The organism is Candidatus Chloroploca mongolica, from assembly GCF_004762035.2.
GTDB lineage: Bacteria > Chloroflexota > Chloroflexia > Chloroflexales > Chloroflexaceae > Chloroploca > Chloroploca mongolica.
In genome coordinates, this window is record NZ_SIJK02000011.1 from 84,248 (window position 1) to 138,218 (window position 53,971).

A 53,971-nucleotide genomic window follows, 5' to 3' on the forward strand; every position below is an offset into this window, starting at 1 on the left:
GGGGCGCGTGCCCTTCCGTGTTGGGGCACGGCGGCGCCGTGCCCGTACGGCGGCGCCCGTGCCCCTTATGGCATCCGATCGTACCGAATAAATTGTTCCCGCCCGAGCAAGCCAAATTGCATTTCGTACGGTGTTCCTGCATTGGCCGGGTGGTGTTCGATACGGGCGCGCTCGAAGTATTGAACTCGGTAGGTTCCCCCGGTCGCGCCGGTCGCAAAGAAGGCGTCGGTCAGCGGTAGCCCCGCCAGATCAAGCCCGCCTGCCTGTTGCCACGCTTCGAGGAACGGCGGGCAGAGCTGTTTGCCCGTTTCGGGAAACCATTGGCAGCCCGGGTCGGGGTTCTCAGTGATTGGTAGGCTGCGCCAGTCGAGACCCTGGCGTTGCAGCGCGGTGTCGCCGAGGCGCGCCAGTTGCACTTCGTAGGCGCTGCCCCGTAGCTCGGGGAAGTATTCGAAGCGCGCCCGCTCGAAATACTGAACGGTCCGCGGTCGTCCGGTGCCTGGCTCTGGTTCGATCACTTCTTCGGTCAGCGGGTAGCCGAAACTCGCCAACCCGCCCCGCCGCTCCCAGAAGGTGCGGAAGGCTCCCCCAAGGCTGTGTCCTGTTGCCTCGAAGATGGCAGGATGCCGCGGTGGCTGGTCGTACTCGACATAAAGGGGCGCGCCCAGAGCGTCAGGATGCAGGGTGAGCCTCCCCGCACTGCTGGTGAGAATGTGTTGCACCTGGCCGTTCCAACTTCGTACCAGGGCCTGCCGACATTCACACGCGACCTCGAGCGCCGGGATGCTATTGCCGGTTCGCCAGATCACATCCACCCGTCGCCCGTTGCCGCCGTAGCGGTGCCAGTAAATCCCCTCGTCGCCATGCCGGATCACCTCCCGCAGACTCAGCCCGCCCAGCATTTCGGTCATCGTGCGGTATGCGACAAAGGCTGGTTTACGTAGATCAGCTCGATTCGGATCGAGTGGATAGCTGCGTCGCAACAGGCCGTAGTGAAATTCTACTTCGTTTTCGTTGTAAACTGGCTGATCATACGGTGCCTCAGGCCATGTGTCGTTGCGGAAATCGTACCAGAAGACCTTTTCAATGCTTGGATGGGCAATGGCATGCAGGTACGAGCGTACTAAAAAAAACGCCTGCGTATCCTCATCAACACCTTGCCAACTGCGCGTCGTTGACCAACCCCATTCGGTTAGCCAAACCGGCTTGGCCCCGTAGGTGCGCAGAATGTCGTCGAGCCGCTGCATCTCCTGGCCGAAAGTCAGCGATTGATCGCGCCGCCATGCGTCGCCCTCTGGCGCATCGGGTCGATACGGGTGGATCGCGATAATGTCGACATGCTTCCACCCACCAAGCTGACCTACGCGGTCGAGATAGTCAAAATAGTCGTAGTAATGCTCAGAGGGCGGCACACTCCAGATGCTCGACAGGCCGCCCATCACGATCTTTGCGCGTGGATCCGCTGCTAGCGCCGCCGCTCGCCCGACCTCCAGAATGCGCACAAAATCGGCGACCGTATAAAGCCCGCTCTCGTAGCCGGAGGCGGCGAGATTCGGTTCGTTCCAGAGTTCCCAGTAGGTGATCTGGTTGCGTTCCCGGCCATAACGGGCGACGGTCTGGTAGACATAATCGCCCCAGTCGCTGATCCACTCCTCGGGGGTGGGATTCTTCCCTTTGAACCAGGCGGGATTGTAGGTGAGCAACCCGAGAATGTTGATGCCGGCCCGTCGCTGCGCGCTGATGGCCAGATCGTAATTGTACATCCCCTGTTCATTGCCGTCCCAGCGATAGGGGCCGCCAGGCTCTTTCTGCACCTCGTGCCAGAAGATCTCCTCGCGTTGCCACTGGATCCCTGCCTCGCGCATAAGCGCAACGGCAGCAGGGATCTCATCGCTACGCACGCGATTGCCAAGTGCTGCGACGACGCCAAAGGGCGTGCTCTTATCTTGCCAGGGCAAGCCCTGGGCGGTGGTAGGTCGAGGGAGGGAAAGCAGTGGTGCAATGAGGATCAGAACGAGGAGGAGCAGGAGATAGAATTTACGCATACATTACTTTACACTCTCAGAGATGGATGTGCATGCCAACGCAGTTGGCACGCACATCCATCCCTCAATTTACGCTTCGCCGATCAAGCGTTCCGCAATGATCGCCGACGAAAGCACCCCGGGCAGGCCGGCCCCGGGATGGGTGCCGGCACCAACAAAGTAGAGGTTCGGGATGTCCTCCGAGCGGTTGTGCGGGCGGAACCAGGCCGACTGGGTGAGCAGCGGCTGCATCGAGAAGCCTGAGCCAAGGTGGGTGTTGAGTGCGTCGCGATAATAACGCGGGTCAACCATATGCTCGACGACGATATGCTTGCTGAGTTCGGGCATATAGTTCTCTTCGAGGAAATTGATGATCGCGTTCCGGTAGCCTTTGGCCGCCTTCGACCAATCGGTGCGTGCCCCGAGGTGCGGCACCGGCGACAGCACATAGACCGCCTCGCCGCCTGCCGGGGCCATGCTCGGGTCGGCGTGCGAAGAGCGGTGGAGATAGAGCGAGAAGTCGCGGCTGAGGTGCCTGCGGTTGAAGATATCGTTGAGCAGGCCCTTGTAGCGCTTGCCAAAGATAATGTTATGTTGCACCAGACCGTGATCGTCGTAACGACGATTCAGCCCCAGATAGATCACCACCAGCGACATACTATACTTCTTGCTGAGCAAGCGGCGATCCGTGTTGAACTTCCGGTGCTCGGGGGCGATCAGCTTCTGATAGGTGTACGGCACATCGGCATTCGAGACCACTGTATCGGCCTTGAAGATCCGCCCATCCACCAGCCGCACCCCAACAGTGCGCCCATTCTCTACCATGATCTCGCTTGCCTCGGCATTGAGTTCGAGCTTGCCCCCGATCTCCTTGAACAACTTTGCCATCGCCGCGACAATCGTTCCGGTGCCGCCCATCGCATGGTGAACCCCCCACTCGCGTTCGAGATAGTGAACCATCGCATAGATCGACGATGAATCGAACGGATTGCCCCCGATAAAGAGCGGGTGGAACGAGAAACAGCGGCGGAGGAAGTCGTGCTTGATAAAGCGCGAGACATAGCGATAGGTACTGAGGTACGACTGCATCCGAATAAGATCGGGCGCCACGCGCACCATATCGGTAAAGTGGAGGAAGGGCTGATCGGCGAGTTCGACAAAACCCTTCTGGAAGATCGCCCGGGTCGAAGCCATAAACTTCTTGTAGCCCTCGACATCACCAGGGTTCCAGCGCTTGATCTCCTCCAGGATTGCCGCCGGATCATCGCCATACTCAAAATGGCGACCCTTGGCATCAAAGAGGCGATAGTAGGGCTTGCAGGGCTCGAGTTCGAAATAATCCTCGCGACGCTTGCCCGCCGCCTGCCAGATATCATCGAACATAAACGGGGCCGTAATTACCGTTGGCCCGCTGTCAAAGGTAAAGCCCTGGGTCTTGTAAACATAGGCCCGTCCGCCGGGCTTATCACGCTTTTCAAGAAGGGTTACCTGATGGCCTTTAGCGGCAAGCCTGATTGCTGCGCTCAAACCGCCAAAACCACTACCAATCACCACAATCTGTTGTTGCATAGGGACGTATCCATCCAAACTAGGGTTCACCCCGGCTCAGTGCGCATTGCACCGCAAGATGAGGCTGCCAGAAGGGGTGCCAAGATCCATGATAGCCTGAGGTCGTTGCTGGTATAGATGAGAGAGTTGTACCTATAGTGAAGGGTTTGTTACTGTTGGTCGGGGCACGGCGGTGCCGTGCCCCAACTTCCATCAAGCCGTCGGGGCACGGCAGCGCCGTGCCCCAACCCATCAGAAGGAATCTGGGCCATCAGAGGTCAGCATATAGCCCGCACCACGAACGGAGATGAGCAGACAGGGGAGTTGCGGATCGGGTTCGACCTTACGCCGGACGCGATAGACCAGCGCTTTGACGAGTTGACGCGCCTCGTCGGTGGTACAGCCATGGTAAGCCAGGACTTCGCGAGCGATCTTCTCAACCGGTACTACGCAGTTGCTGTGGCGAGCAAGGTAGAGTATCAGATCGAATTCACCATGCGAAAGACGTATAGGATGCTGATCCACTGCAACGCGGCGACGCATAGGATCAATTTCGAGGCGACCAACACGTAAACGCTGTTCAGGGGGCGTAGCTGCATAGGATGTGTCAGCAGGATCGGCCAGATGCAATAACTGAGTACCAAGGTGACGCAGGGCCTTTAGGTGATCGAGCCGTAGGCGGCGCTTCCCCATAACCACTTTCACCTGCGCAACCAGGTCATTCATGCTGGCTGGTTTGCGCAGATAGCCAGCCGCTCCCAGGTTGATGGCAGCGATCGCCGACTCAAGGCTGGCTGCCCCGGTCAACACGATCACTTCGAGATCCGGATCCAAGGCTTTTGCCTCACGCAGAAGGGTTAAACCGTCCATTTGGAGCAACAGAAGATCGGTGATCATCAGGGGGAAGCGCTCGTGATGCAGTAACCCGAGCGCTGCTTCCGCACTCTCAACCGTCGTAACCAGAAAGCCAGCCGTGCGCAACTGTGCATCCAGCATCATGCGCGTGACTGGCTCATCCTCTACCACTAGTAGCCTGTGATCTTCCATACACCCACTCCTTGTTCTTGTACGTATGACTTACATGCTGATACTCCTCTGTATGCTTCCCCCTCGTTGTGAGCCTTGAAAGATCCTGATGCACGCATAACAACACGCTGCCGCGATGCATGTTTGTGCCTTCACTCGTGCGCCAGGCTTACCATATAATTCGACATTGATATAGTCGTAAAGATACCCACTCATGTTAAAAAAGGTTAGTGAAAAAAGTACTATTTCGAATTAGCCCTTTAGTACTAAGCTAGTACTGTTACCAAAGTACTAGCTTTGTTGGTACGCTTGTTACCTTCCCGTCACAGGCTTGGCGATGGTGATGAGGCGGTGGGTCATGTCCACCACTTCGTTTTGGACGATCACCTGGTCGCCAATGCACGAGACGAGGGTCAGCAGTTCTTGTTGTTGCGGTAGGATGTAGTGTACTTCATCGGGTTTGACCCAGATCTGCTGGCTGACAACGTAGTCGAAGCGCTGGCCGGTGCTGGTGTGCAGGGTGATGATGTCCCCCGGGACGAGGTCTTTGATGCGGGCGAAGGGGGCCGGAATTGATGGTGCGTCGCGGAAGCGCAGCACATGTCCCCAGAGTACGATGTTTTCGCCTTCGCCGGGGGTGGCGCTCAGGTTGTACCAGCCGACGTCGTGCCTGGGCACAATGGGTACGCCCTGGGGATCAAGGCCAACCGAGACGATGGGGCTATCAATGTTTTGCGCTGGGGCGACGATCCGCTGCGGTACGGCGCGGATGGCCTGCGGTGCAGCTTGTGCCTGCGGTTTTAGTTCGGCCCCCAGGAGCCCGCCCAGCACCCGAAACGGTGCCGGTTGCTCGGGGTGGATTTCGAGCCGCGCTCGTTCGAACCATTGCACGATGTATTCGCGTCCGTCGGCCAGGGTCTCCGGGCGGGCTTCCGTAATTGGCAACCCCCAGAGCGCCAGGCTTTCGGCGACGCTGTACCCGGCGCGTCCGTCGTTTTCGATGCCGTTCGCTGCCCAGGCGCGCAGGATGTCGCCGCATACGTTGAGCCCTGTGTCGCCAAAGAAGCGGCACCCCGCCGCTGCTTGCCCCGCTGCCGGTAGCACCGGGCTGCGCCCGTCACGGGCGAGCCGTTCGATGCCAAGGCGTCCCAGTTGCACGGTGTAGGGCCAGGCAAGCTCGGGGTGCAGTTCGAGCCGGTGCCGCTCGAACCATTGCACTTGCACGCGCCGCCCCTCGATCACCTCGGTTTGCAATGGCGTCAGCGGGTACCCAAAGACCGCCAGGCCACCATGCTGTTCCCAGAAGCGCTGAATCGGCCCGGCAATGCAATAGCCCGTCGCAGCGAAACAGCGTTCCCGTTGCTGCGCCTGCGCCGGCATTGCCCCAAACAGCGCGAGCAGTGTGAACAATGCTATGACGCTTATGTACGTATGTTTCATCATAGATCCCCTCGAACTCCCGGATTGCTTAACTTTTACTTAATATATGGAAAAGCTGCGGAGAAAACGTATGAGTTTGTTCACACTTTGTGAAGCATGGTACGATTTTCTGGTATAATGCTTTGCGTCTATTGTAGCATAGTGAGCTTTTGGCGAGGGGCTTGGGTGGTCGCAGACCATAAACGAGTTGTTCATGGCGACGATGGGGGTGTATAGGGCGTTCTGATACGCTCACCCTATTTCCTGTTTCCTACTTCCTCCTTCTTCTATGCATAATACGTTGCGTCTGTGGATGTTTGGACAGTGGCGGGTCGAACTCGATGGTGAGTTGGTTCAGGTGCCGACCCGTATGGCGAAGGTTCTGCTGGCGCGTCTTGTCTGTGCGTTCCCTTCGCCGATCCCTCTGACGTTGCTTGGTGACGATCTCTTTCCGACGCTGGAACCGACACAGGTTCAGCGTCGCCTGCGTTCGGCACGGCATTACCTTCGGCAGGCGCTTGGCCCGATCCTGGTCACTTCCGAGTACCACCTTGGCCTTGATCCCCACCTGGTGGTGCTCAGCGATTACCATGCCTTTTTGCAACATAGTCGCCCCGATGCGACCCAGGCCGAGCTTGAGCACGCTATGACGCTCTATACCGGGCCGTTCCTTGGTTCGCTCGCTGATGCCTGGGCCGCCCACGAGGCGAGTGTGACGCAAGTCCGTTACCTCGAGGTGCTCCATCGTCTGGTGACGCTCGCTCGTGCCAGTGGTTCGGCGATGCTTTTGCTGCGCACCGCTCGCCGCTGGGTGATTGAGGAGCCATGGGAGGAGCAGGCCCACGTCGCGGCGGTGCAGGCGTTGCTTGATCTCGGTGAGCACGAGGCTGCCCTGGATCAGGTGAGTCAGGCCCGCTCGATGCTGCGTGCCGAGTGGCAACAGCATACCTGGCCTGCGCTGGATGAATTGGCTCGTTTGCTGGCGCGGACGCCGCCCCCGGTGGCTTCTGCCCCGATAGCTCCCCTTGCTGAACTGCCGACGTTGCCGCTGGCGTTGCCTGTTGAGGTCGAGAGTGGTCTCGCGGCGGCGTTGCCTTTGATCGGTCGGGTGCGCGAGCTTGAGGGGTTGGCTGAGGTCTGGCAGCAGGCGCTGGCCCGTCGCCCCGCAGCGGTGTTGATCGAGGGGGCGAGCGGGCTGGGCAAGACGCGTCTGGTGCAGGAGTTTGCCGCCCAGGTGCGCCTGCGTGCCTCGTGGACCGTCCTTTGGTTGACGCCTCGTACGGGAGCGCACGATATCTGGGAACTCTTTGAGGATGGGGTGATCGGCGCTGGCCGTACGGCGCGTGTCTATCTGCGGGCCGCCTGCGCGAGCCTTGATGACCAGCAGTGGCATCTGCTCTGTCGCCAGATGCCCCGTCTGCGTGAGGTGCTGCCCGAGCGCGCACCGCAGCCGCTGCGTCGTGCGCAACGCCTTCGCTTTGATCCGCTGCAGGCCCTGGTCGCGTTGCTGGATCACGTGGCTGCGCAGGGTGCCTTGCTGCTCGTGATCGATGATTTTCCTGGCGATCATCAGGCGCTGCGGCAACTCGTGATCCGCTTGCTCGCCGGCCCACGCGCCCTCTGTGTGGTCTTGACGGCGCCCCCCGGTGAGGCGAGTTTTCCTGTGGCAACGCTGCACCGACCGATCCTTTTGCCCCTGCGCCTGCTGGCCCTTGAGCCGCTTGACCCCCAGGCGACGCTACACCTGGCCCAGGCTGCCGTAGGTGGTCGCATTGCCCCTGCATTGCGCGACCGCTTACTCACGATCAGTGGTGGTCATCCCGGCTTGCTCCTTGGCCTGATCCACGTTCTCTATGAACATCAGGTGCTCTGGTATGACCCACCGACGGGATGGGGCCTCATCAGGCCGGATGTTTCCCTCCCCACAACGATGCCCGCGTTGATGCGCTGGCAAGTCGCACGGCTTGCGCCTGCGGCATGGATGATGGCGTGTACCTTTGCGCTGCTTGGGCGACCTGCCGATGAGGATCTGATCGAGGCGCTCTGGCCTGAGCCGGGGCAGCGGGTTGCCCTGCTGTCTGACCTGCTGATCGCCGGGGTGCTGATCGAACGGGGCCAGTATCTGCGCCTGGCCCACCCTGACCTGGGGGTGTACCTGCTTGAGCGACTTGACCCTGAAGCGCGGCGTACCTTGCACGCCCAACTCGCCACGGCGCTTGGCCGTGCGCTAGATTGTCCTGTGACGCTGCGGTTCGAACGACTTGCGCATGGGGCCCTGGGCCACCTGTGGGATGCCGTGCTCGACGAGGCGCTCGACGCAACGTATGAGGCCCTTGCCGCTGGCACGTTGCCCCTGGCCCAACGCAGCCTTGGCTTTGCTAGCGCCGCCGTGCAAGCGCTGAACCTCCCCGTCGGCCATGCATTGCGTTGGGAAGCGGCGCGCTTGATGGCGTATATGGCTGACGGCAGCCCCCCATTTGACCTGCTAGGTGGGCGCCGCAAATCGTCTTTGCTACCCTCTGGATCCTCACGGCGCTCACCTGGCAGGTCTAGCAACCCCTCACCCCCCCTGCCCCCCCTCTCCCACGAGGGGAGAGGGGGGGAGCCACGCCCCTCCCCCCTGGTGGGGGAGGGGTTGGGGGTGGGGGGCGCTCGGCCTGCCCCCCTGGTGGGGGAGGGGTTGGGGGTGGGGGGCGCTCGGCCTGCCCCCTCACCCCCCCTGCCCCCCCTCTCCCACGAGGGGAGAGGGGGGGGGGCGCCGCCGCGTGCGGCGGCGGGGCAACGCCCCTCCCCCCTGGTGGGGGAGGGGTTGGGGGTGGGGGGGCAAGGATGGCACCAGCCCAAAACGCTATCGTTGAGAGCGGTGGGGGCGGGTGGGGCCAGGCCTGCCTCGGCACCAGACCTGCTCCTCGAAGAGGCACAGGCTGCTGGGCGGGAGGATTGGCAGATCGAGGCGTTGATCTGCGTCGGGTTGGCCCGCGGGACGCTGGTTGATCCTGCGGAGGGCGAGCGGGTGCTCCGTGAGGCGTTGGCCCAGGCGCGCTGCACCGGGTTGACGCGGCTTGAGGCGCAGGCGTCGCTGGCGCTGGCGGAGGTGCTGGCGATCAGTGAGGCGTATGATGAGGGCGTGCTCTATGCGCAGCGGGCTGTTGAGCTTGCGGCGATGGAGGTTGGATGCGGGGCCAAGGTGCGTTCCCACAGCGGCAAACATGCCCAATCCACTGTCTTGACCGAAGCACGCTTGAACCTTGTTGCCGCTTTGCTTGCTGCACACCGGCGTGAAGCGGCGGCTGCGGTGATGGCGCACCTGGTTGATGATGCTGCGCTGGCGACGATGCCACTGCTGGCGGCGCGGGCGTTGCTGGCGGAGGCATTGGTTTGTCTGAGTCAGCGTCGCTATGGCGAGGCGCTGGCGCTGTTGCGTGCGGCGCTCTTCCAGGCGCAACTGGCCGACGATCAGCGCGTTGAGTTGGAGGTGCGGGCGCGACTGGTGCATACGCTTGCCCTGGTTGGGGCGTTTGAAGAGAGCCGTTTGCTTGGTGCGACGACGTTGCCGTTGCTACGCGAGGCCGGCTTGCTTGCCCCGCTCAAGCTGTTGCTTGCCAGTATGACCCTGACGCTCCTGGCGTTGCACGAGTACGAAGAGGCGCTCGCGCTGGCCCGTGAAGGCACCGAACTGGCTCGGCGTTTGGCAAGCCAGCCTGCCGTGGCGCTGCATACTGCCCTTGTCGCAGCAGCACAACTGGGGCTGGGCCAGACCCGTGAGGCCTATGCGACGTTGCTGCAGCTTGAGCCAGCTGGTGTCCCGGCGCTGCCAGTCGAGGGCATAGTGCTGGCTGCCGAAGTCTATGCCGCAGCATGTGATCCTGACCGTGCCCTTGCGCATGCCCGTGCTGCGGCCATCCTGCCTGAGCCAGGCCTGCCGCACTGGTCCCCGGCAATGACCCGCTGGCGGATCGCCGGGGTACTGGCGGCATGCGAGCAACCCATCGAGGCGGCAACAGCACGGATCGACGCCCTTGACACATTGCTCGCTGAATTGGGGTATAATAAAGAGCCTGAGGTACGTCGTACATTGCTTGCCTTGCAACCATTTGACCTGGAGCTAGCTTGCCAGCCGGTTCTACAGCGCCCGCGTTGTCTCGCCTGGCTCCCCTTGCGACATGCACCAACCGGACGACCCCTGCAACCCGATGAGTTGCACCCGGTCGTCTGGACAATTGAGGCCCCGGATGATCCTGTTGACCGCATTGCCCGCCGCCATATCTGCCTGCTCCGCCTCTCTGGTGAGGCCATCGCTCAAGGATGTTTTGCGACCCTTGAGGAGCTTGCGCGTGTCCTGGAGGTCAATGTGCGCACGATCAAACGTGACCTCGCCATGTTGCGTGAACAGGGCATTGTGGTTGTGACGCGGGGCGGTGACCTCAAAGCGAACGCACGGGTCAGCGGACGGTAGCTGTTCAGACGGTGGCTATGTCCCCACGGTTGTCAGGGGATTGCCAGGTAACGTGACGGTCTCTTGCTAGGATAGCGCTTGTCTCGGCATCGCAGGGCGATGTCGAAATGGCGGAGCGTGCCCAGTATATGGATCGGGTCGCGCGGCGCGTGCGCGGCAACGTACCTATGCATAGGGCCACTCGTCGCACGCGCCGCAAGGTACCTACGCATAGGGTCGCGCGGCGCGCGCGCCGCAAGGTACCTATGCATAGGGTTGCGGCGCGCTTGCGCGCCGCAACCCTATAAACCAAAACCACGCAAGGGATAACTCATGGCACAGTTGCGCTGGCTGTTGCTCATGCAGAGGTCGGAAGATGAGGAGACCGGGGGGCCACAGTTTGTATTGTGGCTGGTTGATCCCGAAGGGAAAGCCCCCCCAGTCCGGTGTACGACGGTGGACGATTTGATGGCGACGCTGATCCAGTCGTGGAATCAGCGGGTCAACCACGCGCTACCCGAAGACGGTCATCCGAACGATGACACCGAGTTGGCGTGTGGCGGGGTGTAGGTGGCAAGAGGTCTATGGCAGCACACTGGTATGCATTGCAGACAAAGGCCCGGAAAGAGGCGCTGATCACCGAGCAGCTTGAGCAGCGGGGCGTGCCGGTCTTTTACCCGCACCTGGTGGTAAAGCCGGTGAATCCGCGTTCGCGCACGATCCGCCCCTTCTTTCCCTCGTATGTCTTTGTCAAGGCTGATCTTGGCAAGTTTGGCCCTTCGGCCTTTCGCTATCTGCCCTTTGCCGTTGGCCTCGTCAGCTTTGGCGGCGAGCCGGCGGTCGTTGATGATGCGTTGCTCCAACTGATTGATCAACGCCTCACTGAAATCAACGCCGCCGGCGGCGAGACCTTTTTTCAGCTGCGCCCCGGCGATCGCGTTGTCATTGAACACGGCCCGTTTGCTCAGTACGAGGCGATCTTTGACGCCCGTCTCCGCGATAGCGACCGCGTCCGCGTCTTAATTGATCTGCTTGGCGATCGCCAGATCCGCGTTGAGCTCAAAGTGAATCAGATCAGGCTGTTGTAGGATTTTCATTGTATGACTTCACAACCCGTGCTTCTTCAAGCCTTTCTCGAACGTGTTCACCGTCGCGACGTCAGCGTCGCCATTATCGGCCTCGGATATGTTGGTTTGCCCCTCGCCGTGGTGTTTGCCGAAGCGGGCTTGACCGTCGTCGGGATCGATCTTGATCCGCGCAAGGTAGAGTTGTTGAATGCTGGTGAGTCCTATATTGAGGATGTGCCTACATCAAGATTGGCCCCGCTGGTGCAGGCTGGCCGCCTGCGGGCGACTACCGATGTGGCAGTGCTGGCCGAGTGCGATGCGGTGAGCATCTGTGTGCCGACGCCGCTGCGCAAGACGGGTGATCCCGATATTTCGTATATTGTTGATGCGACCGAGCAGATTGCCCGCTATCTGCACCGCGGGATGCTGGTGGTGCTTGAGAGTACGACCTACCCTGGGACAACAAGTGAGGTGATTCTGCCCCGTTTGAGTGACCATCAGGATGGCCTGCGCGTCGGCGAGGATTTCTTCCTCTGCTTTTCGCCCGAGCGCGTCGATCCGGGTCGTACCGACTGGACAACCAGGAATACGCCGAAGGTGATGGGCGGCCAGACGCCCGCCTGTCTTGAGGCAGGCCAGGCGCTCTATGGCGTTGCGATTGAGACGGTGGTGCTGGTCTCGTCGCCCGCCGCCGCCGAGATGACCAAGTTGCTCGAAAATACCTTCCGCTCGGTCAATATCGGTCTGGTCAACGAAGTGCTCTTGATGTGCGAAAAGCTTGGCCTTGATGCGTGGGAAGTGATCGAAGCCGCGGCAAGCAAGCCCTTCGGCTTTATGAAATTCACCCCCGGCCCTGGCCTCGGGGGGCACTGCATTCCCATTGACCCCCTCTACCTTTCGTGGAAGCTGCGTACGCTTGATTACACTGCACGCTTTATTGAATTGGCAAGCGAAATCAATACCGGCATGCCGCGCTATTGGGTGCAAAAAGTGCAGGACGCGCTCAACGATGTCGGCAAAGCGCTCAAGGGGAGCAAGGTGCTGGTGGTTGGCATTGCCTACAAAAAAGATGTCAGCGACATGCGCGAATCGCCCGCGCTCGACATCATCCACCTGCTGCAAGACAAAGGGGCCAGCGTCACCTACCACGACCCCTATGTGCCCGACGTTGACCACGACGGCATTACGATGACCAGCGTGCCCAACCTGCACGCAGCCCTCGCCGACGCCGACTGCGCCATCATCGTCACCGACCACAGCACCTACGACTGGCCAACGATCCACGCCACCGCCCGTGTCATCGTTGACACCCGCCGGACGCTGCGGTAAGGCATGGTAGCGCGGGCTTCCAGCCCGCGTGGGGTTTGCGGGCTGGAAGCCCGCACCACTATGTCCCGCCCGTTTCGGGAGCAACAGCGGGCGTCCCGCCCTCGCTCCCAGGACTCGCAACCGTGTCATGCTGCGTATCACATGGCCCACGGGCCAGTGGTGTGGAGCGAAACCAGTGCCGGTGCGTAGCCTGCCCTGTCACCCCGAACGGAGTGAGGGGTCTTCCATGCGGATCCGTTCGGAATGACCGTGGAGCCGTTGCGCTCCGAGCATGAGGTTTTGTTGCTTAGACAAGGTTTCAGGAAGAGCTTTTGAGCATAACAGTGGTAGTGCCGACTTTAGTCGGCTGAGGCCGACTAAAGTCGGCACTACCACATGCGCCTCTGCTCCTTTGCGTCAAATCATCAGCCATTGCTATAGCACAGCCCTCAACACATAATATGCATACATATTTGATCACCGGCGGGGCCGGCTTCATTGGCTCACATCTGGCTGAGTATTTGCTGGCGCAGGGGCAGCGCGTGCTGGCAATTGATAATCTCTCGACGGGGGCGATGGCGAATATTGCGCATCTGTTGCCCAACGAGCATTTTCGTTTCGCCAGGGCTGATGTCAATGATCTGGTCGTGCTCGATCGACTGGCGTCAGAGGCACAGGTGATTATTCACCTGGCCGCCGCCGTCGGGGTACAACTGGTCGTTGAGCGCCCGGTGCATACGATTGAGACCAATGTGCGTGGTACCGAGACGGTGCTGCGGGCGGCGCTCAGGTATGGCTCGCGGGTGCTGGTGGCGAGCACGTCGGAGGTCTATGGCAAGGCGACGCGGGTGCCTTTTGCCGAGGAAGACGATATTCTGCTGGGGGCAACAAGCAAGAGCCGCTGGAGCTATGCGGCCAGCAAGATGCTCGATGAGTTCCTGGCCCTCGCCTATCACCGTGAGTTCGGGTTGGACGCGCTGGTGATGCGCTTCTTCAATACGATTGGCCCCCGCCAGAGTGGCCGGTATGGCATGGTCGTGCCCCGTTTTGTCCGCCAGGCGCTCTCGAACGAGCCATTGACCATCTATGGCGACGGGCAGCAGGCGCGCTGCTTTTGCGATGTGCGCGACATTGTGCGTGCCGTTGTTGCGCTGGCCGATCACCACCTGGTTGGCCCCGAGCGCGTCTTTAACCTGGGCAATACCCGCGAAATCACGATCACAGCCCTCGCCGAACTTGTCAAAACCCTGACCGGCAGCAGCGCCGAGCTTGCCTATGTCCCCTACGCCGAAGCCTACGCCCCCGGCTTTGAAGACATGCACCGGCGCGTCCCTGATATCACCCGGATTCAACACCTGATCGGCTGGACACCCACCATCACCCTCGAAAAGACGATCGATGACATCGCAGCGGCGCTGCGATAAAAAACCTGGCAGGTGTGCGCCGGGACATAGTTCTGTTACCCCCAGTATCTCTGCGGCGCACACCTGCCAGGTTTGATGGCGCAGGCAAGCCTGGGAGCGAGGGCGGGACGCCCTCGAAGGTATTCCGAGGGCGGGACAGGCAAGCCTGGGAGCGAGGGCGTCCCGCCCTCGAAGGTATTCCGAGGGCGGGACGCCCTCGCTCTCAGGAGAGTTGCCCGTCCAGGGCGATTGCACCATACGAAACCGGATACAACGGGGCACCCGCAAGGGGCGCCCATACCGGGGCGGGGGCGGGCCCGGTGTACCCGTACCGGGGTGGGGCACCCGTACCGGGGTGGGGCACCCGCAAGGGGTACCCGTACCGGGGCGGGGGCGGGCCCGGTGTACCCGTACCGGGGTGGGGCACCCGCAAGGGGCGCCCGTACCGGGGCGGGGGCGGGCCCGGTGTAGGGGCACCCCTTGCGGGTGCCCTTGCGGGTGCCCTTGCGGGTGCCCTGGTTGCCCGTCCCGCAATAGTTGCTAAAACGCAATTATCAGGTACAATGAAGAGCCTACCTGACATTCCGTGCATTCTGTCACATTCATTGCATTTCAACTAACCAGAGGCTGGAGGTCGTGCGCAGGTGGTGATGAGCCTGCTCTTCCATAGTTAAGGTGTTTCTGCATGGAAAACGACTCGGTCGAGATCGACCTGCTCCGTTATTTCTTTATCCTCCGTCGCTGGGCCTGGTTGCTGATCCTTGGCGCGCTGCTTGCTGGTGGTGCTGCCTTTCTGATTAGTCGCCAGATTACGCCGATCTACCAGACGTCAACTACGCTGCTGATCAACCAGGCGTCGAGTGGCGGCAGTTCTTCCGCTGAGTATCAATCGATCCTGACCAGTGAGCGGCTTGCGCAGACGTATGCCACCGTGATGGTGAGTCGACCGATTCTCGAGCAGGCCATTGACTCGCTCGGGTTGTCAATGTCGCCTGGTCAACTCGCGGGGCGTGTGACGGCAACCCCCGTCCGTAATACGCAGTTGTTGCGTTTGACCGTGACCGGCGAAGATCCGGCCCAGATTGCGGCGCTTGCTAACGAGATTGTGACAATCTTTGTGCGGCAGAATGCCGCGTTGCAGAGTAGCCGCTTTGATGCGACCCGCCAGAGCCTTGAGACAGAGTTGGCAAAGATCCAGGGGGAGATTGACGCAACGCAGGCGTTGCTTGACCAGGCGACCGGTGCGGCGAATGCCGGTGAACGGGCACGCCTCCAGGAGTTGCTGGCGCTCTATCGTACGAGCTATGCGTCGCTGTTGCGCAGCATCGAAGAGATCCGGCTGACCGAGGTGCGCCAGAGCGATAGCGTGATCATGATCGAACCTGCCCTTGCGCCAGTCAACCCGATCAGCCCCCGCGTGATGCAGAATGCCCTCATTGCCGCAGTGGTTGGCCTGATGCTGATGTTTGGTCTGGTCTTGCTGCTTGAATTCTTCAATGACCGCGTTGGTTCGAGCGATAAAGCCGGCGAGATGCTTGGCACGACAGTGCTGGCAACGGTCGGTGACATTGAGGGCGAGCGGGCACCCGAGAAGTTGGTGACGCTGACAACGCCCTATGCCAATATCTCTGAGGCTTATCAGATGCTGCGGGTGCGGCTTGATGTGGCCGCCTACGGGCAGGGCCTGCGCACCGTGCTGGTGACCAGTAGCAACCAGAGCGAGGGCAAGAGTACGACGGCGGCCAACCTTGCCGTCGTGCTGGCGCGCTCGGGCAAGCGCGTGATCCTGGTTGATGCCGACCTGCGCCGTCCGACGATGCACACCTATTTCAGCCACCACAACCTGCGTGGCGTAACGACGGCCATGGTACGTGACCCTGGCTCGAGCATTGATTTTCACTTTCAGTCAACCAAACTCGAAAACCTGCTGCTGCTCCCCAGTGGCCCGCTGCCCTCTGACCCGATGGCAATGTTGAGCTCGCAGCGTTTTGCCGACCTTGTCGAGACGCTGAAAGAGATGGCTGACATCGTGATCTTTGACAGCCCACCAATCTTGCAGGTCGCCGACTCGACCGTGCTGCTCAACTTCTGTGATGCGGTCGTGCTAGTCGCCATGGCAGGCAAAACCCGCACCAGCGCGCTGCGCCAGGCCAAAGCCCTGCTTGACCAGTCGGGCGCAAAACTCGCCGGACTTGTGCTCAACCGGGTCTCGAAGCGTAGTTATGGCTATGGGTACGGGTACGGCTATGGGTACGGCTACGGCTACGGCTATGCCCCCGACGATCCCAACAAGACCAAACAATCGTGGCTCAAAACCCAATGGCAGCGCCTGACTGGTGGCAAACGCAAGCACAAGCACGCAAGCAGCGAAGCCACACCGACAAGCACCACTGACAGCACAGCCACACCACCACAAGAACCAGCGACAACCCCGGTTGCCATCAATGGCTCCTATGCTGCTACCGACCTCGACGACGCAGCCGAGCCAGCGATTGTCGCCGCTGGCAGCGGCAGTCCTGAACGAAGCAAACGCCGACGCAGGTAAAGAAACGAACCTGACAATACGGTGGGTTATTTGACGCAAAGGCGCAGAGGCGCAAAGGTTTGATGGTAGAGTATGCGCGCCTTGGTGGCAAAACGGGTCAACCCTGCACATACAGTGGGTGATGTGACGCAAAGGCGCAGAGGCGCAAAGGTTTGATGGATCAGTATGCGCAGTTTTTTTGAGTGAAAGCAGAAACATGCCGCCCGCCATGGCTATCGCCACGAGGCATGCGCCACCACCTAAACAACCTAGCACCGCGCCAACCTTGGGGTTTCGAAAGGGGCAACGCCCCTTCGCGGGGGTCCAGGGGGCAGCGCCCCCTGGGCGGGGTGCGGGGCGCAGCGCCCGCAAGCAGTCTGTTGTCGCAACAAACCCCTGCGGAGCATCAAGGCGGGGCGCAGCGCCCGCAAGCAGTCTGTTGTCGCAACAAACCCCTGCGGAGCATCAAGGCGGGGCGCAGCGCCCGCAAGCCGTCTGTTAGTCGCAACAAACCCCCGCAGAGCTGAGATACATAGCAGCACTATGAATGAGCCGCAGCCTCCGTTGATTATCTTTAGCCGCCATGCCCAAACACAGATGCAAGAACGAGGCGCGGACGAAGCCGAAGTCATTGCAGCAATTCGTAGTGGTACAATAGAACCAGCGCGCAATAACCGCATGTTGTATCGGAAGAACTTCCAATTTGATGGCCTCTGGCGTGGACGTAGTTACCGCATAAAGCAGGTAGCGCCAGTTGTTGTTGCAGAAGCAGATCGACTGGTCGTTGTCACGGTCTACGTATTTTACTATTGAGGTTAAAATGGAGAGCCGACAATGAAGATCAGCTATGATCCAGATGTGGACGCGCTGTATATCCGACTAGTTGAGGGCCAGATCGAGTGTCAGGTCATTCAACTGAACGATCGCATTGCCATCAACGTTGGTCCGGATGAACAGATTGTGGGCATTGAGGTACTCGACGCCAGCGACCTCTTACCGGCTGCGGGTGAACCCAGAGTGAAGCTTGAGAATCTGGTGGCGGCATAATGGATTGGCGTCGTTCATAACTATCGCCACGAGGCATGCGCCACCACCTAACCAACCTAGCACCGCGCCAACCTTGGGGTTTCGAAAGGGGCGAAGCCGGGGGGGAAGGCAAAAGGTAAAAGGCAAAACATGTCGCCCGCCATGGCTATCGCCACGAGGCATGCGCCAACACGCATACGGACTGGCAGCGCGCCAACCTTGGGGTTTCGAAAGGGGCAACGCCCCTTCGCGGGGGTCCAGGGGGCAGCGCCCCCTGGGCGGGGTGCGGGGCGCAGCGCCCGCAAGCCGTCTGTTTGCAAGACCCCCTGCGGAGCATAGTCCCCCTGGGCGGGGCGCGGGGCGCAGCGCCCGCAAGCAGAAAGAACCCAACATGCCAACAGCCCTTGAACTTACCCGTGACGAGTGGCAGCAATACCTGCATCCAGCACCAACGGCAGCCATGCCGCACGTGCCAGATTCAGCCGAGTTGCGCCTCCGCGAGCGCCTGCTGGCTGATGTGCGCCAGGCAGCCGCAGCGTTGAAGGGCCGCTTTGCCGTCAGCAGGGTACTGCTCTTTGGCTCCCTGGTTGACGGGGTTTGGTTCACGAGCGACTCTGATGTCGATCTCGCGGTCGAAGGGCTTGCTCCGAGCGACTACTGGGCGGCCTGGCGTACCGTAGAGGAGTTTATTACCGATCGCGAAGTAGATCTCATTGATTTAGATTTGGTTAGTGGCACCCTCCAGCAGACGATTACCCGCTACGGGCTTGAGTTATGAGCATCGCCTATAGCCAGCTTGCCGAGCGCATTGCGATGTTGCCTCAGAACGCACTGGCTAAGATGGAGGGTTGGTATGAAGACTGAGGCTGAACTGCGCATGGCAGGCATGCAGGCACTGATCAATGCGCTGGGCCTGGTGGAGGCGGAACGCTTTGTAATGGCTGTCTCGCGTGAACCCTTTGATTACACAGCCTGGCGTCGGGATCATTTGCCCCGGCTCCCGCTCGAGGAATTGGCAAAGTTGGCGAATCTTGAGGCGGAAAAACTCCATCGTCTTGCACAAGAGACAAACAGCGAGTAGAAAGCGGTAAAGCGGTAAAGCGGTAAAGCGGTAAAGCGCAAAACGCTAAAATCTAAAACTGCCATGGCTCTCGCCACGAGGCATGCGCTACCACCTACACAAGCGAGCACCGCGCCAACCTTGGGGTTTCGAAAGGGGCGAGGCCCCTTCGCGGGGGTCCAGGGGGCAGCGCCCCCTCGGGCGGGGAGCGGGGCGCAGCGCCCGCAAGCAGTCGAGTTTCACCCACAAACCCCTGCGGAGCAGCGCCCCCTGGGCGGGGAGCGGGCCACAGCGCCCGCAAGCAGTCTGTTCGCCGCAAGGCTACGTACACGCAGGACAAGCATTGATGCCCAGAAAAATTCGTGAAGCGTGATGAATCCTGAGAGTCGCTACAGCATCGTGATCGAGTGGTCTGACGAAGACGAGGCCTATGTTGTCACACTGCCGGAGTTTCCGGGGTCACATACCCACGGTGCAACCTATGGAGAGGCGCTTGCGAATGGACAGGCAGTGCTGGTTCTGCTTGTGGAAGCAATGCAGCGGGAAGGTCACCCCCTGCCCAGGCCTGCACGTTATCAACCCGCGCCGACGTAGCGCAACGTACTCTCTGGTCAGCGATCTTCGCTCTGGTCTACTCAGGGGCGAAAGTGGCAAGGCCCGGGGGAAAGCAGAAAGCGGTAAAGCGGTAAAGCGGTAAAGCGCTAAAATCTAAAATTGCCATAGCTATCGCCACGAGGCATGCGCCAACACCTAAAAAAGCGAGCACCGCGCCTACCTTGGGGTTTCGAAAGGGGCAACGCCCCTTCGCGGGGGTCCAGGGGGCAGCGCCCCCTGGGCGGGGTGCGGGGCGCAGCGCCCGCAAGCCGTCTGTTTGCAAGACCCCCTGCGGAGCATAGTCCCCCTGGGCGGGGCGCGGGGCGCAGCGCCCGCAAGCAGTCCATTGGCCCCGCCAAAATCCTGCAAAGCACACCATGAAAAAAGCACTGATCACCGGAATCACCGGACAAGACGGCTCCTACCTGACGGAATTCCTCCTCGCCAAGGGCTATGAGGTGCATGGCATTATCCGTCGGGCAAGTACGTTTAATTCACAGCGCCTCGATCATCTCTATCGTGATCCACACAATGGTGATGATGTACGCCTCTATCTTCACTATGGGGATATTGGCAGTTCCGGTAATCTCTCTGACCTGATTCGTCAGGTGCAACCCGATGAGATCTACCATCTTGCCGCGCAAAGCCATGTGCGCGTCAGTTTTGATTTGCCCGATTATACCGGCGATGTCACTGGCCTCAGTACGGTGCGTATCCTCGAAGCGATCCGCCGCGCCGACAGCCATGCGCGCTTTTATCAGGCGTCGTCGAGCGAGATGTTTGGTAGTGCGTCGCCTCCTCAGCACGAGGAGACGCCCTTTGAACCGCAGAGCCCCTATGCTGCGGCGAAGCTCTATGCCTACTGGGTGACGCGCAACTATCGTGATGGCTATGGTCTCTATGCCTGCAATGGCATTCTGTTTAATCACGAGTCGCCGCGTCGTGGCGAGACCTTTGTGACCCGGAAGATTACCCGTGCTGTGGCTGCTATTGTGGCAGGCCGCCAGCAGCATCTCTATCTGGGCAATCTCGATGCTCGCCGCGATTGGGGCTATGCCCCTGACTATGTTGAGGCCATGTGGTTAATGTTGCAGCAGGAGCAGGCCGAAGATTTTGTGATCGGTACCGGCGAAGCCCATTCGGTGCGCGAGTTGCTCGATGAGGCGTTTGGGTATGTTGGCCTCGACTGGAACCAGTATGTGCGGATTGATGAAAAGTATTACCGTCCGACTGAGGTAGACTATCTGCTCGCTGACCCACAGAAGGCGTTCGCCAGGTTGAAGTGGCAGCCCCGCGTCCACTTTCGCGAGCTTGTGCGCATTATGGTTGATGCCGACCTCGAGCTGGCTGGCCTTGCTGCCCCTGGTGAGGGGCGAAGCATCCTGGAAGAGCGCTACGATGGCTGGCATCGGTGGCAAGATCAAGTTGCAAGCATGGAAAAGGGTACACGATGACTCAGACATGGCCTGATACTGACAGCTTTTGGCATAATAAACGGGTGACCGTGACCGGCGGCGCTGGTTTTCTTGGCTCATTTGTCGTTGAACAACTGCGTGCGCGTGGGGCCGAGCATATCTTTGTGCCCCGCAAGCGCGACTATGATCTGGTTCACAAGGAAGCGGCGTTGCAACTGCTGGCCGATGCGCGCCCCGACCTGATCATCCATTTGGCCGCCAGTGTCGGTGGCATCGGGGCCAATCTGGTGCATCAGGCCGAGTATTTCTACGAAAACCTGATGATGGGCACGCAACTCTTCCACGAAGCGTGGCAAGCAGGGGTCGGCAAATTCGTCGCCGTTGGCACGATCTGTGCCTACCCCAAATTTGCGCCGATCCCCTTCAAAGAAGAAGACCTGTGGAATGGCTACCCCGAAGAGACAAACGCCCCGTATGGGCTAGCCAAGAAGATGATGCTGGTGCAGTCACAAGTCTACCGTTCCCAATACGGTTACAACTCGATCTACCTGCTCCCAGTCAACCTCTACGGCCCACGGGACAATTTCGACCCCGCCTCATCGCACGTCATCCCGGCGCTGATCCGCAAATTCGTCGAGGCCAAAGAACGGGGCGATGACCACATCATGGCCTGGGGCGACGGCTCGCCGACCCGCGAATTCCTCTACGTGGAAGACGCCGCCGAAGGCATCGTGCTCGCCGCCGAACGCTACAACGCAAGCGACCCCGTAAACCTCGGCAGCGCGTTTGAAATCAGCATCAAAGACCTCACTGAAACCATCGCCCGCGTCGTCGGCTTTGACGGCGAAGTCCGCTGGGACACCAGCAAACCAAACGGCCAACCCCGACGCAAACTCGACGTCAGCCGCGCCCAACAATACTTCGGCTTCACCAGCCGCACCCCCTTCGAACACGGCCTCCGCCAAACCGTCGAATGGTGGCGCCAAGCAAGTCTTTAGCGGTAAAGCGCAAAGCGGTAAAGCGCAAAGCGGTAAAGCGGTAAAGCGGTAAAATCTAAAACTGCCATGGCTCTCGCCACGAGGCATGCGCCAACACCTACACACGCCAGCACCGCGCCAACCTTGGGGTTTCGAAAGGGGCAACGCCCGGGGGAAAGCAGAAAGCAGAAAGCAGAAAGCAGAAACACGCCGCCCGCCATGGCTCTCGCCACGAGGCATGCGCCAACATCTAAACAAGCCAGCACCGCGCCAAACTTGGGGTTTCGAAAGGGGCGAGGCCCCTTCGCGGGGGTCCAGGGGGCAGCGCCCCCTGGGCGGGGTGCGGGGCGCAGCGCCCGCAAGCAGTCTGTTGATCACAAGACTCCCTGCGGAGCAACAACCCCCTGGGCGGGGTGCGGGGCGCAGCGCCCGCAAGCAGTCTGTTAATCGCAACAACCCCCTGCGGAGCATAGTCCCCCTGAGCGGGGAGCGGGGCGCAGCCCCACAGAAGCATAGCACGGGGCGCAGCCCCAAAAAAACGAAAAAAAACCCTTGCACAACACACCAACAAAACAAACCGAACACCTCCTCATCCTAGAACCAGGTCGAGCCGACAAAAACTACTGGCGCGATCTCTGGCGCTACCGCGAACTTTTCCTCATCCTCGCCTGGCGCGACGTCTCGGTACGCTATAAACAGACGATTATTGGTCTCGCCTGGGCCGTTATTCGTCCGTTTCTGACGATGATTGTCTTCACCATTATTTTTGGCCGTGTCGCCGGCTTGCCCAGTGATGGCAATGCCCCGTATGCCTTGATGGTTTTTGCCGCGATGTTACCCTGGACGCTCTTCTCTTCGGCGTTGAGCGAAGCCTCGAATAGCCTGATCGGCAATGCGAATTTAATTAGCAAGGTCTATTTCCCGCGCCTGATCATTCCAACGGCTACTGTGGTGACAGCCTTTATTGACTTTCTGATCAGCTTTGTTATACTCGTGGGTATGATGATCTGGTATCAGTATGCTCCGAGTTGGTCGATCGTGCTGTTGCCAGGTTTTATGCTGCTGGCGTTGCTGGCTAGTCTGGGGCCGGGTCTCTGGATTACAGCGCTCAATGTCAAGTATCGCGATTTTCGTTATATCATCCCCTTTGTCGTTCAGTTTGGGCTCTATGTGTCGCCAGTCGGTTTTAGCAGCAATGTGATCCCCGAGCAATGGCGGCTTGTCTATAGCCTGAACCCGATGGTTGGGGTCATTGACGGTTTTCGCTGGGCTATTCTGGGGGCCGATAGCCCTCCCTACTGGCCTGGTTTTGCGCTCAGTCTTCTGGTCGTCGCCTTCTTCTTGTGGCTCGGCATTAGCCAGTTTCGCAAGATGGAGAAGAGCTTTGCGGATATGATTTAACTATGTCTGACATTGTGATCAAAGCCGAACAACTCGGCAAAAAATACATCATTGGTCATCAGCGAGAAAACGGACGGTATACGGCGCTACGCGATGTGCTGATGCAGAATGCTCGTTCTGTCTGGAACAAGACCCGTGACCTGGTGCAAGGCAAGCCGATTGTGCAGGGTGATACGCTGGAGGAGGTCTGGGCGCTCAAGGATGTCAACTTCGAGATCCGGCGCGGCGAGGCCGTGGGCATCATTGGGCGCAACGGGGCGGGCAAGAGTACGCTGCTCAAGGTGCTGAGCCGCATCACCGAACCGAGCGCCGGACGGGTGTCGATCAGAGGGCGGGTGGCGAGCCTGCTCGAAGTGGGCACCGGCTTCCACCCCGAACTGACCGGACGCGAGAACATCTACCTCAACGGCGCCATTCTGGGCATGACCAGGCTCGAGATCAAGCGCAAGTTCGACGAGATCGTGGCCTTCGCCGAGGTAGAGAAGTTCCTGGACACGCCGGTGAAACGCTATTCCAGCGGCATGTACGTACGCCTGGCCTTTGCCGTCGCCGCACACCTGGAACCGGAGATTCTGGTAGTAGATGAAGTGCTTGCCGTAGGGGATTCGGCATTTCAGAAGAAATGTCTAGGCAAAATGGGGGATGTAGCACATGAAGGGCGGACTGTATTGTTTGTAAGTCACAATATGGTAGCAATCGAACAACTCTGCCAGAAGGCTATGGTTCTTCAGCAAGGTAAGGTTGCTGACTATGGAAGTGTTGAACAAGCACTAGGAATGTACCTGACTAGCGTAAGTGATCTCCAGAAGGTGAGTATTGCTGATAGAACAGACAGAAGAGGTAATCAGTTTCTTCGATTCACCAGGGTGGCTCTTTGCGATGCTGGTGGTAGCGAATTGGAACAAGTGCTTTCTGGGCAAGATGTTTATGTTCGCTTTTACTATGCGGCTTCAGAACAATTATGCGATGCGAGAGTACATGTGTCGTTGGCAATTGTTGATCGCGGTCGGATACTAATCAACCTGAATTCCTACAACAGTGGCTCTGCTGTTCTTGATGTGTACGAAAGAGGTTTTTTTGAATGTGTTTGGAAGAACTTCAATCTTACAGCAGGCTCATATGATTGCATTGCGTTCTGCTCTGTCAACGACGAGGTAGCCGACTGGGTCGATTCAGCATTTACAATCTTGGTGGAAAATGGCGATTTTTTTGGCCAGGGCGACTCCACACTTCATGGGATTGTTTTAGTGCCACATCGCTGGTATAGTCACCCCGATTTGTCGTGAGGAGAAACATAACTTTCAGAAATAGAGTTCTCTCCATGGTTTACAGATATTTACCATATCGAATCAAGGTTGCACGGTCTATGCTTTCAATCCTTGATGGGAAGTATGGTCATTGGCACAGTGTCAAGACCAGAGAATCTATCGGAATAGATGGAGAACCGACTCCATGGTATACCTATCCAGCAATTGAATACCTCGACCAGCTTGACTTTACGGAGAAAACGGTATTTGAGTGGGGCGCAGGAAACTCCTCTCGGTACTGGGCTCGTTCTGCGAAGTCTGTCGTCAGCGTAGAAGACGATCCGATCTGGTATCGAAAGATTCAACAATACAGATCTGATAATCTAGATATTCATCTGATTCAAGACAAGCAGCGCTACATAGATGCTATACGCCAAAATGACCAGAAGTATGATGTTATTATTGTTGATGGTTCGTATCGTCACCAATGTGCCCTAATTGCTCCATTGTTTCTCAGGGAAGGCGGGGTTATTGTGCTAGATAACTCCGATTGGTATCCTGATTCGGCGAAATTCTTGCGGGACGCTGGTCTGTTGCAGGTCGATTTCAGTGGGTTTGTACCAGTCGCACTGCTAACTTCGACTACATCGCTATTCTTTCGCCGGGACTTTAGTGTTTCTAGCAAGAGTAATCAGCAACCCCGCCCCAGTTTGGGATCTGTACCTGCACCGCAGAATATCTCTTAAGGCGATGAGTCTCTGTGTGAAAACCTAGAGGTCTACAAATTGTCAACCTTTCTATCACGTATACGTCAAAAGCTAAAAACGCTCTCAAGTCGTCGGGCAATTGCAAAGTATATTGATGGCGGCAGAATTCCATGGTCGACAGGTTATAAGGAATATCGTGCTCAATATATCAGTTCTGTTCTTGCCGACAATGATATTCTTGACGGATTTCGCCGAGAGAAGCCATTACCGATCGGCTACGGTATTGGCTTGGACGAGCGGTGTGTCGAATATCCTTGGATGATTACCCGTTTGTCTCCTGAGCCAATACGTTGCCTTGATGCTGGATCTACTCTCAATCATGTACATATCCTTGAGCAATCCATATTTACAAACAAGCAGTTATATATATTGACACTTGCGCCGGAAGCTCAATGCTTTTGGCAAAGGGGTATTTCATATTTATATGAAGACCTTCGAAGTATCTCAATCCGTGATCAGTACTTTGATACGATTATTTCTATATCTACCCTTGAGCATGTTGGCTTTGATAACTCTTTGTTTACATCTGGTAAGACAGAACGACGTCCTGTTAGTCAAGCTGATTATAGGCTTGCAATGCAAGAACTATGGCGTATTCTGAAACCCGGCGGTCAATTACTAATTACCGTCCCGTTTGGAGTGTATGAGGATTTCGGGACATTCCAACAGTTCGACCTCGCTCTGCTACAGTCGCTTGAGTCGTCAGTGCAATCAATCAATACGAATCGTACATTTTACCGCTATACACATCAGGGTTGGGAGCTATCCGATGCTGACCAATGCGCTTCAAGTGAGTACTTTCCGTGGTGCATGTTACCCCTCGATCAACGCCGAAATCAGAAACCATCAAGTCCTGATGGAGCGGCAGCCGCCAGAGCTGTCGCATGCTTGGCCCTGATGAAGTAGGATATTAGCGCGTGAAAATGATGAATTTAATGAACCGGGTGCTTTGTAGCTCCCGTGCTCGGCTCCTTACACTCTAACAGCGATATAGCCGGATACGACGCATTGCATCCAGCCCGTATCGTCGTCTACTCCTGGATGAGCCGCTCGAACTCGAGTTCGTGCGTCATCGTCCACCGTCACTCCAAACATTATCCGAGGATGATAGGTGGCAGCATTTGCGGATTGGCGACTTGGCGTTCTTTTGGCCTCAGGGCAACAAGACGAGTCCGCTCACCTGGATTTATCAAGAGGTATTTGCCCCGGCGCATTGGAATGCTCATACTTTTGAATATGGTGAAGTTGCTATTCAAATGGGAGACTGGGTCATTGATGCAGGCGCTTGTGAAGGTTTTTTTACCTATTACGCACTGAAGCGTGGTGCAAATGTCTTGGTGATAGAACCGGTTCCTGTGCTGGTAGAAGCGCTGTCGCACACATTTGAGGCAGAGATCAAGGCTGGGCGAGTTCAAATCTTATGGGGCGCATTAGGCGACAAGCCGGGTGAGTTTGGACTGAGAATAGCTCAGGATGAGCTTTACTTATCAGGTCTTGAAGCAGACGGAGATATAATTGTTCCTGTCTACACATTGGATGGCTTGCTTGAGCAGGAAGTGGTGCCATCGATTGACTTCGTGAAGATGGACATTGAAGGACACGAGGTGGCTGCCGTTCAGGGTGGGATCAGCCTTCTGCGTACTTCTAGCCCGCAACTATCGATTGCAGTTTATCACCAAGAAGAAAACGCCCGTATCATTCGGCAATACTTGCAAGAGATCAACCCGATGTATAATGTGCATTGGCGAGGCATCTGGGCGCGATCCCAGGATCTTCCAAGACCATATATGCTGTATGCATCTCAAAAACGACGAGATCAATCCTGAATGTCTGGTGAACTTGGTCGGGTAATATTCATCACTCAGTTCTCCCCATCACCCATCGGTCACGGCGGGCAACACCGCACGTATCAGATCATTCACGATCTGCATACAACCTTGGGCACTGATTGCGTGCAGGTGCTCAGTTTGCCGCACTGGAGTGCATCACGGCCAATTCCCCCAACTCCTCCATTGCTCAGGCGAATTCTTCGTAGCCTCAAGTACCGCCTGGGCTATTATGCCGAGAATCCGTTGCGCTTGTGGTTCAAGACCGGATATTTTTCAAATGGCTGGATGCACCCGGATTTTCTGCGCCTCTACCAGCAGACCCTGCGGGAACACGATAAACCTTTGGCTGTCTTGATTGAACATACCGGGTTTGCCAGCATCCTAGAAATCAATGCCGAACGAGGCATTCCCACCATAGCCTGCATTCAGAATCTCGAGTCTCTTGATTATGGCCGCGCTGTTGACGGTGCTCGAAAAGAAACGGCAGCACGTGTGGGCGACCTTGCCGTTGAATTGAACGTCCTTTCCAGGTGTCACGAGCGTCTATTTATCTCCAAAGTCGAAGCGGGGATGGTTGGTGGTCTGGGATTACATTCCGCTTATTACCCCTATGTTCCGGTCGGTGAAATCCGGAGCAACTTGCAGCGTGTGCGAGAAGCGCGTGGTGCAACAGCGCAGGAGGCGGGGTTGTTCCTGATGCTTGGGAGCGCCGGGCATCATACAACGGCCGAAGCTTTCGCCTGGCTTGTGGAGCAGGCGCAGCGGCACGGTCTGCCTGCTGGCGTGCGGATTATCGTGGGCGGTTCTGGCACAGACAAACTGCTACCTGCCGGGGCAACCGTCCCTCGCCTGGAATGCCGCGGACGTCTACCCCAAGATGAGTTAGATCAACTGCTGGTCAAATGTCAGGGGGTGTTGGTTCCGCAGTTCCGTGGATTTGGTGCATTGACACGCCTGTCGGAGATGGCATGCGGCGGCGTTCCCGTGCTGGTTTCGCGCCATCCTACCCTGGCTTTAGACGTGCCACCCGGTGTGCAAATGGTTGAGGATAACTGGGAAGCCTGGAGTACTGCCATGAGCGAATTCGTGTGTGATGGTCATTCAATTGCACCGCAGTGGGATGCGTATCTCGCTTGGGAACAAACACAACCGAATCCTATAACAAACTTACTTGGTGGAATATGATATGAACTTGATCCATTTTGTGCGCAGGCAAGTTAAACGTAGTCTCGCCGCACTCGGTTACGAAGTCCGACGTAGCGTGCCGTCAGGTTCCATGCAGCGCCCCGTCGGGGACATGCAAATGCTGCTGGAAGACTTGTATCAGCGCAACTTTGCCCCGACCGCTATCCTCGATGTCGGTGCAAATCGAGCCTCGTGGAGCCGTATAGCCAAAGCTGTTTTTTCCAACGCCAACCTGTTCATGATCGAGCCGCAGGTTGAAATGGAGCCACATCTGCAAAGATTCTGTGCTGAACATCCTGGTTCAAAGTACTTTCTGGCTGGCGCTGGGGTGGTCAGTGGCAAGATGTCCTTGACCATCTCGGATGATCTGGCTGGATCGTCTTTTTTGCCGTCAGCGTCGTCAGTAGAACTGCCAACAACCGGACGTCAGCGCACAGTGCCAATTGTGACTGTCGACGAGCTTATTTCCAGCAACCAGATGCCTGTCCCGCAACTTGCAAAACTTGACGTGCAAGGATTTGAGCTGGAGGCGCTGCGGGGGGGGCGCGATTATTCGGTCAGACGGAAGCATTTGTGTTGGAAACCAGCCTCTATCGTTTCTTCCCGAACATGCCGCTGTTGCATGAAGTAGTGGCATTCATGGCCGAGCGAGGCTATGTCATCTACGATCTTCCCGGCTACCTTCGCCGCCCAGCTGGATGGTGCCCTGGGCAAGTTGATGTCTGTTTTGTACGCAGCGATGGCATGTTGCGACGGTCAGATGAATGGGAGTAATTGATGAGCGCTCAACAGAGGCCGCAACTGGCAGACCTACCACCCCCACCACCCCACAGAACTGGCTGGCCGTGGATCGAAGCAAGCACCCCCCTGCCCAACACGATGGCAAACGGCGCACCTTGGCCGCGCATCAGCATCGTGACGCCATCGTACAATCAGGGCCAATTTATCGAAGAGACGATCCGCTCGGTGCTGCTGCAGGGCTATCCCAACCTGGAGTACATTGTCATGGATGGGGGTAGTACTGATCAGAGTGTAGAGATTATTCGGAAGTACGAGCCGTGGATCGACTATGTGCGGATTGGCCCTGATGGAGGGCAATCGGCGGCTATCGCCGAGGGATTTCGTCAGGCCACGGGTGAAATCCTGGCCTGGATCAATTCGGATGATTATTACTTGCCGGGTGCATTCTCGCGTGTGGCACAATTCTTTGGTCTTCATCCTACTGTGATCTTTGCCGTAGGGGATGTTGACTCAGTGACTGCCGACGGTGGTCTTATTCGACGTAATTATGCTGGACGTCCCAACGCTTTTCTGACTGCTAATCTCGGTAAACATAGTTGGCCACAACAAGGAGGTTTCTGGCAGAGACTCGCCTATAAACAAATTGGAGGTGTTGACCCTACACTCAAATTCTGTATGGATCGCGATTTGTTCATCCGTTTGACCAGGTATGGCCCCTCTCGACGAATTTCTGGTCCTCCACTAGCCTGTTTTCGCAATCATGAAACAGCTAAGAGTTCTACAATTCTGAATGTTGCACAATTTGAAAGCGAGCTTTTGACGAAGCGTCATGGCAACTCCAAGCTCAAGCGATTCACATGGGTGCTGGAAATGTTGTGGTGGCTATGGTCACGACCTAGATATATTCGGGCCGGAGTTCATCGTCGTCTGCATTGGGAAATCTAGTGAATATTTCTCTGAGTACATGTCTCAGGCTAATCTAGAAAACGGTCAATTGTAAAAAGAGAGTATTCAAATGAAAATCTTCTCAGACCGCACTTATCTAGTTGGCAGTCGGCGCCACGTGACCATGCTCTACCCTTTTTGGGGTAAGAACGATGAAGATCCACAGTTACCTACATCTGGGCGCTATGATTATTACACGGCGCATGGTCATGAACTATTTGAGTTAACCTCTCTGACCGATGCTGATGTTGCTGTTCTGCCTGTGCCTTGGGAAGATATATGTGACAATCAAGAGTATCGGAGACTTGCCAGCAATTTCGTTGAGTTGGCGACTGCTGCCGGTAAGCAAACATTGATATTCTTCTGGCACGACTCTTCAGAGCCTGTGCATGTGCAAAACAGCATCATCTTTCGCACTTCACTGTATGCGTCGAAACGGCTGCCGAATGAGTATCCAATGCCTGCTTGGAGTGAAGACTTCATGGAGCGATATCTGGGTGGCCAGTTGATTGAACGTTCTAAGCGCCCCATACCTGTTGTAGGTTTCTGTGGTGCGGCTGAGCCGATCCGCTCGTCTGCAGTGAACAGGCTGAAGTACGTGACAAAACGTCTCCTGAATACTCTTGCCGAAAAATCATATGATACGAGTCGCGCCTTGCGCGCGCAGGCAATGCATAATCTTCAGCGCCATCCAGGCATTGAAACGAATTTTGTAGTACGCGACAAATTCATGGCAGGCCTTGTACCGGATAACGCCAGAGAAGTTCGGTATTCTGCGCTGCACGCAAGTCGTCGAGAGTATGTCACCAACATTGTTGATAGTGACTACGTTCTCTGTGTTCGTGGCGTTGGGAATTATTCCTATCGGCTTTACGAGACTCTTTCCTGCGGCCGAATTCCGGTCTTGGTCAATACTGATTGTAGTTTGCCATTCGATCACATCGTCAACTACAAGGACTATTTTGTCTGGGTGGAGGAACAGGATCTTCGCCAGATTGGTGAGAGAGTTCAAGCCTTTCACGAGAGACTGAGCCAATCTGACTTTGTTGAGTTACAACGTGCTTGTAGAAGGTTATGGGAGACTCACCTTTCTCCATATGGATTCTTCTCCAGGCTTGAGACTGTCTTATAGGACTGCCAGATGAATTTTTCTTCAGTATCGAGAGTTTTTTCGCGGATTTCCCTAGCTGTATTAAGAACTGGTCTTCGATTGCCAGTGACGTTTCGCCATGTTGCGAAAAAACTGATATTCAAATCTGGAATAGGTGCGTACATAGATGAATCAATCGGTTGGCCACTTTCATATCCACTACATGGATGTCGAATGCTCGGAGCCGGTGGACGAGCATATGCCACAGGTGGTTACGAAGCAAGTGCTGTTCAAGTCATCATGGACGTTGTGAATCCTGGATGCGTATGTCTTGATGTCGGCGCTCATCAGGGCTACTTTACTTTGCTGCTTAGCCGATTGGTTGGACAGCAGGGCCATGTCTATGCATTTGAAGCGCATCCGCAAAATGCGCTGCTTCTACAACGCAATATCCAACTGAATAGTTTTCAACAACGTGTTACAGTGAAACAGATTGCAGTTACAGACGGTGGTGAGCTGACAATTGCGTTATATGCAGGAAGGGGAGATAGCTCGACAGAATGGAATATTGTGGGACACGATGTAACTGGTCAACCGACTCTGGAAGAATTGCAGGTGCCTGCTGCATCGCTAGATGGATATATTCAAGCCGGTCAACCTGTTGACTTTGTCAAGATGGATATTGAAGGAGCAGAGGGGCTTGCGTTGGCAGGTATGCGCAATCTATTGCGCAATCAACGTCCTACTTTGCTTGTGGAATTTCACAATTCAGAGACATGGGCGGCGCGTGCTGAACTGCTCTCAGCAAGCTATGATTTGTGGTCGCTGGAGGGAACTCAGCGGATCAAGATAGCTCCTGGCGACGAGAAGAGAGCCTATCACTGCCTGGCTGTGCCGAAGGAACGATTAGGCATTGCAAGAAGCCACCAGCATTAATCTTGGAGGGTAAACAGTTGCGCAGGTGGAAACAATGGTTTATCTATAAGCTGAAGGCATTTCAGTTACGGCTACTGATGAGTCGTTTATCCGTATTTCAGGTTAGGACAAGTTTTCATGGCACAGAATACGGTGGATGGACAATCTGTCCAGACGGTCTTACAGCATCTAGTCTGATTTATTCTTTTGGCGTTGGTGAAGATACATCTTTCGACCTGGAACTGATTGCGCAATATGGCGTTGAGGTGCATGCCTTTGACCCTACTCCGAAATCGATTGCTTGGGTGCAGTCAAATTCATGGCCCGACCGTTTTCATTTTCATCCTATCGGTATAGGCTCCAGTGATAGAATGGCTTTTTTCTTTCCCCCTGACGATCCCTCTCATGTTTCGCATTCGATACTTCCTCGTAGAAATGCAGCGAGTGCCCCTACTCAGGTGCAATTGTTTCGGCTCAAAACAATCGCTGACATGCTTGGTCATCAGCAGATAGATCTGTTGAAAATGGATATTGAGGGAGCTGAATATGAGGTAATCACTGATCTGCTCGATACGCACAATATCATAATTCGCCAGATATTGATCGAATTTCACCCTTTTTTTGAGGGTCTAACTTACAATGCCACGGCGAATTCAATCCGTCAACTCGAAAAAAGAGGGTATCGTTTGTTTAATATTTCCAATAGGGGAACTGAGTTTAGTTTCATCTACCTATGATGGCCGTAAATTCACCCAAAATCACCTTCGGCATGATCGTGCTCAATGGCGAACCCTTTATTCGCTATAATCTACGCGCGCTCTATCCGTTTGCCCATCAGATCATCGTGGTCGAAGGCGCCGCACCGGCCGCTGCCAGCATTGCCACTCCCGATGGACACTCGGTGGATGGCACGATGCAGACGTTGCTGGACTTCAAAGCGCATGAGGATCCAGAAAACAAACTGATCGTTGTGACAGCCGAAGACGAGGGCCATCCCAACGGCTTCTGGCCGGGCGAGAAGCATGAACAGAGCCAGGCTTATGCAAAGCGGGCTACCGGCAATTGGTTGTGGCAGGTGGATGTGGATGAGTTCTATCAGCCGCTGGATATGACCTGGATTATCGGCGAATTGTCAGGTAACCCGTCGATCTATGCAGTCTCCTTCAAGCAGATCCAATTCTGGGGAGGCCTAGACTATTATGCAGACGGATGGTATCTGCGCCACTATGGTGGCGAAGTGTTTCACCGTCTCTTTCGGTGGGACCCCGGTTATGTCTACGCAACGCATCGTCCGCCAACAGTCGTGAATGAAGATGGCGTAGACCTCCGGGAACTGGGCCACCTGCGGGCGCGAGATTTGGCGCGACGGAAGATATTTCTTTATCACTACTCGCTGGTTTTTCCACATCAAGTGAGTGGGAAAAGCGCCTACTATTCACAAGTAAGTTGGGGGCCATTTGACAGGATGAATGACTGGGCAACTGAGAATTATACCCAGTTGAAGCATCCTTATCGGGTGCATAATGTCTACCGATATCCAAGCTGGCTCGAACGGTATGCAGGCCCGCATCCGCCTCAGGTCATCGCAATGTGGCAAGACACCAGGAGCTCACAAGAACATAGCAATCTTGCAATCAGGCAAAACGATGACATCGAGAGATTACTGAATTCTGTTGGATATCGAGTGGGAAGGCAGTGCGTCAAATGGGCTGGTTTTGTGATCTGCAACGTTGAGGCAGCCGCAAGAGCGGTGTTTCGCCTGCTTCCAACCTCAGTGCAAGCTGCTCTCAAGCCGATCATTCTACGGCAAAGGGCTAGAGTGTGAAGATCCTGCTGTTTAGCACTTACGATCGCGCTGGTGGAGCCGAAAAAGTGGCCTTTGACCTGTGCCGATCCTACTGTCAACGCGGACATGATGCGCGTCTTCTTGTGCGCTACAAACGCACGCAAGAGCCGTTTGTATTCGAGGTTGATCCTTACCGTGATACGACTCCCTGGGCAGGGATGTGTCGGCATTTGGAAAAGTCGGTGCGCAGACAATCCGCTTTCCGCGGCCAGTATCGCCTGATCGATATGCTGCGCCGCCTTGCCCTGCCGCAGCGATTGTGGGATCGTTGGCGTGGCACCGAAGATTTCAACTATCCGTTTACCTGGCATCTGTTGGATGCAGACAATGATTGGCAGCCTGATGTCATTCATGCCCATAATTTGCACGGCGACTATTTCGACCTGGGTGCCCTATCAATGTTGAGCCAGCGTCTGCCGGTTGTCTGGACATTGCACGACACCTGGGCAATCACCGGGCACTGTGGTTATTTCATCGACTGTGAGCGTTGGCGCACTGGCTGCGGTGCGTGCCCCGACCTGGGCCGACCACCAGCCATCCAACGCGACCGGACAGCCGCCAACTGGCAACAGAAACAGACTATCTATCGCAACAGCCGGTTGGCCATATCGACGCCGAGCCGCTGGCTGATGAACTATGTGGAACAGTCTATGCTGCTGCCGTGGCAGGCGCGTGTCATCCCGAACGGCGTGGATCTGTCCATCTATCATCCTGGCGACCGCGCCCAGGCACGGGCTGAATGTGGCATTGCCGCAGATGCATTTGTCGTCGTGTTCAGCGCGTTTAGTGGAGCTAATACCAACCCCTACAAGGACTTCACCACGGTTCGCACAGCTGTGCAATTGCTTAGGGGCAGTGATGTCTCTTCTCGGTTGCAGTTGATATGCATCGGCGGCCAGACACAGAACACAGATGATCCAGGAGTTGTCTACACAGGCTATCTCACCGATCCCAACGCTGTGGCGCGCTACTATCGCTGCGCCGACGTACTCTTGCACGCTGCCAACGCCGAAAACTTCCCACTCGTAGTGCTTGAAGCAATGGCTTGCGGTGCCACCGTGGTTGCAACTAGCGTGGGAGGGATTCCCGAGCAGATTATCGAAGGCGAGACCGGGTTTTTAATTGCTAGGGGTGATAGTGTCATGCTTGCGAAGCATGTGCATTGGCTCATGGCCCATCCAGATAGATGTAAACACATGGGTACAATGGCTGCCGTCTATGCTGAGCATTCGTTTAGCCTGAAAGCTCAGGCTGAGTCTTTTGTCAATTGGTTTGCAAGTTTTATGTACAGTAATTGTTGATCATTCTGAAAAAAGAGGTTTGCATGTCGATTAGAACCGAAAATTTCAGTCAACTACACGAGCGTAGCTATTATATATCGCTGCGTGATGTGTTTTATCATGCGTTTTTATTCTATTCTGGTTTTATTTTGTTTGTCCTGCCTACAGGTACTGGGATTCGACATGCATTATTTATGATTCCTTTCTTTGCTGGTTTTTTAGGTTTATTATTACTAAAACATAAAATATCCCTTTTTGATTTCTTACTTTCGGGGATTTTGTTAATCAGTAGCTTCTTGACAGGGCATTACGATACTATTACTGATGCGATTGTCTTTTCGATGCTTTTACTGTTTGTTTCATTGGCTTACCAAAGAAGAGAGCTCTCGATACATTTTAACTATGGCCTGATTTTATTGTTCTGCTGGCTTTTTTTCTTTTCATTAGTTTATCAACTGATTCAGAACTTTGGAACGTTTGGCTACTGGGAATATACATCCAAACTTTATGTTGGTGATACAAATTTTTCGGGTTTATATATGTTGCTGTTTCTTTTTTTTAGTGTTAGATGTAAATTCTGGCCTGGGATTGTATTGTCATTGATTTCGGTATTGTTATTTTTAAGCAGGACTTATTTTTTAGCTCTTACTGTTTTTTTTCTTTTGATGTACTTTAGAGACTTTCTAGCCCCTCTTGTTAGAAGACTAAACTTTTTTGTGATAATCATGACTCTTAATATATTACTGTTAGTCTACGCTTTTTTTGTTGTAACTCAGATGGGTGTTTCTGATTTTAGTGTTAGGGGTTTTGAACGCTTATTTTCTTTTAATGATCGATCAGCCCTTGTTCGGCTTGAATTTAACTACATTCTTTTTTACCGCTTTATCAATGATCCAATTTTTTTGTTTGTTGGGGAAGGACAGCGATTTGGTGAGATCGCACGTGGTTTGCTTGGGAACGTACCTCATAATACTCTGTTTAATTCAGTTGGCACTAATGGGTTATTTTTTTCGGTGATGTATCTTTGGGTTCTGTCTGTTATTTTCAAGAAGATTGACTGGGTGAGTAATTTTGCTTATATCATCCCGGTGATTTTTTACTCCTTATTTTTGCATGGCATTTTTAATCAAGGATTTGCAATCTTTCTGGTTCTCATATTGATGATACCCTCTAAAAAATAAACCGGTGATCTTGAATGGGGATTTATAATGATTTATCGACCGTTATTTAGTATCGTTACGGTTGTACTTAATTCTGTTGACGCTGCTCTTTTCACCGCGCAGAGTGTGCTGTCTCAGCATTATCTCGATTACGAGTACATTATCAAGGATGGTGGCTCACAAGATGGCACTGTTGAGCAACTCCGTAACAGAGGTTTGATTGTCTATGTGAAACCGGATCGCGGCATCTATGATGCGATGAATCAGGCCCTTGCATATTGCCAGGGAGAGTATGTCTACTTCCTGAATGCAGGTGATACATTCTATGACGACGGTGTGCTAGGTCGGGTGGCAGCACATATAGATATGAACGCAGCTGTTGTTTATGGAGATGTCATGCAACATCCCTACTCGCTAAGTACAAACTACCCAACCCGACTGAGTAGGTATTATTTGTTTCGGAAGAACCTGTGCCATCAAGCGTGGATGGTGCGGCGTGATGTCTATCGACGGTTAGGTGGCTTTCGCGCCGATTCGCCTGTCAAGCCGGAGCAACAGGCAATCGTCTCTGATCAGGAGTTTCTTTGGCGTGCATTGCTGCAACAGAGATTACCGGCGCAGAAGATTCCTGTATTGCTGGCTAACTTCGAGTATGGCGGCTACTCAACGCGCCAGGACATGCGCACCCGCAGTATGGATGAAAGGTGGGCGTTGCTCAGAATGTATTTCTCACGACAGGAATTGTTTTTGTATGGGCTGCGCTCTCTCTATTTCCTGAATCCGATCAAAGTGAAGGTTTGGAACATGATTCATCAACCTGATTCTGCAAACGGATCACGCTCAAATGCGGCAACAAAGATTTCGTGATGGATCTTCACAACAGAGCATTTGGCCACAAGGAGCTAGCAACTTGTCTACCTCACAGCTAAGTACAAGAAAGGCTATAGTGCTTTCGCCTGCATGGCCTGCTGAGACCAATGGGTCTGGCATAGCAATCCGCAGCGCGTTGCAGATGTTTGCTGAGCAGTTTAGAGAAGTCTGTTTTATCGGCCTTGTGGAGACGCCTTTTGACAAAAAGCAACGTGAGGAATGGCAGAAGCACTGTCCGACCAATGGAATGGTCAGATTTCACCATGTCAAAATCACGCGGTATGCACCATTAGTGCGTTTTCTCCTCAGCTACCGTAATGCACTACCTGCTGTGACACATCAGTTTCATGCCGAAGATGTCAAGCAGAAAGTGTTTACAATACTTAAGGATGAGATCAATCCAGCTCATCCGCCAGTTTTCATCATAGAAGATATCCCGATTGGCTCATATTGGTTTGACCTGAAGCAGCGCTTTCGTGACATTCCAGTTATTGTCAGGAGCGAAAATGTAGCAGGCAGAGTCTTTGAGACGATTGCCAGAAAGTCAAACCCGTTGGAGCGATTGCTCTGGGAACATGAGATCCGTCGTCTATTGCGACTTGAGGAGATGCTGCTAAGAAGTGCTGACCGATTCTGGGCGATTTCTGACGCTGATTTCAACACGTATGAACAACTCTATCAAAAATCTCCAGCAGGTGTCTTCGGCGTTTGTCTGGATGCAGATCAGTATCAGGCGTCATTTGGCGATATCAGCGTGGTGATACACCTTGGCGGGGCGGATCTGCGCAAGGGCCGAGGATTAGCTGGATTCATTGAGCGGGGTTGGACAACTGTCCGCAAGCACAGGCCAGACGCTACATTGTTGTTGGCGGGCAAGAATTCCCAGAAATACGCGGCAGCGCCACAGGGTGTCTGGGGATTGGGGTTTATTGATGACGTTCAAGGCTTTTTGGGGCGTGGATCAATCTTCATCAACCCGCAGGAAAGCGGTTCAGGCATCAAGTTGAAAAGCCTGGTAGCGTTACTCGCAGGCAAGACGCTGATTTCTACGGAGATTGGCATCGAAGGTGTCGCAGGCACCAACGGTGTGCACTTCTTGAGCGCTTCCTCGCACCAAGAGATGGGCGAAGTGATAGTAACCATGATGTCCGATCCTGGCGCGGCCGCCAAGATTGGAAGGAACGCTAGAGAGATGGCAGCAGAAGCATATAGCCAGAATCGACTCCGCCAAGACACAGCACAGTTGTTTGCTGACATTAAACAGTTAGCATGAAAGTGAGTCGGGTTGTGCGGGCAAGAGAGTGCATGTCTCAAACGACATCCAATCATTTTCTGTTGTCATAACCCAGAGAGATGTTCAGTCACTGATACTTCAAAGTAAAAAGCGGAATGATGCGATCATGAAAAAAAGTAATTATCACAGGCAGCAGCGGGCTGATTGGCTCCGAAGCTGTGCAATATTACGACAACCAGGGCTACCGCGTCATCGGCGTTGACAACAACATGCGGCGCGAGTTTTTCGGGCCGAAGGGCGACAACACCTGGAATCTGGTGCGTTTGCAGCAGGCAGTTCACAACTTCCAGTATGTCGATTTGGATATTCGTGACCGCGTAGGCTCCCAATCTCTTTCGTGAACTTCTTCCCAACGTTGTACCACACGAAGCCCCACCTGTCACGCGGCGATGCGCAACTCTTTCTTTCACGGATCGGGAAAATGAGAACCTAGCGAAAAGCTAGCAAACGGTGAGTTAATATTGAAAATCATTCTGGATTGATGACTACATGCAGCAAATCATTCAAAACCTCAAGACCGGCGAAACAGAACTACTCAACACCCCCATCCCAACCTGCGCGACTGGTCAACTTCTCATCGCCACCCGCCGCAGTCTCATCTCCGCCGGTACCGAACGCATGCTGGTCGAGTTCGGCCAGGGCAATCTGATCGCCAAGGCGCGCTCGCAGCCCGATAAGGTGCGCCAGGTGCTTGATAAGATCAAGACTGACGGGTTGCTGCCTACTTTGGAGGCTGTCTTTGCTCGCCTCGATCAGCCGCTGCCGCTGGGCTACTGCAATGCAGGCGTGGTGTTGGAGGTGGGCCAGGGCGTGACCGGCTTTGCGGTCGGCGACCGCGTGGTCTCCAATGGACCCCACGCCGAGGTCGTAGCTGTGCCGCAGAACCTCTGCGCCCGCATTCCTGATGGTGTGAGCGATGACGCCGCAGCGTTCACGGTGTTGGCTGCTGTGGGCTTGCAGGGCATTCGCCTGGTCAACCCCACCCTGGGCGAGCGCGTGGTCGTCGTGGGCCTGGGCTTGTTGGGCTTGATGACAGTGCAGATGCTGCGCGCCAATGGCTGTCAGGTGTTGGGCATTGATCTTGATGGTCAGAAGTGCGCTGTGGCACGACAGCTTGGCGCTGAGGCCGTTGATCTGAGCAGCGGTGCTGATCCGGTGGCATCAGGCATGGCTTTTTCCGAGGGGCGCGGTGTTGATGCTGTCTTGATCACCGCCTCGACGAAAAGCAGTGAACCTGTTCACCAGGCCGCGCAGATGAGCCGCAAGCGTGGGCGCATTGTGCTGGTTGGTGTGACTGGGTTGGAACTCTCGCGGGCTGATTTTTATGAGAAAGAGTTGACGTTTCAGGTCTCTTGTTCGTATGGGCCAGGACGCTACGACGAACTCTACGAGCAAAAGGGTCAAGATTACCCCTTCGGCTTTGTGCGCTGGACCGAACAGCGCAACTTCGAGGCTGTGCTCGATCTGATGGCGAGTGGGCGCATGGATGCAACTTCCCTTATCTCGCGCCGTGTCCCGCTGGTTCAGGCTCCTGCCGTCTATCAGGAACTTGTCACGGATCGTTCGTTGCTTGGGGTCTTGCTAACCTATCCCGATGTGCAACCTAGTCTGGAACAAGTCGTTCAGGTGCAACCTCGCATTGCGAAAGCACCTGCGGCCACATCTACCCCCCAGCCTCAAGTTGCTGTAGGCGTCATTGGAGCCGGCAATTTTGCCTCGCTCGTCTTGATCCCGGCACTTGTCAAGACTGGTGCTCGTCTTGAGGCGATTGCAACCACGACTGGTCGTGAGGCGGCGATTGCGGCACGTAAATTTGGCTTTGCCCAGGCTGTCTCTGATTACCGCAAGATCCTCGAGCATCCAGCGATCAATACGGTCTTCATTCTGACTCGCCATAATACGCATGCCCGCTTGATCGTTGAGGCCCTGGCGGCAGGCAAACATGTCTTTGTCGAAAAACCTCTGGCGCTTACCCAGGATGAGCTCGATCAGATCAATGCTGCGCGGCAACAAGCACCCAATCTTCAGCTACTGGTCGGTTTTAACCGTCGGTTTGCTCCGCTTGCAGTAGAGATGCGCAAGCTCCTTGGTGCTCGTACCGAGCCACTCACCATGATTTATACCGTCAATGCAGGCGCAATCCCGGCGCAACACTGGACGCAAGATCCTCTGGTGGGGGGTGGGCGCATTATTGGTGAAGGCTGTCATTTCATCGATCTACTCCGTTTTCTTGCGGGCCATCCCATTGTCAACGTCAGTGCGCACGCCATCGGTGTCGCGCCTGGCCTGGCGGTGCGTGAAGACAAGATGACTATCACCCTCACCTTTGCCGACGGTTCCCTGGGCACCGTGCATTACTTTGCCAATGGCAGCAAGCAGTTTCCCAAAGAGCGGCTAGAGGTCTTCAGTGCTGGGCGCATCCTGGCCCTCGACAATTTCCAGCGGCTGCACAGCTATGGCTGGGCAGGCTTCAAGGGCCAGCGGCTGTGGCGGCAGGATAAAGGACATGGCGCCGAAGTGGCTGCATTTGTTGAACGAGTTGCACAAGGTGGCTCGTGGCTCATCCCCTGGGAAGAACTGGCAGATGTCACACAAGCGACGTTTGACGCCGTGGAACAGGTAAGCTGAGTAGAGTGTGCCAACCTCAGTCGGCCTAAGCCGACTGAAGTTGGCACTACAAGTGTCACACTCAAAGGCTCTTTCTGAAACCATACCTAAGGACAAAACCCTGTGAAGATCCTGCATGTTGTCGGCGCTCGTCCCAACTTTATGAAAGTCGCACCAGTGTTACATGCACTGAGTCAGTATGATACCGTCAGGCAGATCATTGTTCACACTGGACAGCATTACGACGTCAACATGTCTGACATCTTTTTCCAGCAACTTGGCATTCCTGCGCCAGACGTGAACCTGGAGATAGGTTCGGCGAGTCATGCTCAGCAGACCGCCCAGATCATGGCCCGCTTCGAGCCGGTCGTGCTTGAGCAAAAGCCTGACATGGTGCTCGTCTACGGTGACGTAAACTCCACGGTTGCGGCGACCCTCGTCTGTGCCAAATTGCTCATACCGGTAGCTCACGTTGAGGCTGGCCTGCGTTCAGGAGATCGCACGATGCCAGAAGAGATCAATCGGTTGGTGACCGATCAGCTTGCCGATCTTCTGTTTACGCCGTCGGGCGATGGCGATCAGAATCTATTGCGTGAGGGCATTGCTGCCGAGAAGATTCACTGTGTTGGCAATGTCATGATCGATACGCTGGTACGGTTGCAGCCAGCCGTGGCCGACTCTGCGGTGCTTGACGAGTTACACCTGGTGCCCGGCGGTTATGCTGTTTTGACCCTGCACCGTCCTTCCAATGTGGACGACGATCGTGTGCTTGGTGCGCTGCTCGGGGCCATTCTTGCGTTGGCAGAACGTCTCCCCATCGTTTTTCCTGTCCATCCCCGCACCCGTCACCGTCTTGAGCGCCTTGGCCTGGGGTTACCTCCCGAGGGCTTGCGCCTGATCGATCCGCTGGGCTACCTTGATTTTCAGCGTCTGACGAGCCAGGCGCGGATCGTGCTGACCGACTCGGGTGGCATCCAGGAGGAGACAAGTTACCTGGGCATTCCTTGCTTGACGCTGCGAACCAATACCGAACGCCCGGTCACCGTAGCGATGGGCACCAACATGCTCGTTGGCAACGATCTCGATCGCTTGCGCACCCGCTTCCATGCCATTCTTGATGGCGACGACAGTTGGGATCAGCGTCCTCCTGGTGGAATCCCGCTCTGGGATGGGCACGCTGCCGAACGTATCGCTAACATCCTGTGTAAGACAAAGTTCGTAGGCACTTGACCGTTTGCGCCCTACGTCGTGGTAGTGCCGACTTTAGTCGGCCTCAGCCGACTGAAGTCGGCACTACCACGGTCATGCTCAAAAGCTCTTTCTGAAACCTTGTCTAAGGCCTAACGCGATGCATACACTCCTCAAAGCCAGGCAGATCGTCTTGCTGCTACGGCATCTCGGGTTTGCCTGGCTTTTCTTTCGTCTTCAATATGCCCTACGCCAACGTAGTGGTTGGTTTGCCCGGCGCTGGCCTGTGACAACATGGGACCAGCGCCCTTTTGCGACGTTTCTGATCAATGACGATCTCGCTGATCCGTTCATCTACAAGCAATACCGTGCAAGCCAGGCTCCACAATTCTTCTTCGATCCTGCCCAGCGCCTGGCCTACCAGGCCTTGCTAGGCCAGTGGGATGATCATGGAGAAGAGACGCCACAGTACCTTGTCAAACAGTTGCGCCAGGGACAAGGGCACTTTTTTGAGCACCACTGGTGGCAGACAGGCTTTCCCCCAAACTGGCATCGCAATGCGTTGACTGGTGAAGCGACGCCACCGGATACGCACTGGTCAAAGCTCGGTGACTTTGGGCATGGTGATATCAAAGTTATCTGGGAACCAGGCCGCTTTGGATGGGCGTATGCGCTGGTGCGGGCCTACTGGCGTACTGGCGATGAAAGCTATGCCGAGACCTTCTGGCAACTGCTAGAGCATTGGTGCAATCATAATCAACCCTATCAAGGTGTCCATTGGCGTTGCGGTCAAGAGACAACTTTTCGCGTCATGGCCTGGTGTTTTGCGCTCTATGGATTTGCGTTCGCTTCATCCTCGACCCCAGCAAGAATCCAGCAACTGGCTCAGATGATCGCACTCTCGGCTGAACGCATTGCCTCTAATCTGAGCTATGCCCTGAGCCAGCGCAACAATCATGGTGTCAGTGAAGGCGTCGGGTTGTGGACGATTGGCTTGCTCTTCCCCGAGTTTCGCGAAGCGGCAACATGGCGCGAGCGTGGCCGCCAGGTGCTCGAAGAGTTGGCTGAGCAATTGATTGCCGATGATGGCGCATTCAGCCAGCATTCAATGAATTATCACCGGGTCATGTTGCACGACTATCTGTGGGCCGTGCGGTTGGGTGAATGCAATCACCAGCGATTCAGCCCCACATTGCACGAGCGTGTGCGCACGTCAGCACGATTTCTCCACGCATTTCTCCAACCTGCAACTGGCAGCGTGCCCCGTTATGGGGCCAATGATGGCGCGCTTGTCTTGCCTCTGACAAACTGCGATCACCGCGATTTTCGCCCGCTCATCCAGTCGGCGCTGTATCTGCTTGAAGGTGTGCGAACCCTGGCTCCCGGTGCCTGGGACGAAGAACTTCTCTGGTTGAGTGGGCCTGCTGCGCTCGAAGCTCCCAAAGAATGTGCCAAGCCACCGTCGCTTCAAGCAGACGCAAGTGGTTATTATCTCATCCGCGATGCAGCGAGTTCCATCTTTATCCGCTGTGGCTCATTCAGGCAACGGCCTGGACATGCCGATCTCCTGCACCTTGATCTCTGGTATCAAGGCCAGAATATCGCGCTTGACCCTGGCACATATAGCTATAATGCGCCGCCTCCGTGGGACGATCCCTTGTCGCGCACCCTCCACCACAATAGCGTAACTGTTGATGGCCTTGATCAAATGGATCGCGTCAGCCGTTTTTTGTGGTTACCCTGGATCAGCGGTAACGTGCGTCAACAGCGATCATCCAGGCAGAGCGAGCTGACCTACTGGGAGGGTGAGCATAGTGGCTATCAGCGTTTGGCAAGCCCTGTATCTCATCGCCGAGCTATTGTTGGGCTTGGATCAGGAACCTGGCTGGTTCTTGACGATCTCACTGGTGCAGCTCGTCATACCTATCGGTTACACTGGCTTTTTGATGATCTCCCTTATCTGAGCGATCTCAACGCGGGTCGCCTGGAACTCTCAACTTCGAACGGCAGTTATATCGTGCAATGGGGTGCGTTTGGGGCCGAGGTAGCGAGTAGTCTGGTGCGGGCAGGGATTGATGATGCACGCGGCTGGCAGGCACCATATTACCTTGAACGAACGCCGGCCGTCTCACTGGCCGCCGTCACAGATGGAAGTAGGGTTCGTTACTGGACACTATTTTCTGCTTTACCCTTGACCATTCGTACGAACTCACACGGTTTGCATCTGAGTGGACCCTCACTTGAAGCGGATTGCATCTTGAGCGAAGATCGTACAAGGACTATTGTCGATCGAATTGTATTGCGAAGACCTGTACAGGATACACTACTACCTATGTCTATCAAAGTTCTGTTGCTTCACCAGGCATTTGCCACACCAGCGCAGGCAGGCGGTACGCGCCATTATGAATTCGCACAGCATCTATTGGCGCAGCAACATGCATGTACGGTTGTGACAAGCAATCTTAGCTATCGCACTGGTGCGCAACTGAGTGCGTATTCGGGGTTGGTCACTGAAGAAGAGGTTGAAGGCCTTCGCATCTTACGGGCCTATACCCTCCCCGTCCTTCATCGTAGCTTTGTATGGCGTGTTGTGGCTTTTTTCAGTTTCATGTTTACATCCGTCATCGCAAGTTTGCGTGCTGACAAGGTCGATCTTGTTATTGGCACAACGCCCCCAATCTTCCAGTCTGTCTCAGCATGGTTAGTTGCGGTAATGCGTCGTCGCCCCTTTCTCCTTGAAGTACGTGATCTATGGCCAGAGTTTGCCATTGATATAGGCGTACTCAAAAACCCTGTGCTAATCAAGCTGTCGCGATTACTTGAACGGTTTCTTTATCGTGTTGCGGATCATATTTTAGTGAATTCCCCCGCCTACCGTGATTATCTGATCGCCAGGGGTATATCATCAGATAAAGTCACCCTCATCGCTAACGGGGTAGCACCTGATATGTTTGATCCCGATCGGCGAGGCGAGGCGTTCCGTGCCCAGTGGGGTTTAGATGGGAAATTTGTTGCAATGTATACCGGGGCGCTCGGTCTAGCCAATGATATCCCTACCATTGTAGCTGCAGCTGAATTATTACAGAGGCATCAATCCATCCAAATTGTGCTGGTTGGTGATGGCAAAGAACGCACTGCACTAGAAGCGCAGGTTTTGCAACGAGGGCTCACCAATGTACTCTTTGTTGGGGCACAACCGAAAGCAGCGATGAAGGATGTGATCGCAGCAGCCGATGTATGCATTGCTACCTTGCAAAACATCCCAATGTTTACCACCACATACCCAAACAAAGTGTTTGATTATATGGCCGCAGGGCGTCCCACGATTCTTGCCATTGATGGCGTCATTCGTCAGGTCATTGATGCCGCCCAAGGGGGAGTGTTTGTTCCACCGGGCGACCCTGCATCGCTTGCGGTGGCTGTGCTTGCATTGTCAACCAATCCAGAAACTGGTGCTATCATGGGGCATAATGCCCGTCGTTATGTTACGCAACATTTCAACCGGGCTGATCAGGCAAAAGAGTTCGAACGTCTTTTGATCTCACTGTCCAATCGGCAGAATATAGACTAAATCCCTGGATGAATTCGTTAAATTCCTTTTACCGCCACACAGGCAAACGCATCTTCGACCTTCTGGTCGCCATCCCGGTGCTGCTTGTTTTCAGCCCGCTGCTCGCGGTGCTGGCTCTACTCGTGCGCGTCAAACTGGGCACCCCCGTCTTCTTCCGCCAGCAGCGCCCTGGTCGGCACGGCAAGCCGTTCACCATGGTCAAGTTTCGCACGATGACCGATGCGCGTGATGCCAAAGGCAACCTATTGCCTGACGCGGAACGGTTGACGCGGTTTGGCAAGTTTTTGCGCAGCAGTAGCCTCGATGAACTGCCAGAGTTGTGGAATGTGCTCAAGGGTGAGATGAGTCTAGTGGGACCACGTCCGTTGCGCATAGAATACCTTCCTCTTTACTCAACTCATCAAGCTCGACGTCATGAGGTTCGCCCGGGTATTACTGGATGGGCACAGGTGAATGGTCGCAATGCACTTTCTTGGGAAGAACGATTTGATCTAGATGTGTGGTATGTAAATCAGGCATCGTTTTATCTTGATCTCAAAATTATCGTTATGACGATTGTTGCGATTCTCAGACGTGATGGGATTAGTGCGTCTGGACATGCTACTATGTATCGATTTACTGGTTCCAAAGATACAAAAGAAGCATCACCGGAACAACTGCAAAAAGGCGATACTGCGTGAAATTGCTCTTGGTTGGTGCTGGTACATATGGTCAGGTATATCTTAGCTATTTGCGAGAGCAAGCATTATTTGAGGTTGTTGGTTTTTTGGACGACAATCCTATGCTTAATGGTAAGCTTATTGAGGGTGTACCTGTTGTAGGCAATACTGACGATCTTTTGCACTATCGGTGTCAGGGCATTGAAGGCATTATTGCTCCTATTGGTAATAATAAAGCAAGAGTTCGTATACTTGAAAAGGCTCAAGAATCAGGCCTATTAACCCCGAATTTTATTCATCCTACAGCTATTATTGCGAAAGAGGTTGTCATTGGTCAAGGGGTGTATATTCTTCCCGGCTCTATCATTATGCCATATGTCCGGATTCACGACTATGTTATGATCAGTATGAGTACTAATGTCGCTCATCATGTTGAATTGTGTTCTGGCTGTTTTTTGTCCACTGGTGTAAATGTGGGAGCTGGAATTACTATTAATAAAAATGTGTTTGTAGGGATGGGGGCAAACATTATGACAGGGGTCAAGTCTATTGGCGCTGATGCAATTATTGGCGCTGGTGCAGTTGTTATCCGAGATGTTCCCGAGTCTGTAAAAGTTGCAGGTGTACCTGCTAAACCTCTTGACTCTTAGTTGCACTAACCCCACTAGGACGCTGTGAAACGTATCTACCTCTCCTCGCCCCATATGTCAGGCCGCGAGCAGCAATACGTCCAGGAGGCGTTTGCCACCAACTGGATTGCGCCCCTTGGTCCGCATGTTGATGCGTTTGAGCAAGAGTTTGCGGCGCTCGTCGGTAGTCGCCATGCGGCTGCGCTTAGCTCGGGCACGGCAGCCTTGCACCTTGCGCTGCTGCTCGCCGGGGTCGGTGCAGGCGATGACGTGCTGGTCTCGACGCTGACCTTTTCGGCGAGTGTCAATCCGATTGTCTACCTTGGGGCGCGCCCGGTCTTTGTCGACAGCGAACCGACCTCGTGGAATCTCGATCCGGCGCTGGTCAGCGCGACCATCGAACGCAAAGTGCGCCAGGGCAAACCACCGAAAGCCGTCGTGCCCGTGCATCTCTATGGGCAGAGCGCCGATATGCATCCGATCATGGCCGTCTGCGAGCGCTACGGCATCCCTGTGATCGAAGATGCCGCCGAAGCGCTAGGCAGCGATTATCACGGCAAAGCACCGGGAACCTTTGGCAAAGCCGGCATCTACTCATTCAACGGCAACAAAATCATTACCACCTCGGGTGGCGGCATGCTCGTCTCGGACGACGCCGACTTCGTCGCGCACGCCCGCAAACTCGCAACGCAGGCCCGCGACCCGGCCCCCCACTACCAGCACTCCGAAATCGGCTACAACTACCGGCTCAGCAATGTTCTCGCTGGCATTGGACGAGGTCAATTGCAGGTATTGGAAGAGCGTGTCGTAGCGCGGCGGCGCAACTGCGCCTTCTACCAGCAAGCCCTGGGCGACCTGCCGGGCATCGCCTTCATGCCCGAAGCCTCGTGGGGGCGGCACACGCGCTGGCTCACGGTGATCACCATTGACCCGGCGCAAAGCGGCACTGATCGCGAGGCGATCCGCGTAGCGCTGGAAGCGGAGAACATCGAAGCGCGCCCCGTCTGGAAACCAATGCACCTCCAGCCCATCTTTGAGCGCTATGAACGCAGTGGGGGCAGCGTCGCCGAAGCCTTCTTCCGCGACGGCCTGTGCCTCCCCTCGGGCTCGAACCTCAGCGAGGAAGATCTCGAACGCGTGGTGGCGGTGGTGCGGCGAGGGTTTTGACGCAAAGGCGCAGAGGCGCAGAGATTCAAGACGAGATTTTGCGGGGAATGGTTGTCGCGACTTCGCCTGCTGGCTCAGGATGCACAAAAGGCAATTTTCCGTGCGGCGCATCGAAGACCCCTCGCTGCGCTCGGGGTGCCAAGGCGGGCGCAGCGGGGTGCCAACGCCATCCCTGTCATTCCGAACGGAGTGAGGAATCTTCATTGCGGCGCATCGAAGACCCCTCGCTGCGCTCGGGGTGACAGGGAGAGCGTAGCGGGGTGACACGGCGGGCGCAGCGGGTGACATTGCTGGCGCAGCGGGCTACCAACGCCATCCATGTCATTCCGAACGCAGTGAGGAATCTTCATTGCGGCGCATGGAAGACCCCTCGCTCCGCTCGGGGTGACATGGCTGGTGCGGCGGGGTGCCAACGCCATCCATGTCATTCCGAACGCAGTGAGGAATCTTCATTGCGGCGCATCGAAGACCCCTCGCTCCGCTCGGGGTGACAGTGCTGGCGCAGCGGGGTGACACCGCGGGTGCGGCGGGTGACATGGCGGGCGCGGCGGGGTGCCAGGGAGAGCGCGATGGGGTGCCAACGCCATCCATGTCATTCCGAACGGAGTGAGGAATCTTCGCTGCGGCGCATGGAAGACCCCTCGCTGCGCTCGGGGTGACATGGCTGGCGCGGTGGGGTGCCAGGGAGAGCGCGGCGGGGTGACGGAGGATGCCTTGGGCTTTATCTACGCAACAACGTGCTGATGATGCATTGCAATCCGCTCGGCGTTTCGTTCCGTTGACGCGCGATGTGCAAGCCCTGGTTTCCAACAAAGAACTGGATTCCTCTTGAACCTCCGCGCCTCCGCGCCTCCGTGCCTCTGCGTTACAACCTCCGGAACGCCGTGTTGCCAGGGCACATCCCTCGGCGACACGGCGTTTTTGGCGTGGGTGGCGGGGTGGGGGCCATCCGAAGGACTGACCGTTGGCGTGGTATACTATTGCCAGATGATCGGGAATGAGGCTGCCCAAGGAGTGGTCGTGTCTACGCAAGCGGTGACGTCTGAACGCGAGCTGCTGACGCCGTATCGCACGTTGACCCAAACGCTGGTCACCCATTTTGGTGAACGGCTCAAAATGATTGTGCTCTTCGGCTCACGTAGTCGTGGCGAGGCTCGTAGCGATAGTGACCACGATCTCTTCCTGGTGATTGAAGGCTTGCCCAGCGAACCGCTGGCACGGCAGCGAACGATGATGGCCCCGCTCTTACCCTCCCTGCATCTCATGCCCGAACGCCTGGCAATGATCGCCCGCACTCCCGAAGAAGTGCAGAGTCACCTGACCTCACTGGTGGTTGATGTGTGTGTGGATGGTCAAAGCCTCTATGGCGAAGCCTGCTTTGCCGAACTTCGCACCCGTGTCCTCCAGGCCGTGCAGGAGATAGGCTTGGCACGACAACGTGTCGCCGGAACATGGATGTGGCGCTTCCCGACCTTCTCTAACCAGGAATGGGCGGTTACCTGGGGAGATAACCATTTTAGGCTCTGAGACGCACTGCCTAACCGATTATGGTGATGAGACCAATTACACCTTGCCTTGGGATTTATTTACGCAACAAAGTGCTGATGATGCATTGCGATCCGCTCGGCGTTTAGTTCAGTTGACGCGAGATTTGCAGGCCATGGTTTCCAACAAACAACCGGAAGATCGTGGCTCCTCTTGAATCTCTGCGCCTCCGCGTCTCCGTGCCTCTGCGTTAAACCCTCCGGAACACCTGTCATTTTGACGCCAAGGCGCGAAGGCGCGAAGGTCGAAAAAAGATCTTTGCGGCTCGGCGTCTTGGCGTCAAAACAGCGTAGCGTTGGAAGCCGAGCACATCGAAGCGCGCCATGCTCTGGATGAGCGCCGTGCCCGGCCGTGCGATCGCCGCAAGCATCGTCCCGCTGCTGAGCGCCGCCCTGCTGTGGCGGGGCGGCGGGCGTGTCGAACACCGCGCTACTGTGCCTTGATTGCACTCGGCGGTGCATAACACAAGAAAGTTTCCGCATCCGTTTTGTTCGTGCCCCACTGTGGTATACTTCATCGGACATACATGCCATGTCAACTGATTGACGGTGGATCAAAGATGACATGCCTCTGGGATGTGGTGTAGGCTACCTACTGTTCGGATCTCGTGCGAAAAATGGCCATAGTACGTCACTACCGACGTCAGGGAAACGCGTCATGGAGAGAATTGCAAATCTGCACATCGAAAGGCTTGCAGAAGGAGTCTATCTGGCGACATCTGAGGATATTCCTGGGTTAGTGGCTCAAGGTCGCACCATCACCGAGACGCTGGAAATTGCACGTGATGTCGCAAGAAAACTGATCGAAGCGCAACGTGAGCGACAAGCCAAAATCGAACTGGCTGCCGCCATGGATGCTTTCGATTACCCGCTGATCGTGGCCGACTGATGGGACGACTGGCTGGTTTCCGCTATCGAGAGATCGTCAAGCGACTCAAGCAGTTGGGCTTTGAGTTTGATCGCCAGGCAGCTGGAAGCCATGAAATCTGGTACAACGCTGCACAGAATCGCTACACCACCATTCCCAACCATCCCGGTGATATGCCTGAGGGAACGTTGCGCGCAATTCTCAAACAGGCTGACATCACGCCGGAACAGTTTCTCAATCTCTGACAAAGCGCCGCTGCATCCTGGGGCTCTGGCCCTTTGTCTTCGGCACGACCGACCTTCACCATCCTACGCCGTCTCCAGCGCCGCGAAAACATCTTCGCCGCGCACCGTACGCACGTCTACCAACGCCTCGTCATCGCCGGATGGAGTCACCGCAGCGTCACTCTGCTCTACCTTGGGTGGGCCGTGCTCGGCGTGATCATCGCCCTGCTCTGGATCAGAGGCGTACCTGGCAGTGCGATCGCAGCAATCATTGTCCCGCTGCTGAGCGCCGCGCTGCTCTGGAGCACCGTCGTCGTCACCGAACGCACCGTTGGTCAGCGCAACGCAGTGTAGCGCGGGCGGACATTTTGACGCCAAGGCGCAACGGCGCAGAGGTAGAAAAAGAAACTCTGTGTCTCCGTGTCTCTGTGGTACACCCCAAAACGCCGTGGTACCAGGGCCTCGCCTGGGTGCCACGGCGTTTGTGGTGTGGCGGGGTGGGGGGAACGGCTGCTTTTGACGCAAAGGCGCGAAGGCGCAAAGGTAGAAAAGAAACTCTGCGCCTCTGCGCCTCTGCGTCTCTGCGCCTCCGCGTCTCTGCGTTAAAACCTCCGGAACGCCGTGGTACCTGCAAAACAACCCCAGGACGATGGCCGCTATGCTATACTACCTGACCAGAAACCCTGGGAGACCGTCGGCGCATGCGGAGGCAAAAAGAGATGCCCGTGACCTCAAAACAGGAAATCCTGACCCTGCTTGCCGCGCACGAAGCCCCTATTCGGCGCTATGGTGTGACCCGCTACGGACTCTTTGGCTCGTTTGTCCGGAATGAAGCGCATGCCGAGAGCGATATTGATGTGCTTGTGGAGTTTGACCCAGCTCAGAAAACATTTGATAATTTTATCCAACTCGCCTGGTATCTCGAAGACCTTTTTGGACGACCGGTTGACCTGATTACCGCTGACTCATTAAGTCCCTATCTCGGGCCGCGTATTCTCCAAGAGGTCGAATATGTCTCGCGTCGTACGTGATCGCCTCATTCATGCTTATTTTGGAATTGATTATGATATCGTGTACGATGTCATAATCAATAAGATACCCGTACTTCACCAACATATCCTCTTTATTCTGGAGGAAGAGGAGTAAGCGAGCAGCGATTCAGGGTGGTCATTGTTATTCAGCCCATCTTTGAACGCTCCGAACGCAGCGGAGGCAGCGTCGCCGAAGCCTTCTTCCGCGACGGCCTGTGCCTCCCCTCAGGCTCAAACCTCAGCGAGGAAGATCTCGAACGCGTCATCGCCGTCGTGCGGCGCGCATTTTGACGCAAAGGCGCAGAGGCGCAAAGGTTCAAGAGGAAACTCTGCGCCTCCGCGCCTCTGCGCCTCTGCGTTACAACCTCCGGAACGCCGGTCATGTTGACGCAACGGCGCCAAGGTTCAAAACGCATCCCTGGTATGGTTCACCAAGATATGATATCCTGGAAGGCATAGATGGTATGAAGCCGTGACCCAAGGAGGGCGTCTATGACCTCCGGCCAACAGACCTTACGTAAGATCCAATCGTTGGAACAACTCTATCGTCGTGGATACCACAGTGACATGATTGATACCACGATTGAGCAACTTATCGCTCGAGAACAGACACAAGCCAAACAAGCCTTCGCACGACTGACAGCGACTCTTCATGAATTTGAGGAGCGGTATCAGTTCTCTTCTGAGGATTTCTATCGCCAGTTTCAAGCAGGGGAACTGGGTGATGAAGCCGATTTCTTTGAATGGAGTGCGTTCTACCAGATGTGGTTAGCGACCCAGGAGCAGATCAACCTCCTGAACGCAGCGGGTGGCTAGGTGGACACACAAGACTACCTGGCTGACTTGAAAGCCACGCTTGCGAGCAGTGCCCTCGTTATGCACATTGATATCATACAGGAATATGCCACCCCCACCCAGGGCTTCTTCCGAGCAAGACTGACGCTCTGCAACCATGACTTTCTCGAAGTTGCCGAATTCTTCCAGAGTAGGCAAGCACGGATCCAAACGACGGAATACCGATATCAGTGGATGGATGCTGAACGCCGCCTGCTGAGAAAACGCTGGGATAATGCCCCGCATTATCCCAACTTGCCCAATTTTCCCGATCATGTGCATATTGGCGAAACTGGCAGCATTGAACCGGGTCAGGTACTGAGCATTCTGGAACTGATTGACCTGATTCAACAGGAACTTGACGCATAACCACTTAACGCAGCGACGCAGAGGCGCAGAGATTCAAGCGGAAACTCTGCGCCTCCGCGCCTCCGCGCCTCTGCGTTACAACCTCCGGAACGCCGTGTTACCAGGGCACATCCCTGGGCGACACGGCGTTTTTGGTGTGGCGGGGGGAACGGCGGTGATCTTGACGCAAAGGCGCCAAGGCGCGAAGGTCGAAAAAAGATCTTTGCGCCCTTGCGCCTTTGCGTCAAAACAGCGTAGCGTTGGAAGCCGAGCACATCGAAGCGCGCCCAGGGTGGAAACCAATGCACCTCCAGCCCATCTTTGAACGCTCCGAACGCAGTGGGGGCAGCGTCGCCGAAAGCTTCTTCCGCGACGGCCTCTGCCTCCCCTCGGGCTCGAACCTCAGCCTCGAAGACCTCGCACGCGTGGTGGCGGTGGTGCGGCGCGCATGTTGACGCAAAGGCGCAGAGGCGCAAAGATTCAAGACGAGATTTTGCGGGGAATGGCTGTCGCGACTTCGCCTGCTGGCTCAGGATGCACAAAAGGCAATTTTCCGTGCGGCGCATCGAAGACCCCTCGCTGCGCTCGGGGTGCCAAGGCGGGCGCAGCGGGGTGCCAACGCCATCCCTGTCATTCCGAACGGAGTGAGGAATCTTCCCTGCGGCGCACGGAAGACCCCTCGCTGCGCTCGGGGTGACAGGGCGGGCGCAGCGGGATGCCAACGCCAGCCATGTCATTCCGAACGGAGTGAGGAATCTTCATTGCGGCGCATCGAAGACCCCTCGCTGCGCTCGGGGTGACAGTGCTGGCGCAGCGGGATGCCAACGCCATCCATGTCATTCCGAACGGAGTGAGGAATCTTCATTGCGGCGCATCGAAGACCCCTCGCTGCGCTCGGGGTGACA

50 protein-coding genes are annotated in these 53,971 nt (G+C 55.8%); 46 read left to right on the forward strand and 4 right to left on the reverse strand.

From position 1 onward, the window contains the following. Positions 1-65 precede the first annotated feature (65 nt). The 4 genes from EYB53_RS08325 to EYB53_RS08340 form a co-directional block, all read right to left on the reverse strand. On the reverse strand, positions 66-2,045 hold the full coding sequence (locus EYB53_RS08325; RefSeq protein WP_135477736.1) for a glycoside hydrolase family protein: 1,980 nt from the start codon (positions 2,043-2,045) through the stop codon (positions 66-68). A 69-nt stretch (positions 2,046-2,114) separates the two neighbouring features. Continuing rightward, positions 2,115-3,593 carry a phytoene desaturase gene (locus tag EYB53_RS08330; RefSeq protein WP_135477737.1) on the reverse strand — a complete coding sequence of 493 codons (1,479 nt, stop codon included), beginning with the start codon at positions 3,591-3,593 and terminating at the stop codon, positions 2,115-2,117. A 231-nt stretch (positions 3,594-3,824) separates the two neighbouring features. Beyond that, positions 3,825-4,619 (reverse strand): response regulator transcription factor, encoded by a 795-nt coding sequence (locus tag EYB53_RS08335; RefSeq protein ID WP_135477738.1) that lies wholly within the window; start codon positions 4,617-4,619, stop codon positions 3,825-3,827. Positions 4,620-4,910: 291 nt separating this feature from the next. After that, positions 4,911-6,041 (reverse strand): sortase, encoded by a 1,131-nt coding sequence (locus tag EYB53_RS08340; protein ID WP_254150975.1) that lies wholly within the window; start codon positions 6,039-6,041, stop codon positions 4,911-4,913. A gap of 289 nt (positions 6,042-6,330) precedes the next feature. Here EYB53_RS08340 and EYB53_RS26035 point away from each other — a divergent pair, with 289 nt between their 5' ends. The 46 genes from EYB53_RS26035 to EYB53_RS08570 all read left to right on the forward strand — a co-directional run bounded on the left by EYB53_RS26035 (position 6,331) and on the right by EYB53_RS08570 (position 53,521). Further along, the gene (locus tag EYB53_RS26035; RefSeq protein ID WP_167857311.1) at positions 6,331-10,473 is read left to right on the forward strand and encodes a BTAD domain-containing putative transcriptional regulator; all 4,143 of its coding nucleotides are present in this window, start codon (positions 6,331-6,333) and stop codon (positions 10,471-10,473) included. 312 nt (positions 10,474-10,785) lie between these two features. Continuing rightward, positions 10,786-11,022 (forward strand): hypothetical protein, encoded by a 237-nt coding sequence (locus EYB53_RS08350; RefSeq protein ID WP_129674591.1) that lies wholly within the window; start codon positions 10,786-10,788, stop codon positions 11,020-11,022. Positions 11,023-11,036: 14 nt separating this feature from the next. Further along, a complete protein-coding gene (nusG, locus tag EYB53_RS08355) occupies positions 11,037-11,540 on the forward strand; it encodes a transcription termination/antitermination protein NusG (RefSeq protein WP_135477740.1) in 504 nt (167 codons plus the stop codon). A 12-nt stretch (positions 11,541-11,552) separates the two neighbouring features. Further along, entirely contained in the window at positions 11,553-12,848 is a 1,296-nt protein-coding gene (locus tag EYB53_RS08360) for a nucleotide sugar dehydrogenase (RefSeq protein ID WP_135477741.1), read from the forward strand. Between the two features lie 440 nt (positions 12,849-13,288). After that, a complete protein-coding gene (locus tag EYB53_RS08365; protein WP_135477742.1) occupies positions 13,289-14,251 on the forward strand; it encodes an NAD-dependent epimerase/dehydratase family protein in 963 nt (320 codons plus the stop codon). Between the two features lie 664 nt (positions 14,252-14,915). Then, positions 14,916-16,775 (forward strand): tyrosine-protein kinase domain-containing protein, encoded by a 1,860-nt coding sequence (locus EYB53_RS08370; RefSeq protein ID WP_135477744.1) that lies wholly within the window; start codon positions 14,916-14,918, stop codon positions 16,773-16,775. 522 nt (positions 16,776-17,297) lie between these two features. Further along, entirely contained in the window at positions 17,298-17,567 is a 270-nt protein-coding gene (locus tag EYB53_RS08375) for a DUF4258 domain-containing protein (RefSeq protein WP_135477745.1), read from the forward strand. A gap of 21 nt (positions 17,568-17,588) precedes the next feature. Beyond that, the gene (locus EYB53_RS08380) at positions 17,589-17,801 is read left to right on the forward strand and encodes a DUF2283 domain-containing protein (RefSeq protein ID WP_129677235.1); all 213 of its coding nucleotides are present in this window, start codon (positions 17,589-17,591) and stop codon (positions 17,799-17,801) included. 370 nt (positions 17,802-18,171) lie between these two features. Beyond that, positions 18,172-18,558, forward strand: coding sequence for a nucleotidyltransferase family protein (locus EYB53_RS08385; protein WP_135477746.1), 387 nt, complete (start codon positions 18,172-18,174; stop codon positions 18,556-18,558). A 75-nt stretch (positions 18,559-18,633) separates the two neighbouring features. Next, on the forward strand, positions 18,634-18,861 hold the full coding sequence (locus tag EYB53_RS08390) for a hypothetical protein (RefSeq protein WP_135477747.1): 228 nt from the start codon (positions 18,634-18,636) through the stop codon (positions 18,859-18,861). A 351-nt stretch (positions 18,862-19,212) separates the two neighbouring features. Continuing rightward, positions 19,213-19,434 (forward strand): type II toxin-antitoxin system HicB family antitoxin, encoded by a 222-nt coding sequence (locus EYB53_RS08395; RefSeq protein WP_135477748.1) that lies wholly within the window; start codon positions 19,213-19,215, stop codon positions 19,432-19,434. Positions 19,435-19,811: 377 nt separating this feature from the next. Next, positions 19,812-20,888, forward strand: a complete 1,077-nt coding sequence (gmd, locus tag EYB53_RS08400) for a GDP-mannose 4,6-dehydratase (RefSeq protein WP_135477749.1) — start codon at positions 19,812-19,814, stop codon at positions 20,886-20,888. After that, complete coding sequence (locus EYB53_RS08405) at positions 20,885-21,847, forward strand: GDP-L-fucose synthase family protein (protein ID WP_135477750.1); 963 nt, start codon at positions 20,885-20,887, stop codon at positions 21,845-21,847. The genes gmd and EYB53_RS08405 overlap by 4 nt, the downstream gene beginning before the upstream one ends. 531 nt (positions 21,848-22,378) lie before the next feature. Continuing rightward, positions 22,379-23,227 carry an ABC transporter permease gene (locus EYB53_RS08410; protein ID WP_135477751.1) on the forward strand — a complete coding sequence of 283 codons (849 nt, stop codon included), beginning with the start codon at positions 22,379-22,381 and terminating at the stop codon, positions 23,225-23,227. A 2-nt stretch (positions 23,228-23,229) separates the two neighbouring features. Then, entirely contained in the window at positions 23,230-24,513 is a 1,284-nt protein-coding gene (locus tag EYB53_RS08415; protein ID WP_135477752.1) for an ABC transporter ATP-binding protein, read from the forward strand. 80 nt (positions 24,514-24,593) lie between these two features. Beyond that, positions 24,594-25,220 carry an O-methyltransferase gene (locus tag EYB53_RS08420; RefSeq protein ID WP_135477753.1) on the forward strand — a complete coding sequence of 209 codons (627 nt, stop codon included), beginning with the start codon at positions 24,594-24,596 and terminating at the stop codon, positions 25,218-25,220. A 39-nt stretch (positions 25,221-25,259) separates the two neighbouring features. Further along, the gene (locus EYB53_RS08425) at positions 25,260-26,147 is read left to right on the forward strand and encodes a class I SAM-dependent methyltransferase (RefSeq protein WP_135477754.1); all 888 of its coding nucleotides are present in this window, start codon (positions 25,260-25,262) and stop codon (positions 26,145-26,147) included. A 215-nt stretch (positions 26,148-26,362) separates the two neighbouring features. Then, complete coding sequence (locus tag EYB53_RS08430) at positions 26,363-27,067, forward strand: FkbM family methyltransferase (RefSeq protein ID WP_135477755.1); 705 nt, start codon at positions 26,363-26,365, stop codon at positions 27,065-27,067. After that, positions 27,068-28,255 (forward strand): hypothetical protein, encoded by a 1,188-nt coding sequence (locus EYB53_RS08435; RefSeq protein WP_135477756.1) that lies wholly within the window; start codon positions 27,068-27,070, stop codon positions 28,253-28,255. A gap of 1 nt (position 28,256) precedes the next feature. Continuing rightward, the gene (locus tag EYB53_RS08440; protein ID WP_135477757.1) at positions 28,257-28,886 is read left to right on the forward strand and encodes an FkbM family methyltransferase; all 630 of its coding nucleotides are present in this window, start codon (positions 28,257-28,259) and stop codon (positions 28,884-28,886) included. Between the two features lie 146 nt (positions 28,887-29,032). Next, positions 29,033-29,941 carry a glycosyltransferase family 2 protein gene (locus tag EYB53_RS08445; protein WP_135477758.1) on the forward strand — a complete coding sequence of 303 codons (909 nt, stop codon included), beginning with the start codon at positions 29,033-29,035 and terminating at the stop codon, positions 29,939-29,941. A 70-nt stretch (positions 29,942-30,011) separates the two neighbouring features. Then, a complete protein-coding gene (locus EYB53_RS08450; protein ID WP_135477759.1) occupies positions 30,012-31,073 on the forward strand; it encodes an exostosin domain-containing protein in 1,062 nt (353 codons plus the stop codon). A gap of 9 nt (positions 31,074-31,082) precedes the next feature. Next, positions 31,083-31,967 (forward strand): FkbM family methyltransferase, encoded by an 885-nt coding sequence (locus EYB53_RS08455; protein WP_135477760.1) that lies wholly within the window; start codon positions 31,083-31,085, stop codon positions 31,965-31,967. A gap of 77 nt (positions 31,968-32,044) precedes the next feature. Further along, positions 32,045-32,683: an FkbM family methyltransferase gene (locus EYB53_RS08460; RefSeq protein WP_135477761.1), complete on the forward strand. Its 639-nt coding sequence runs from the start codon at positions 32,045-32,047 to the stop codon at positions 32,681-32,683. Then, complete coding sequence (locus tag EYB53_RS08465; RefSeq protein WP_135477762.1) at positions 32,680-33,771, forward strand: glycosyltransferase family protein; 1,092 nt, start codon at positions 32,680-32,682, stop codon at positions 33,769-33,771. Before EYB53_RS08460 ends, EYB53_RS08465 begins: the two co-directional genes overlap by 4 nt. Then, the gene (locus EYB53_RS08470) at positions 33,768-35,093 is read left to right on the forward strand and encodes a glycosyltransferase (RefSeq protein WP_135477763.1); all 1,326 of its coding nucleotides are present in this window, start codon (positions 33,768-33,770) and stop codon (positions 35,091-35,093) included. The genes EYB53_RS08465 and EYB53_RS08470 overlap by 4 nt, the downstream gene beginning before the upstream one ends. A gap of 23 nt (positions 35,094-35,116) precedes the next feature. Continuing rightward, positions 35,117-36,253 carry a hypothetical protein gene (locus EYB53_RS08475; protein WP_135477764.1) on the forward strand — a complete coding sequence of 379 codons (1,137 nt, stop codon included), beginning with the start codon at positions 35,117-35,119 and terminating at the stop codon, positions 36,251-36,253. 27 nt (positions 36,254-36,280) lie between these two features. After that, positions 36,281-37,099 carry a glycosyltransferase family 2 protein gene (locus EYB53_RS08480; protein ID WP_135477765.1) on the forward strand — a complete coding sequence of 273 codons (819 nt, stop codon included), beginning with the start codon at positions 36,281-36,283 and terminating at the stop codon, positions 37,097-37,099. Between the two features lie 43 nt (positions 37,100-37,142). Next, a complete protein-coding gene (locus EYB53_RS08485) occupies positions 37,143-38,375 on the forward strand; it encodes a glycosyltransferase (RefSeq protein WP_167857312.1) in 1,233 nt (410 codons plus the stop codon). A gap of 143 nt (positions 38,376-38,518) precedes the next feature. Then, positions 38,519-38,737: an NAD-dependent epimerase/dehydratase family protein gene (locus EYB53_RS08490; protein ID WP_371879086.1), complete on the forward strand. Its 219-nt coding sequence runs from the start codon at positions 38,519-38,521 to the stop codon at positions 38,735-38,737. A 148-nt stretch (positions 38,738-38,885) separates the two neighbouring features. Then, positions 38,886-41,024 (forward strand): bi-domain-containing oxidoreductase, encoded by a 2,139-nt coding sequence (locus EYB53_RS08495; RefSeq protein WP_135477768.1) that lies wholly within the window; start codon positions 38,886-38,888, stop codon positions 41,022-41,024. Positions 41,025-41,126: 102 nt separating this feature from the next. Then, entirely contained in the window at positions 41,127-42,233 is a 1,107-nt protein-coding gene (wecB, locus tag EYB53_RS08500) for a non-hydrolyzing UDP-N-acetylglucosamine 2-epimerase (RefSeq protein WP_135477769.1), read from the forward strand. A 118-nt stretch (positions 42,234-42,351) separates the two neighbouring features. Then, entirely contained in the window at positions 42,352-45,762 is a 3,411-nt protein-coding gene (locus tag EYB53_RS08505; RefSeq protein ID WP_135477770.1) for a heparinase II/III domain-containing protein, read from the forward strand. An 8-nt stretch (positions 45,763-45,770) separates the two neighbouring features. Next, a complete protein-coding gene (locus EYB53_RS08510) occupies positions 45,771-46,442 on the forward strand; it encodes a sugar transferase (protein ID WP_135477771.1) in 672 nt (223 codons plus the stop codon). Then, positions 46,439-47,071 (forward strand): acetyltransferase, encoded by a 633-nt coding sequence (locus EYB53_RS08515; RefSeq protein WP_135477772.1) that lies wholly within the window; start codon positions 46,439-46,441, stop codon positions 47,069-47,071. The genes EYB53_RS08510 and EYB53_RS08515 overlap by 4 nt, the downstream gene beginning before the upstream one ends. A 24-nt stretch (positions 47,072-47,095) precedes the next feature. Continuing rightward, positions 47,096-48,217 (forward strand): aminotransferase class I/II-fold pyridoxal phosphate-dependent enzyme, encoded by a 1,122-nt coding sequence (locus EYB53_RS08520; RefSeq protein ID WP_135477773.1) that lies wholly within the window; start codon positions 47,096-47,098, stop codon positions 48,215-48,217. 1,020 nt (positions 48,218-49,237) lie between these two features. Further along, positions 49,238-49,744 (forward strand): nucleotidyltransferase domain-containing protein, encoded by a 507-nt coding sequence (locus EYB53_RS08525; protein WP_167857313.1) that lies wholly within the window; start codon positions 49,238-49,240, stop codon positions 49,742-49,744. 675 nt (positions 49,745-50,419) lie between these two features. Continuing rightward, a complete protein-coding gene (locus EYB53_RS08530; protein ID WP_135477775.1) occupies positions 50,420-50,650 on the forward strand; it encodes a type II toxin-antitoxin system HicB family antitoxin in 231 nt (76 codons plus the stop codon). After that, positions 50,650-50,874: a type II toxin-antitoxin system HicA family toxin gene (locus EYB53_RS08535; protein WP_135477776.1), complete on the forward strand. Its 225-nt coding sequence runs from the start codon at positions 50,650-50,652 to the stop codon at positions 50,872-50,874. The genes EYB53_RS08530 and EYB53_RS08535 overlap by 1 nt, the downstream gene beginning before the upstream one ends. 33 nt (positions 50,875-50,907) lie before the next feature. After that, entirely contained in the window at positions 50,908-51,207 is a 300-nt protein-coding gene (locus EYB53_RS08540) for a hypothetical protein (RefSeq protein WP_205712610.1), read from the forward strand. Positions 51,208-51,572: 365 nt separating this feature from the next. Then, positions 51,573-51,884 (forward strand): nucleotidyltransferase family protein, encoded by a 312-nt coding sequence (locus EYB53_RS08545; RefSeq protein ID WP_097651351.1) that lies wholly within the window; start codon positions 51,573-51,575, stop codon positions 51,882-51,884. Continuing rightward, positions 51,865-51,999 (forward strand): HepT-like ribonuclease domain-containing protein, encoded by a 135-nt coding sequence (locus EYB53_RS08550; RefSeq protein ID WP_097651350.1) that lies wholly within the window; start codon positions 51,865-51,867, stop codon positions 51,997-51,999. Before EYB53_RS08545 ends, EYB53_RS08550 begins: the two co-directional genes overlap by 20 nt. A 17-nt stretch (positions 52,000-52,016) precedes the next feature. After that, entirely contained in the window at positions 52,017-52,175 is a 159-nt protein-coding gene (locus EYB53_RS08555; protein WP_167857314.1) for a hypothetical protein, read from the forward strand. A gap of 201 nt (positions 52,176-52,376) precedes the next feature. Beyond that, entirely contained in the window at positions 52,377-52,700 is a 324-nt protein-coding gene (locus tag EYB53_RS08560) for a hypothetical protein (RefSeq protein WP_097651349.1), read from the forward strand. Further along, a complete protein-coding gene (locus EYB53_RS08565) occupies positions 52,701-53,087 on the forward strand; it encodes a toxin-antitoxin system TumE family protein (RefSeq protein WP_135477777.1) in 387 nt (128 codons plus the stop codon). It begins immediately after the preceding gene. Between the two features lie 239 nt (positions 53,088-53,326). Continuing rightward, a complete protein-coding gene (locus EYB53_RS08570; protein WP_205712612.1) occupies positions 53,327-53,521 on the forward strand; it encodes a DegT/DnrJ/EryC1/StrS family aminotransferase in 195 nt (64 codons plus the stop codon). Positions 53,522-53,971: the final 450 nt, after the last annotated feature.

What these genes read in the sequence shown, in the direction of transcription:
- EYB53_RS08370 (WP_135477744.1), top strand. Translation starts at nt 14,916, where the DNA reads ATGGAAAACGACTCGGTCGAGATCGACCTGCTCCGTTATTTCTTTATC.
- EYB53_RS08395 (WP_135477748.1), top strand. Translation starts at nt 19,213, where the DNA reads ATGAATCCTGAGAGTCGCTACAGCATCGTGATCGAGTGGTCTGACGAA.
- EYB53_RS08420 (WP_135477753.1), top strand. Translation starts at nt 24,594, where the DNA reads ATGCTTTCAATCCTTGATGGGAAGTATGGTCATTGGCACAGTGTCAAG.
- EYB53_RS08530 (WP_135477775.1), top strand. Translation starts at nt 50,420, where the DNA reads ATGGAGAGAATTGCAAATCTGCACATCGAAAGGCTTGCAGAAGGAGTC.
- EYB53_RS08535 (WP_135477776.1), top strand. Translation starts at nt 50,650, where the DNA reads ATGGGACGACTGGCTGGTTTCCGCTATCGAGAGATCGTCAAGCGACTC.
- EYB53_RS08460 (WP_135477761.1), top strand. Translation starts at nt 32,045, where the DNA reads ATGAGTCGTTTATCCGTATTTCAGGTTAGGACAAGTTTTCATGGCACA.
- EYB53_RS08435 (WP_135477756.1), top strand. Translation starts at nt 27,068, where the DNA reads ATGTCTGGTGAACTTGGTCGGGTAATATTCATCACTCAGTTCTCCCCA.
- EYB53_RS08330 (WP_135477737.1), bottom strand. Translation starts at nt 3,593, where the DNA reads ATGCAACAACAGATTGTGGTGATTGGTAGTGGTTTTGGCGGTTTGAGC.
- EYB53_RS08450 (WP_135477759.1), top strand. Translation starts at nt 30,012, where the DNA reads ATGAAAATCTTCTCAGACCGCACTTATCTAGTTGGCAGTCGGCGCCAC.
- EYB53_RS08550 (WP_097651350.1), top strand. Translation starts at nt 51,865, where the DNA reads ATGTCTCGCGTCGTACGTGATCGCCTCATTCATGCTTATTTTGGAATT.
- EYB53_RS08405 (WP_135477750.1), top strand. Translation starts at nt 20,885, where the DNA reads ATGACTCAGACATGGCCTGATACTGACAGCTTTTGGCATAATAAACGG.
- EYB53_RS08560 (WP_097651349.1), top strand. Translation starts at nt 52,377, where the DNA reads ATGACCTCCGGCCAACAGACCTTACGTAAGATCCAATCGTTGGAACAA.
- EYB53_RS08365 (WP_135477742.1), top strand. Translation starts at nt 13,289, where the DNA reads ATGCATACATATTTGATCACCGGCGGGGCCGGCTTCATTGGCTCACAT.
- EYB53_RS08340 (WP_254150975.1), bottom strand. Translation starts at nt 6,041, where the DNA reads ATGATGAAACATACGTACATAAGCGTCATAGCATTGTTCACACTGCTC.
- EYB53_RS08505 (WP_135477770.1), top strand. Translation starts at nt 42,352, where the DNA reads ATGCATACACTCCTCAAAGCCAGGCAGATCGTCTTGCTGCTACGGCAT.
- nusG (WP_135477740.1), top strand. Translation starts at nt 11,037, where the DNA reads ATGGCAGCACACTGGTATGCATTGCAGACAAAGGCCCGGAAAGAGGCG.
- EYB53_RS08455 (WP_135477760.1), top strand. Translation starts at nt 31,083, where the DNA reads ATGAATTTTTCTTCAGTATCGAGAGTTTTTTCGCGGATTTCCCTAGCT.
- EYB53_RS08545 (WP_097651351.1), top strand. Translation starts at nt 51,573, where the DNA reads ATGCCCGTGACCTCAAAACAGGAAATCCTGACCCTGCTTGCCGCGCAC.
- EYB53_RS08390 (WP_135477747.1), top strand. Translation starts at nt 18,634, where the DNA reads ATGAAGACTGAGGCTGAACTGCGCATGGCAGGCATGCAGGCACTGATC.
- EYB53_RS08385 (WP_135477746.1), top strand. Translation starts at nt 18,172, where the DNA reads ATGCCAACAGCCCTTGAACTTACCCGTGACGAGTGGCAGCAATACCTG.
- EYB53_RS08375 (WP_135477745.1), top strand. Translation starts at nt 17,298, where the DNA reads ATGAATGAGCCGCAGCCTCCGTTGATTATCTTTAGCCGCCATGCCCAA.
- EYB53_RS08510 (WP_135477771.1), top strand. Translation starts at nt 45,771, where the DNA reads ATGAATTCGTTAAATTCCTTTTACCGCCACACAGGCAAACGCATCTTC.
- EYB53_RS26035 (WP_167857311.1), top strand. Translation starts at nt 6,331, where the DNA reads ATGTTTGGACAGTGGCGGGTCGAACTCGATGGTGAGTTGGTTCAGGTG.
- EYB53_RS08350 (WP_129674591.1), top strand. Translation starts at nt 10,786, where the DNA reads ATGGCACAGTTGCGCTGGCTGTTGCTCATGCAGAGGTCGGAAGATGAG.
- gmd (WP_135477749.1), top strand. Translation starts at nt 19,812, where the DNA reads ATGAAAAAAGCACTGATCACCGGAATCACCGGACAAGACGGCTCCTAC.
- EYB53_RS08480 (WP_135477765.1), top strand. Translation starts at nt 36,281, where the DNA reads ATGATTTATCGACCGTTATTTAGTATCGTTACGGTTGTACTTAATTCT.
- EYB53_RS08335 (WP_135477738.1), bottom strand. Translation starts at nt 4,619, where the DNA reads ATGGAAGATCACAGGCTACTAGTGGTAGAGGATGAGCCAGTCACGCGC.
- EYB53_RS08325 (WP_135477736.1), bottom strand. Translation starts at nt 2,045, where the DNA reads ATGCGTAAATTCTATCTCCTGCTCCTCCTCGTTCTGATCCTCATTGCA.
- EYB53_RS08495 (WP_135477768.1), top strand. Translation starts at nt 38,886, where the DNA reads ATGCAGCAAATCATTCAAAACCTCAAGACCGGCGAAACAGAACTACTC.
- EYB53_RS08440 (WP_135477757.1), top strand. Translation starts at nt 28,257, where the DNA reads ATGAACTTGATCCATTTTGTGCGCAGGCAAGTTAAACGTAGTCTCGCC.
- EYB53_RS08445 (WP_135477758.1), top strand. Translation starts at nt 29,033, where the DNA reads ATGAGCGCTCAACAGAGGCCGCAACTGGCAGACCTACCACCCCCACCA.
- EYB53_RS08415 (WP_135477752.1), top strand. Translation starts at nt 23,230, where the DNA reads ATGTCTGACATTGTGATCAAAGCCGAACAACTCGGCAAAAAATACATC.
- EYB53_RS08465 (WP_135477762.1), top strand. Translation starts at nt 32,680, where the DNA reads ATGATGGCCGTAAATTCACCCAAAATCACCTTCGGCATGATCGTGCTC.
- EYB53_RS08380 (WP_129677235.1), top strand. Translation starts at nt 17,589, where the DNA reads ATGAAGATCAGCTATGATCCAGATGTGGACGCGCTGTATATCCGACTA.
- EYB53_RS08360 (WP_135477741.1), top strand. Translation starts at nt 11,553, where the DNA reads ATGACTTCACAACCCGTGCTTCTTCAAGCCTTTCTCGAACGTGTTCAC.
- EYB53_RS08475 (WP_135477764.1), top strand. Translation starts at nt 35,117, where the DNA reads ATGTCGATTAGAACCGAAAATTTCAGTCAACTACACGAGCGTAGCTAT.